50 protein-coding genes, 2 pseudogenes and 1 riboswitch (1 of these 53 running past the window's edge) are annotated in these 52,659 nt (G+C 38.5%); of the genes and pseudogenes, 43 read left to right on the forward strand and 9 right to left on the reverse strand.

Going from position 1 to position 52,659, the window contains the following annotated elements:
• The 5 genes from ACZ9AO_RS14620 to ACZ9AO_RS14640 all read left to right on the forward strand — a co-directional run.
• A protein-coding gene (locus tag ACZ9AO_RS14620; protein ID WP_476109327.1) for an AAA domain-containing protein crosses the window boundary here: on the forward strand, positions 1-1,716 show its 3' portion. Its footprint begins 531 nt before the window's first position; the window shows 1,716 of its 2,247 coding nt (coding positions 532-2,247); the start codon falls outside the window, past its left edge; its stop codon occupies positions 1,714-1,716.
• 270 nt (positions 1,717-1,986) lie between these two features.
• A complete protein-coding gene (locus ACZ9AO_RS14625) occupies positions 1,987-2,985 on the forward strand; it encodes an LLM class flavin-dependent oxidoreductase (RefSeq protein ID WP_476109328.1) in 999 nt (332 codons plus the stop codon).
• Between the two features lie 93 nt (positions 2,986-3,078).
• Positions 3,079-4,101 carry an LLM class flavin-dependent oxidoreductase gene (locus tag ACZ9AO_RS14630; protein WP_476109329.1) on the forward strand — a complete coding sequence of 341 codons (1,023 nt, stop codon included), beginning with the start codon at positions 3,079-3,081 and terminating at the stop codon, positions 4,099-4,101.
• A gap of 92 nt (positions 4,102-4,193) precedes the next feature.
• On the forward strand, positions 4,194-5,942 hold the full coding sequence (gene pabB / locus ACZ9AO_RS14635) for an aminodeoxychorismate synthase component I (protein WP_476109330.1): 1,749 nt from the start codon (positions 4,194-4,196) through the stop codon (positions 5,940-5,942).
• 101 nt (positions 5,943-6,043) lie between these two features.
• Entirely contained in the window at positions 6,044-7,375 is a 1,332-nt protein-coding gene (locus ACZ9AO_RS14640; RefSeq protein ID WP_406593954.1) for a D-serine ammonia-lyase, read from the forward strand.
• Between the two features lie 240 nt (positions 7,376-7,615).
• Here ACZ9AO_RS14640 and ACZ9AO_RS14645 read toward each other — a convergent pair whose 3' ends face one another.
• The 3 genes and pseudogenes from ACZ9AO_RS14645 to pdxR form a co-directional block, all read right to left on the reverse strand.
• Positions 7,616-7,753, reverse strand: coding sequence for a hypothetical protein (locus tag ACZ9AO_RS14645; protein ID WP_476109331.1), 138 nt, complete (start codon positions 7,751-7,753; stop codon positions 7,616-7,618).
• Between the two features lie 32 nt (positions 7,754-7,785).
• A pseudogene (locus ACZ9AO_RS14650) lies at positions 7,786-7,970 on the reverse strand (IS5/IS1182 family transposase); the annotation flags it as partial.
• A 259-nt stretch (positions 7,971-8,229) separates the two neighbouring features.
• Positions 8,230-9,624, reverse strand: coding sequence for a MocR-like pyridoxine biosynthesis transcription factor PdxR (gene pdxR, locus ACZ9AO_RS14655; protein ID WP_251539875.1), 1,395 nt, complete (start codon positions 9,622-9,624; stop codon positions 8,230-8,232).
• A 135-nt stretch (positions 9,625-9,759) separates the two neighbouring features.
• Between pdxR and pdxS the strand changes: the two genes are divergently transcribed.
• From pdxS to ACZ9AO_RS14780, 25 genes are all read left to right on the forward strand, one after another.
• The gene (pdxS, locus tag ACZ9AO_RS14660) at positions 9,760-10,647 is read left to right on the forward strand and encodes a pyridoxal 5'-phosphate synthase lyase subunit PdxS (protein ID WP_034306956.1); all 888 of its coding nucleotides are present in this window, start codon (positions 9,760-9,762) and stop codon (positions 10,645-10,647) included.
• A gap of 4 nt (positions 10,648-10,651) precedes the next feature.
• Entirely contained in the window at positions 10,652-11,248 is a 597-nt protein-coding gene (pdxT, locus tag ACZ9AO_RS14665) for a pyridoxal 5'-phosphate synthase glutaminase subunit PdxT (protein ID WP_048680918.1), read from the forward strand.
• Between the two features lie 143 nt (positions 11,249-11,391).
• Complete coding sequence (locus ACZ9AO_RS14670; protein ID WP_476109332.1) at positions 11,392-12,138, forward strand: SDR family NAD(P)-dependent oxidoreductase; 747 nt, start codon at positions 11,392-11,394, stop codon at positions 12,136-12,138.
• 173 nt (positions 12,139-12,311) lie between these two features.
• Positions 12,312-12,899 carry a TetR/AcrR family transcriptional regulator gene (locus tag ACZ9AO_RS14675; RefSeq protein WP_251539873.1) on the forward strand — a complete coding sequence of 196 codons (588 nt, stop codon included), beginning with the start codon at positions 12,312-12,314 and terminating at the stop codon, positions 12,897-12,899.
• 186 nt (positions 12,900-13,085) lie between these two features.
• Entirely contained in the window at positions 13,086-13,619 is a 534-nt protein-coding gene (gene ssuE, locus ACZ9AO_RS14680; RefSeq protein ID WP_048680796.1) for an NADPH-dependent FMN reductase, read from the forward strand.
• A 280-nt stretch (positions 13,620-13,899) separates the two neighbouring features.
• A riboswitch (SAM riboswitch) is annotated at positions 13,900-14,008 on the forward strand.
• 156 nt (positions 14,009-14,164) lie between these two features.
• On the forward strand, positions 14,165-14,308 hold the full coding sequence (locus ACZ9AO_RS14685) for a YezD family protein (protein ID WP_072273036.1): 144 nt from the start codon (positions 14,165-14,167) through the stop codon (positions 14,306-14,308).
• Between the two features lie 168 nt (positions 14,309-14,476).
• Positions 14,477-15,193, forward strand: coding sequence for a phosphoadenylyl-sulfate reductase (locus ACZ9AO_RS14690; protein WP_048680799.1), 717 nt, complete (start codon positions 14,477-14,479; stop codon positions 15,191-15,193).
• Positions 15,194-15,222: 29 nt separating this feature from the next.
• The gene (gene sat / locus ACZ9AO_RS14695) at positions 15,223-16,371 is read left to right on the forward strand and encodes a sulfate adenylyltransferase (RefSeq protein WP_251539872.1); all 1,149 of its coding nucleotides are present in this window, start codon (positions 15,223-15,225) and stop codon (positions 16,369-16,371) included.
• Positions 16,372-16,414: 43 nt separating this feature from the next.
• Positions 16,415-17,014, forward strand: a complete 600-nt coding sequence (gene cysC, locus ACZ9AO_RS14700; RefSeq protein WP_048680807.1) for an adenylyl-sulfate kinase — start codon at positions 16,415-16,417, stop codon at positions 17,012-17,014.
• Positions 17,015-17,030: 16 nt separating this feature from the next.
• Entirely contained in the window at positions 17,031-18,656 is a 1,626-nt protein-coding gene (locus ACZ9AO_RS14705) for a nitrite/sulfite reductase (protein ID WP_251539871.1), read from the forward strand.
• 20 nt (positions 18,657-18,676) lie between these two features.
• Complete coding sequence (locus ACZ9AO_RS14710) at positions 18,677-18,892, forward strand: DUF3906 family protein (protein WP_034306935.1); 216 nt, start codon at positions 18,677-18,679, stop codon at positions 18,890-18,892.
• A gap of 19 nt (positions 18,893-18,911) precedes the next feature.
• Complete coding sequence (gene cobA / locus ACZ9AO_RS14715; protein WP_057277558.1) at positions 18,912-19,688, forward strand: uroporphyrinogen-III C-methyltransferase; 777 nt, start codon at positions 18,912-18,914, stop codon at positions 19,686-19,688.
• Positions 19,688-20,449, forward strand: coding sequence for a sirohydrochlorin chelatase (locus tag ACZ9AO_RS14720; RefSeq protein WP_476109333.1), 762 nt, complete (start codon positions 19,688-19,690; stop codon positions 20,447-20,449). Before cobA ends, ACZ9AO_RS14720 begins: the two co-directional genes overlap by 1 nt.
• Entirely contained in the window at positions 20,430-21,062 is a 633-nt protein-coding gene (locus tag ACZ9AO_RS14725) for an NAD(P)-binding protein (RefSeq protein WP_476109334.1), read from the forward strand. Before ACZ9AO_RS14720 ends, ACZ9AO_RS14725 begins: the two co-directional genes overlap by 20 nt.
• A gap of 152 nt (positions 21,063-21,214) precedes the next feature.
• Positions 21,215-22,114 carry a sulfite exporter TauE/SafE family protein gene (locus ACZ9AO_RS14730; protein ID WP_063593645.1) on the forward strand — a complete coding sequence of 300 codons (900 nt, stop codon included), beginning with the start codon at positions 21,215-21,217 and terminating at the stop codon, positions 22,112-22,114.
• A gap of 943 nt (positions 22,115-23,057) precedes the next feature.
• Positions 23,058-23,576: a mismatch-specific DNA-glycosylase gene (locus ACZ9AO_RS14735; RefSeq protein WP_476109335.1), complete on the forward strand. Its 519-nt coding sequence runs from the start codon at positions 23,058-23,060 to the stop codon at positions 23,574-23,576.
• 750 nt (positions 23,577-24,326) lie between these two features.
• Positions 24,327-25,340: a glycoside hydrolase family 15 protein gene (locus ACZ9AO_RS14740; protein ID WP_034306927.1), complete on the forward strand. Its 1,014-nt coding sequence runs from the start codon at positions 24,327-24,329 to the stop codon at positions 25,338-25,340.
• Positions 25,341-25,586: 246 nt separating this feature from the next.
• Positions 25,587-27,527 (forward strand): 1,4-alpha-glucan branching protein GlgB, encoded by a 1,941-nt coding sequence (glgB, locus tag ACZ9AO_RS14745; RefSeq protein WP_476109336.1) that lies wholly within the window; start codon positions 25,587-25,589, stop codon positions 27,525-27,527.
• Positions 27,527-28,693 (forward strand): glucose-1-phosphate adenylyltransferase, encoded by a 1,167-nt coding sequence (locus ACZ9AO_RS14750; RefSeq protein WP_476109337.1) that lies wholly within the window; start codon positions 27,527-27,529, stop codon positions 28,691-28,693. The genes glgB and ACZ9AO_RS14750 overlap by 1 nt, the downstream gene beginning before the upstream one ends.
• A 17-nt stretch (positions 28,694-28,710) precedes the next feature.
• A complete protein-coding gene (gene glgD / locus ACZ9AO_RS14755; protein WP_053535125.1) occupies positions 28,711-29,817 on the forward strand; it encodes a glucose-1-phosphate adenylyltransferase subunit GlgD in 1,107 nt (368 codons plus the stop codon).
• 16 nt (positions 29,818-29,833) lie between these two features.
• Positions 29,834-31,270 (forward strand): glycogen synthase GlgA, encoded by a 1,437-nt coding sequence (glgA, locus tag ACZ9AO_RS14760; protein ID WP_476109338.1) that lies wholly within the window; start codon positions 29,834-29,836, stop codon positions 31,268-31,270.
• 126 nt (positions 31,271-31,396) lie between these two features.
• Entirely contained in the window at positions 31,397-32,902 is a 1,506-nt protein-coding gene (gene cls / locus ACZ9AO_RS14765; RefSeq protein ID WP_251539865.1) for a cardiolipin synthase, read from the forward strand.
• A 75-nt stretch (positions 32,903-32,977) separates the two neighbouring features.
• Positions 32,978-33,733 carry an exodeoxyribonuclease III gene (locus tag ACZ9AO_RS14770; RefSeq protein WP_048680852.1) on the forward strand — a complete coding sequence of 252 codons (756 nt, stop codon included), beginning with the start codon at positions 32,978-32,980 and terminating at the stop codon, positions 33,731-33,733.
• Between the two features lie 63 nt (positions 33,734-33,796).
• Positions 33,797-34,201: a cytosolic protein gene (locus ACZ9AO_RS14775; protein ID WP_251539864.1), complete on the forward strand. Its 405-nt coding sequence runs from the start codon at positions 33,797-33,799 to the stop codon at positions 34,199-34,201.
• 16 nt (positions 34,202-34,217) lie between these two features.
• Entirely contained in the window at positions 34,218-34,496 is a 279-nt protein-coding gene (locus ACZ9AO_RS14780) for an HNH endonuclease (protein WP_082196407.1), read from the forward strand.
• A gap of 43 nt (positions 34,497-34,539) precedes the next feature.
• Here ACZ9AO_RS14780 and ACZ9AO_RS14785 read toward each other — a convergent pair whose 3' ends face one another.
• On the reverse strand, positions 34,540-35,061 hold the full coding sequence (locus ACZ9AO_RS14785; protein ID WP_034306915.1) for a DUF2179 domain-containing protein: 522 nt from the start codon (positions 35,059-35,061) through the stop codon (positions 34,540-34,542).
• 242 nt (positions 35,062-35,303) lie between these two features.
• On the opposite strand from ACZ9AO_RS14785, the gene ACZ9AO_RS14790 reads away from it, so the two are divergent.
• The 3 genes from ACZ9AO_RS14790 (at position 35,304) to ACZ9AO_RS14800 (ending at position 37,022) form a co-directional block, all read left to right on the forward strand.
• A complete protein-coding gene (locus ACZ9AO_RS14790; RefSeq protein WP_048680864.1) occupies positions 35,304-35,648 on the forward strand; it encodes an avidin-fold protein in 345 nt (114 codons plus the stop codon).
• A gap of 27 nt (positions 35,649-35,675) precedes the next feature.
• The gene (locus ACZ9AO_RS14795) at positions 35,676-36,245 is read left to right on the forward strand and encodes a histidine phosphatase family protein (RefSeq protein ID WP_063594975.1); all 570 of its coding nucleotides are present in this window, start codon (positions 35,676-35,678) and stop codon (positions 36,243-36,245) included.
• Between the two features lie 69 nt (positions 36,246-36,314).
• Positions 36,315-37,022: an NAD(P)H-binding protein gene (locus tag ACZ9AO_RS14800; RefSeq protein ID WP_476109339.1), complete on the forward strand. Its 708-nt coding sequence runs from the start codon at positions 36,315-36,317 to the stop codon at positions 37,020-37,022.
• 281 nt (positions 37,023-37,303) lie between these two features.
• Here the strand turns inward: ACZ9AO_RS14800 and ACZ9AO_RS14805 are convergent.
• Positions 37,304-37,662, reverse strand: a pseudogene (locus tag ACZ9AO_RS14805) (DUF4180 domain-containing protein).
• 501 nt (positions 37,663-38,163) lie between these two features.
• On the opposite strand from ACZ9AO_RS14805, the gene ACZ9AO_RS14810 reads away from it, so the two are divergent.
• The 5 genes from ACZ9AO_RS14810 (at position 38,164) to ACZ9AO_RS14830 (ending at position 42,048) form a co-directional block, all read left to right on the forward strand.
• Positions 38,164-38,580 (forward strand): BlaI/MecI/CopY family transcriptional regulator, encoded by a 417-nt coding sequence (locus ACZ9AO_RS14810; RefSeq protein ID WP_476109340.1) that lies wholly within the window; start codon positions 38,164-38,166, stop codon positions 38,578-38,580.
• Positions 38,580-39,431: a M56 family metallopeptidase gene (locus ACZ9AO_RS14815; protein WP_476109341.1), complete on the forward strand. Its 852-nt coding sequence runs from the start codon at positions 38,580-38,582 to the stop codon at positions 39,429-39,431. The genes ACZ9AO_RS14810 and ACZ9AO_RS14815 overlap by 1 nt, the downstream gene beginning before the upstream one ends.
• Positions 39,432-39,502: 71 nt before the next feature.
• Entirely contained in the window at positions 39,503-39,931 is a 429-nt protein-coding gene (locus ACZ9AO_RS14820; protein ID WP_048680878.1) for a DoxX family protein, read from the forward strand.
• A 391-nt stretch (positions 39,932-40,322) separates the two neighbouring features.
• Entirely contained in the window at positions 40,323-40,748 is a 426-nt protein-coding gene (locus tag ACZ9AO_RS14825) for a VOC family protein (protein ID WP_476109342.1), read from the forward strand.
• 520 nt (positions 40,749-41,268) lie between these two features.
• Positions 41,269-42,048: a hypothetical protein gene (locus ACZ9AO_RS14830; protein ID WP_048680891.1), complete on the forward strand. Its 780-nt coding sequence runs from the start codon at positions 41,269-41,271 to the stop codon at positions 42,046-42,048.
• A gap of 233 nt (positions 42,049-42,281) precedes the next feature.
• On the opposite strand, the gene ACZ9AO_RS14835 is transcribed toward ACZ9AO_RS14830, so the two are convergent.
• Positions 42,282-42,935: a 2OG-Fe(II) oxygenase gene (locus tag ACZ9AO_RS14835; RefSeq protein WP_048680894.1), complete on the reverse strand. Its 654-nt coding sequence runs from the start codon at positions 42,933-42,935 to the stop codon at positions 42,282-42,284.
• A gap of 558 nt (positions 42,936-43,493) precedes the next feature.
• On the opposite strand from ACZ9AO_RS14835, the gene ACZ9AO_RS14840 reads away from it, so the two are divergent.
• Positions 43,494-43,643, forward strand: coding sequence for a hypothetical protein (locus ACZ9AO_RS14840; protein WP_476109343.1), 150 nt, complete (start codon positions 43,494-43,496; stop codon positions 43,641-43,643).
• Between the two features lie 51 nt (positions 43,644-43,694).
• Positions 43,695-44,018, forward strand: coding sequence for a hypothetical protein (locus ACZ9AO_RS14845; RefSeq protein ID WP_476109344.1), 324 nt, complete (start codon positions 43,695-43,697; stop codon positions 44,016-44,018).
• A 61-nt stretch (positions 44,019-44,079) separates the two neighbouring features.
• On the opposite strand, the gene ACZ9AO_RS14850 is transcribed toward ACZ9AO_RS14845, so the two are convergent.
• From ACZ9AO_RS14850 to ACZ9AO_RS14860, 3 genes are all read right to left on the reverse strand, one after another.
• Positions 44,080-44,868, reverse strand: a complete 789-nt coding sequence (locus tag ACZ9AO_RS14850) for a HipA family kinase (RefSeq protein WP_134781740.1) — start codon at positions 44,866-44,868, stop codon at positions 44,080-44,082.
• A gap of 643 nt (positions 44,869-45,511) precedes the next feature.
• Positions 45,512-46,459: a glycosyltransferase gene (locus tag ACZ9AO_RS14855; protein WP_476109345.1), complete on the reverse strand. Its 948-nt coding sequence runs from the start codon at positions 46,457-46,459 to the stop codon at positions 45,512-45,514.
• A complete protein-coding gene (locus ACZ9AO_RS14860) occupies positions 46,459-46,932 on the reverse strand; it encodes an NUDIX hydrolase (protein WP_063593631.1) in 474 nt (157 codons plus the stop codon). Before ACZ9AO_RS14860 ends, ACZ9AO_RS14855 begins: the two co-directional genes overlap by 1 nt.
• 767 nt (positions 46,933-47,699) lie before the next feature.
• Here ACZ9AO_RS14860 and ACZ9AO_RS14865 point away from each other — a divergent pair.
• The 3 genes from ACZ9AO_RS14865 (at position 47,700) to ACZ9AO_RS14875 (ending at position 52,278) form a co-directional block, all read left to right on the forward strand.
• A complete protein-coding gene (locus tag ACZ9AO_RS14865) occupies positions 47,700-49,058 on the forward strand; it encodes an IS1182 family transposase (RefSeq protein WP_476109346.1) in 1,359 nt (452 codons plus the stop codon).
• Between the two features lie 993 nt (positions 49,059-50,051).
• The gene (galU, locus tag ACZ9AO_RS14870; protein ID WP_476109347.1) at positions 50,052-50,957 is read left to right on the forward strand and encodes a UTP--glucose-1-phosphate uridylyltransferase GalU; all 906 of its coding nucleotides are present in this window, start codon (positions 50,052-50,054) and stop codon (positions 50,955-50,957) included.
• A 1-nt stretch (position 50,958) separates the two neighbouring features.
• Positions 50,959-52,278 (forward strand): UDP-glucose dehydrogenase family protein, encoded by a 1,320-nt coding sequence (locus tag ACZ9AO_RS14875; protein ID WP_476109348.1) that lies wholly within the window; start codon positions 50,959-50,961, stop codon positions 52,276-52,278.
• The last annotated feature ends 381 nt before the right edge of the window (positions 52,279-52,659 follow it).

A 52,659-nucleotide genomic window follows, 5' to 3' on the forward strand; every position in this document is an offset into this window, starting at 1 on the left:
CGTACAGTAGCCAATCATTATTTACAAGCTAAAAAAGTTCTGGTTTTGTCCCATAGCAACCAGGCTGTCGATGTTTTGATGGCTGAAATTTCATCATTCATTAAAAAGAAAGATCGTTTCAAGGAAGGCGATGTGCTTCGCTATGGATCTCAAATCGGTGAATCACTAGCTATCCATGATGATATTGTTACGGGGCAATTATTAGGTAAACATGAACCGACATTAATAAAAGAAAAAGAAGAACTTGGCGAAGAGAAACGTCTTTTAAAATATGACTTGGCAGGATCCTTCAGTAAAAGGGATACAGATCAGTTAATTGAGATAGAGAAAAAGCTGGCCAAAGTCTTGGAGAAAATCCGCCAAAAAGAGATTCAATTCGTAAAAGAAGCAAAAGTAATCGGGACGACCTTAGCTAAAGCCGCAAATGACGAAACGGTTTATCAAAAGGAGTATGATCTGGTCATCTTGGATGAAGCGAGTATGGCTTACGTTCCTCAGGTGGCTTTTGCTGCAGCGTTAGCCAAGCATATTATCGTTTGTGGTGATTTCAAACAATTGCCGCCCATTGCTTCGGCTCGTGATTCCCTCGTGAAACTTTGGCTGAAGGAAGACATATTTCATCGTGCCGGTGTCGCCCAGTCTGTTGAAGAAGGAGAACTCCATCCCCATTTATTCCTATTAAAGGAACAGCGCCGCATGCATCCGGATATTTCGGCATTCACTAATCGTGTCGTCTATAACAATTTTGTTGGCGATCATAAAAGTGTTGCGACTAGCAGGGAGGACATAATGCTGGCGGAACCGTTTGCCAATAGGGCAGCGGCACTTCTTGATACTAGCTTAGCGGGGGAATATTGCATCACTGAACGGACATCCCACTCGAGAATGAATTTATGGCAATTGCTTTTATCTTTTCAGTTGATTCATGAAGCTTATGTGGGCGGTTCAAGGTCAATTGGTTATGTCGCACCATATCGGGCTCAGGCAGAATTGATGGAAAAACTTTTGGATGACTTATATGAAAAAGAACGGCAAACTGCGGATATCATCGCTGCAACTGTACATCGTTTCCAGGGAAGTGAACGTGAGATGATGATCTTTGACACAGTAGATAGTTATCCACAAAACAGGGCTGGAATGTTATTGACAGGGAGAGAAAGTGAAAGGCTGATTAACGTGGCCATAACAAGGACTAAGGGTAAGTTCGTACATGTATGTGACACTTCGTTTGTTAACAAACACGTTTATCGCAGTAAAACACTCCGTCAGCTTGTCGATCACCAAATTCAAAATGATCAGATTGTATCAAAGAAAGACATTGGAAAATGGGTTAACCACCAGCACCCGAAATTACGATGGATGCATGCCCGTAAATTGGGGGACTTTCAGGAAGATATTGAATCAACAAAACATGACATGGTTATCGCTGTACCGGATTTGAACAGTTTGTCAGAAGAATGGCAGCAATATTTAATGAGACGGAACCCTGCAGTGAAATTGACGATCATATCAGCAAAAAGAAATCCTGATATCAACTCGGATCATTTTATTTGTTCCCCTATTTCCTTTTCCTTTATCATCTTTGATCATCGAGTTATCTGGCTAGGTTTGCCCGTAGAGTCCAATAATCGGGTTCACCCCCCATATATAGCGGCTCGTCTGGATTCGGAAATAATGGCGGATGAATTACTATCCCAATTCAAAAAAAGTGAATAGCTTTGGAAAGCCCCTTAAAAGGGCTTTTCTTTTTTACATATATCCCTAAATAGACCTCGGTAGAATAAGTGAGCCACTTACACCCTTGATGTATTAAACCAAACACCTCGCTAGAATATACTATTTACTTATACTCCCCAATTTGGATTCAACTCCTCATATTTTTTGCTAAAGGCTGCAAACTAAACTAACAAAGCAAGCGTTTCAGGCGACTTTCGGCTGATTATGATTTACGATTAAGTTACGAGAGCCAAGAAAGGAGGTAACAAATTGAAATTGAGCATATTGGATCAATCCCCGATTGCATCCGGACAATCAGCACAAGAAGCTTTGCAGGCTTCACTTCAACTTGCACAAGAAGGAGATAGACTTGGTTATAGCAGAATCTGGTTAACTGAACATCATGATCTGCCTGGCTTGGCCTGTTCCGTTCCAGAGGTTTTGATAAGCTATATTGGTGCACAAACAAAAAATATCCGGATTGGATCAGGGGCAGTGCTGCTTCCACATTATAAGCCATACCGAATAGCAGAGACATATAATATGCTAGCCACACTTTTTCCAGGCCGGATTGATATAGGAATGGGACGTGCTCCTGGTGGATCTGCCGAAGCAACGATGGCCTTATCCGATAATTTCCTTCAGAATGTATACAAAATGCCCGAACTTGTTCAAGAACTGTTGAATTTTCTAAGAGATGAATTTCCGAAGGAACATCCGTTTTCAAATGTCTCTGCTGCTCCTATCCCAATGGTATCCCCTGAACCATGGATATTGGGAACAAGCGGGAAAAGTGCAAAACTTGCCGCTGAGAATGGAACTGCATACGCGTTTGGTGAATTCATGAGCGAAAATGATGGCGTGCAGAGTTTTAAACAGTACCGTGAGCACTTTCAAACAAAAGGGTTACTCAAAGCACCTAAAACGATTATTACGGTATCGGCCATTTGTGCTGAAACGGAAGAATATGCGAAAGAAATCGCCCTCAGCAGCATCCTATGGAAAATTCAAAGTGGACATGGGGAAAGAAAGCAGATTCCAAGTATAGAAGAGGTAAGGAATCATGAATGGACTGAAAAAGAAAAAACACAGATGGAAACCATGCATAAAAAACTGATTTTTGGTACCCCTTCACAAGTTAAGGATCGCCTATTGACGATTCAGGAGAAATATCAGGCAGATGAAATCATGCTGATAACCATCACTCATAAGTTGGAGGATCGGCTTAATTCGTTTCGATTGATTGCCAGGGAAATCCTTAACAGTTAATCCCCTTAAGCATTTTATGTGCATTTTTTGTGTATTTTCTATATGATGGCTTTGCGTCCATTTTATCATAATTGAAAGAAAGAAGATGAAGATATGAATGCTGATCAACATGCAAAAAAACTTAGCGACATTTCTTTTTCCGTTCTGGACCTGGCTTCAATCGTTGAAGGTGGTACAGTTTCGGGAGCTTTTAAAAATACAGTAGATTTAGCCAAGCATGTGGAGCAATGGAATTATAACCGTTTCTGGGTTGCAGAACACCATAGCATGCCTGGGATTGCAAGCTCTGCAACGTCAGTGCTTATAGGCTATGTGGCAGGAAATACGGAAAGAATTCGCGTCGGTTCTGGTGGCATAATGCTGCCGAATCATGCACCGCTCGTTATCGCAGAACAATTTGGTACATTGGAAGCAATGTATCCTGGTAGAATAGATTTAGGGCTGGGGCGTGCTCCGGGAAGCGACCAATATACAGCCATGGCTCTCCGGGGTGATGTACGTAATAACGGTCAGGATTTTCCTGAACAATTGGCGCAGCTCCGCAGTTATTTAGATGCGGATTCTAAACATAATCGTGTTCGCGCCATCCCTGGAGAAGGACAGGACATTCCGATTTGGCTGCTTGGTTCAAGCGGCTTCAGTGCAGCATTATCAGCTCAGCTGGGATTGCCATTTTCATTTGCAAGCCATTTTTCCCCTGAAAATACTCAACCAGCTTTAGCCCGTTATCGCAATAATTTCCAACCATCCGACGTTCTAGATAAACCTTATGTCATGGTTGGTATCAATGTTTTTGCAGCCGATACTACGGAAGAAGCGCAAAGGATTGCTACATCTTATCAACAGCAGTTCTTGAATTTGATACGGAACACACCCGGTCAACTAGCTCCTCCTGTTGATACGATGGAAGGCCTTTGGACAGAATATGAAGAAGCCATTGTCATGAAGCAGCTGAACGCTTCCATTATAGGTAATCCAAAAGAGGTAAAAGAGCAGTTGCAGGCATTTTTAAATGAAACACAGGCGGATGAAATGATTATAAACTCTGCCATTTATGATCAGGCTGCACGCCTTCGTTCTTATGAAATCATTGCAGAGGTTACTGGAATGAAATAAGTGTCAAAGAATGAGCTTGCAGATTCCGTGTCTGCAAGCTTTTTTATAAAATACATACCGATTGGCTTCATAAACAAAGTTAGGAGAAAAGAATGAAACGAGAAGATCCTTTATCCTTAATATTTCATTTCACAGATAAACAAGGTGACAGCAGGCCTCTATATTTTACGAACCCGAAAAAAGTGTTCACCGCCCATTCAATTGAGGATGTCATTCCCCAATTCCAAAAAGTCCAGGAAGCGATAGAAGAGGGGCATTATGCAGCGGGATACGTTTCCTATGAAGCGGCACCTGCTTTTGAAAAATCCTTTAAAGTAAAAGATGGAGCCAAAATGCCATTATTATGGTTCGGGATTTTTGATAAACCGGAAGAAGAATTACCTGAAAAAATGACAGGGGCTTTTAATTTAGCTGAATGGCAATCAGAAACGGATTCACATAACTATCATTCCGGGTTTCAAAGGATAAAATCGGAAATCGAGAAAGGCAATACGTATCAAGTCAATTACACGATGCGTTTGCAATCCAAGTTCGAAGGAGATGACTTAGCTTTCTTTGATCGTTTGAAGAGAGCCCAACGCTCGAACTATAGTGCATATTTGAATGTGGGGACTCATAGAATCCTATCGGCTTCACCCGAGTTGTTTTTCCGTTGGGAAGATGGTCAGCTGATTACTCGGCCAATGAAGGGAACTGTAAAGCGGGGAACGACACTGAAAATGGATCAGCTTAATGCAGACTGGTTAGCAGCCTCGGAAAAGAATCAAGCTGAAAACTACATGATTGTAGACCTGCTCAGAAATGATTTGGGAATGATTGCAGAACCAGGAAGCGTCAAGGTTCCACAGCTTAAGGCAATTGAAAAATATCCGACCGTTTGGCAAATGACATCCACGATTACGGCTGATACGAATTCAGGAACAACAATCATTGATATATTCAAGGCTCTTTTTCCTTGTGGATCGATAACAGGGGCACCTAAAATTAAAACGATGGAGATCATCGCTGATATCGAGAATTCACCACGTGAAGTTTATTGCGGTGCCATCGGGTTTATCACTCCTGAATCCGAAGCCGTTTTTAATGTGCCGATTCGTACGGTCGTGATCGAAAAGGAAACAGGGAAAGCCGAGTATGGGGTTGGCGGGGGGATCACTTGGGATTCCGAGTTATCGGAAGAATATGACGAAGCCTTTTTAAAAGCCAAATTATTGACGGTGGAAAGGCCTGCTTACAAACTATTGGAATCGATAAAGCTCAGCGATGGCGAATATTATTTGTTGAATGATCATATCGACCGGATGAAACAATCCGCTGAGTACTTCGATTATCGGTTCTCTGAATTGTATCTTAGAGATCAACTCCAAAAGTATGCGGAAATAAATCATGGGACGTTGCAAAAAGTAAGAGTACTACTACATGAAAATGGTGAAATTGAAGTCTTGGGACAAGCAATCAAGCCCCTTGGTCCAGAATTCACGGCCATACTGGCTGAAGCTCCAATATCAAGTGCAAATCCATTTCTATTTCATAAGACCACCAATCGTGATGTCTATGAAGGCTTTCAAATGAATAATCCCGACTTCCAGGATGTTCTGCTTTGGAATAAAGAAGGATTCATCACCGAATTCACGAACGGAAATGTAGTGGTGAAGATAAATGGTAACCTCTATACCCCTCCGGTGGAAGCAGGTCTGCTTGCTGGAACATTTCGTCAAGAATTGATCAGGAAGAAGGAAATCAAGGTAAAAAACATTTCAAAGGCAGACCTCAATAATGCTGAGGAAATTTGGTTCATTAATAGTGTGCGAGGGAAAATAAAAGTGAATTTAACATTCTAAGCTGATAATTCGTAAAAAAGTGAAAATTGTAATCTTTATTGCAGTTTGTTGAGTTATAGTAGATGATGAATACTACATTTCCGGAAGGGACTGCTGTGGAGATGCATAAAATCGCAGGTTTATCGATTAACGCATGGAAAGCGAAAGATCCTATACTTAATAATGTGATGAAGATGAATGAAGTCTTCTGGACGAATCCGCATTACGGTAACAAACAAGAAAGTCCAATCGTCCAAGCTGAACAAGTTAAATCGGCTGAAGAAAGATTGAATAGATTTGCCAACTATATAATTAAAGCATTTCCAGAAACCGAACCAATGGAGGGGATCATTGAATCACCCCTAGTCGAGATTCCTTTCATGCAAAAAAACTTGGAAAAATCCTATGGAACTAAAATTGCGGGAAAACTTTTGCTGAAATGTGACAGTCATTTACCTATATCAGGTTCAATCAAGGCACGCGGAGGTATTTATGAGGTCTTAAAACGTGCTGAGGAAATAGCAATGAAGCATGGCGGTTTAAAGCGGACTGATAATTATGGGATACTTGCGAGTGATGAATACAAGGAGCTTTTTTCAAAATATTCGATTGCTGTCGGTTCAACCGGCAATTTAGGAATGAGTATTGGAATAATAAGCGCTAAGCTGGGATTTAAAGTAACGGTCCATATGTCTGCAGATGCCAAACAGTGGAAAAAGGATAAATTAACAAGTCTGGGTGTCATTGTAAAGGAATATGATGATGATTATAGTAAAGCTGTAGAAGAAGGCCGTAAAGAAGCATCACTTGATCCCGATTGCCACTTTATTGATGATGAAAATTCCATGGATCTGCTGCTAGGTTATGCGACGGCTGCAACACGCCTGAAGAAACAATTAAAGGATATGTCCATTACAGTAGATGAAGATCACCCTTTGTTTGTGTACTTACCATGCGGAGTCGGCGGCGGGCCCGGCGGCATAACATATGGGCTCAAGTTAGCCTTTGAAGATGATGTACATTGTTTTTTTGCAGAGCCGACACATTCACCATGCATGATGCTAGGATTGATGACAGGCCTTCATGACAAAGTTTCGGTTCAGGACTTTGGTATCGATAATAAGACGGAAGCGGATGGTCTTGCAGTAGGAAGGCCTTCAGCATTGGTTTCCAGTATGATGACGACCATGTTAAGCGGCAGCTATACCATAGAGGATAGAAGGTTATTCGAATTGCTCAAGGAAATGGCAGAGACGGAAGGCCATTATTTAGAGCCATCTGCCCTAGCAGGAGCATTTGGTCCGATACAACTTTTGTCAGCTCCAGAAGGAAGGGAATATCTTATGGATCAAAAACTGATGGATAAAATGAACCAGTCGACACATGTCATCTGGGCGACCGGTGGGAGCATGGTACCAAAAGATATGATGGAACTGTATTTATCTAAAAGTTAAAAAAATCCACAAGAGTGAAATTCTCAGATTGCAGGCAAACTCGTAGAAAATTGAGTTTGCCTGCATTTTTTATTTTTGAAAAACCTTTCAGTTGTTTTCAGCCAAAACCGTTTTTCGTCCAATCGCGCTTTATTTGACCGTCAAGACATTATTCGGACCCCGGAGCATACACTTTGCGGTCCGGATGATGATTCCGTTCCCTTTAGGTCGACGGCCTGCCAAAAACCCTCACCGCGAGCATCAAGCGGGGTCTTGGCTCATGACATTCAATGCAAATTTCATCACAAAGAAAGTCATTAAAATCATGGTAATCATCCCGATACAATCGTGAGAGGGAATCAGGATGAGCCCATTCCGAACTCCTTTTGGCATTTCCATTGAAATATCTCCTAAGTTAAGAAATTGGGGCTCTACAAACCACTATGTAAAGCCACTTTTGGACCTAACCATGTCCAATTGGCCATATTCTTTAAATTAATGGCAGAAATAAGCATCGCTTGCATCGGCTTAAAGCAGCCCTACGCATACCATGCTTTTCTTTTGCATCTACGAATACACGCTCAATCGTTTTTTTATGTTTGGCATATATAGGTTTTACATCTTAATAATGACGCTAATGATCTGCATCTTCCACGATATGCTTGTCAGAAATGTCGTGTCACTACTAAAAGCGCGTCTAGGGGAGACCCCGCAGTCGAAAGCCGAGGAGGCTCCCCGACCGCCCGCGGAAAGCGAGTGCCTGAAGTGGAAATCAACGTTCAATATGTACAAGCTAAAAAACTGTAGACAAACTCGATTTTAATCGAAAGTTTGTCTACAGTCTGTGAAGTTCACGACAGTGAACTTCCTTTTATTTATAACCCCCATGAGTTCAATAAAAGGTGAATGGCTTTTTCCAATTCGGATTCAGGAATCCCTGCAAAGCCCAATATAATTTTTGGAGGATGTTCGTCAATTTTCTCGATTGAATATGTCGATAGTCCATAAATTTTAATATGGTCTTCGTTTGCCTTTTGAATAAGTGTCTGTTCATCCATGCCGTTCTTGACGATGAGGACGATATGCAAACCTGACCGCTCTCCAATGATTTGTATTTGTTGATGTGGTTTAAATAGATCGATCACTTTATCCAACTTCCGACGGTACACTTTCCTCATGCGATTCAAATGCTTTTCGAAATCACCTTCCTTCATGAACTGTGTCAACACATGCTGATCAATCCGAGAAACGGTTGAATGGTAAAAAGACAATTCCTGTTGGTGCATTTGTAACAATGGAGCGGGAAGAACCATATAACTGATCCGAATTGATGGCATCAATGATTTGGAAAATGACCCTAAATAAATCACCTTATCACCAGCATCCATACTCTGTAAGGAAGGAATTGTTTTTCCACTATAACGAAATTCACTATCATAATCGTCTTCGATAATATAGCGGTTTGCTGCCCCTTGAGCCCAGTTCAACAATCGCGTCCGTCTGTTAACGGATAGGATCGTCCCATTGGGGAAGTGATGTGAGGGAGTGACATACACAACGTCGATCTTTGAATCTTCAATTTGGTTCACCTTTACGCCTTCTTCATCAATTTGCAGTGGATGGACTTCATTTGGGTAGCTGCGTAAAATCCGATGAATCAAGTGATACCCAGGATCTTCAACACCATAGATGGCATTTTTATCGAATAGAAGGACAAGCTGCTGTAATAAAATTTCCATTCCTGCACCAATGATGATCTGTTCTGGAACACATTGTACACCACGTGCATGATACAAATAATGGGCAATTTCACATCGTAATTCATATTCCCCTTGAGAATCCCCAAGTAAAAGAAGATCTTGATGTGATTCATCGATTTTGCTTTTCATGTATTTTCTCCATTTTTCAAATGGGAAATGTTCCGTGTCAATTTGGCTGGGATGAAAATGATATAGCAATTCCCCTTCTTTATGATTGCTTTGTTCCAAGGATACTTGGTTAGTTTGTGTATACTCTAAATCCTCGAATGTTTGAATATAGTACCCTTTTCTTGGTATGACTTCAACGTATCCTTCAGCAGTCAATTGTTCATATGCAGTCTCGACAGTATTTTGACTTATTTGAAGGAACTCTGCCAATTTCCGTTTGGAAGGCAGTTTTGTGCCGTAAAGAAGACGGCCATCAATAATTTCTTTTTTAATATATGAATATAATTGTTCGTACAAAGGTACTTCACTTAACCGATTTAAATCACAAGAAAGCATATTCATTTTGTTGCCACCTTTTTGAAAAAAATTCACTGACCCCATTAAATTTATTAAAACTGACACTTTCAATGCGGTCAACTCTTTTTTATACTAAGCCTAACAAATCTAAAAAATGCAAATATTAGGGGGAAGAAAAAAATGGAAAAATTATTAGGAACTGACACAGTAAAAAGAGGAATGGCACAAATGCAAAAGGGTGGCGTAATCATGGACGTCATTAACGCAGAACAAGCAAAAATCGCAGAAGCATCCGGTGCGGTCGCTGTCATGGCATTGGAAAGGGTTCCTTCCGACATCCGTGCGGCTGGCGGCGTAGCAAGAATGGCAGATCCGCGAATTGTCGAGGAAGTAATGAATGCAGTGTCAATCCCGGTCATGGCTAAAGCAAGGATTGGCCATATCGTTGAATCAAGGGTCCTGGAATCCATGGGAGTGGATTATATCGATGAAAGTGAAGTGCTGACTCCTGCGGATGAAGAATACCATATTCTAAAAAGTGATTTCACAGTACCTTTCGTTTGTGGCTGCCGTGATTTAGGCGAAGCAGCGCGCCGTATTGGTGAAGGAGCATCCATGCTTCGTACAAAAGGAGAACCAGGAACTGGTAATATTGTGGAAGCTGTGCGTCATATGAGAAAGGTACAGTCACAAATTCGCAAAGTGAGCATCATGAGTGATGATGAATTAATGACAGAGGCAAAAAATCTTGGAGCCCCTTTTGAAATTTTAAGAGAAATCAAACGCACAGGTAAATTGCCTGTAGTTAACTTTGCAGCCGGCGGAATTGCCACTCCAGCAGATGCTGCATTGATGATGGAATTGGGAGCAGATGGCGTTTTCGTTGGGTCTGGTATTTTTAAATCTGAAACTCCAGAAAAATTCGCATCCGCAATCGTTCAAGCGACTACATATTTCACCGATTATGAATTGATTGGCAAGTTGTCAAAAGAATTGGGCAGTGCAATGAAAGGCATTGATATTTCCAAACTAGCTCCGGCAGAACGGATGCAGGAACGTGGATGGTAATATGATAACGATCGGTGTTTTGGGATTACAGGGAGCGGTTGAAGAACACTTGAACCAAATCAAAGCTGCCGGCGAACAAGCAATTATAGTAAAAAAACCGGAGCAGTTGCAGGAAATCGATGGCTTGATCATTCCAGGCGGAGAAAGCACGACGATGAGGAAGCTAATGGATCGTTATGGATTTATGGAACCGGTTAAAACTTTCTTCGAAGATAAAAAACCAATTTTTGGTACATGTGCTGGGATGGTATTGGCGGCAAATGAATTGACTGGCGATGAGAAGGCCTATCTTGGACTAATGGACATTTCCGTGAAAAGGAACGGATTTGGACGTCAAAAGGATAGTTTCGAGGCTGAACTTTCAATCAAAGGAATGGAAACCCCTTATAAGGCAGTTTTCATCCGGGCGCCATTTGCTGATGGAATTGGAGAAGGTGTAGAAGTATTGGCTGTTTATGAAGAGAATGTAGTGGCTGCGAGACAAGACCATGTCCTCGTTAGTGCGTTTCATCCAGAATTAACAGGTGATGATCGTTTTATGCAGCTTTTCATTGAAATGGTGAAGACATCCGTAAGTAAGGCCGAATTGAAAACCTGCTAATCAAATGAAGCTGTCCTATTAATAGGACAGCTTTACTTTTGAAAGCTCAAAACTCTATAAAAATACATATTGCTTGAATTTACTATTCTTAACTTTTATAATAAAAGTAAGTGTTCACTTACTTAGTTGAAAGGGGAATGTATATGACAGCAAGAGTTGCAGTTATTACAGGGGGAGCAAGCGGTATAGGCCGAGCCACATGCCTGAAATTCGCAGCAAAAGGGGACAAGGTCGTTGTTGCGGATTTTAATGAAGAAATGGGCCGGGAAACCGTTGATCAGATAACAGCTAATGGTGGAGTGGCCATTTATGTTAAAACGGATGTTTCTAAGCAGGAAGATGTTGAATCGTTAATCAATAAAGCAGTGGAAACATACGGAAGGCTCGATATCATGTTTAATAATGCCGGCATTGGTGCGGGCGGTATGATCATAGACCAAGATATGGAAGGTTACTACAAAACGATTGGAGTGAACCAGCACGGAGTGGCCTTTGGAATCATGGCAGCAGGACGGAAAATGAAGGAACTGGCTAACAAGGGAGTCATTATAAATACCGCTTCTGTATTTGGCTACTTAGCTTCCCATGGGACTTTTGCCTATCAGGCGACTAAAGGCGCTGTAAGAATGATGACACAGACAGCAGCTTTGGAATTGGGTGCTTATGGCATTCGCGTTGTGGGCATTGCGCCTGGCGGGGTTGACACTCCTATCATACAAGGTTATAAAGACATGGGAATCATTGATAAATTGAATGCAAGTCAAATGCGCGGTGAATTGATTAAGCCAGAAGCCATTGCAAATGCCGTCTATCTATTATCGTTAGAGGAAGCGGATGCGATCAATGGAAGTGTAGTCATGGTCGATGATGGCTATGCATCTTTTAAGTGATTTTCATAAATAGAAAACATCGTCCCAACCAGACGATGTTTTCTATTTATGATATATGGGAATATTGAATTCTAATAGATCAAAGGTAATATTGACCGATAGATACCAGCGATATATCATGGGAAATAGATGGGTGAAACCGGTCTTATCTTTATAAAAGAAGGTTGATATTTTTGAAAAAAGGGCAGCAAACCAAAGAACGAATCATAAATGTAGCCCGGAGTCTTTTTGCCACTAAAGGTTTTGACATGACAAGAACGAATGAAATTGCCTCTGCATGCAATGTTTCCGAAGCTACTATTTACAAATACTTTGACAGCAAAAAAGATTTGCTTTTGGCTACAATTACCCCTAATGAAAAAGAGGAATCTGAAGATGGGACTAGCCATCTATCCACGGATGATCTAGTGGAGAATCATGTTACTACCATGATAAAAAAAATTCTTGAAAATAAAGAACAGTTTTCGATATTATTTAGGGAAACACAATTCGATCAAGATATTTCAAAGCAATATGTAGATCAGATTTTCAAACCAAATGCCAGGCATATTGAAATACAGAAGAGAATAGATAGCGGAGAGATACAATATATCTCTGATATTATTTTATTTAATGTAGGGATCATTTCTTTCACATTGGCTTTATCTACACATTATGAGATCCATCAACAAAAAAAGGAGCCATATTTTACTTCTGAACGAATTAAGAGCATTGCTCAACTTTTGGTATATGGTATTCATGGGAAACAAAATCATACATAATGAAACGGTCATATTTAAGGGCATGAGCATCAAGCCGTAAATATGACCGTTTCTTTTTTCATTCAGAGTAGATGTCTAGAGTGTAAGATTTGACTTATATTTTTCAGACAATTACGATAAATGTATACTTCACGAAATGCTTTAAGAAAATTATATCTGGAAATCTTGTAACATTGGAGGGTATCAATGAGCGATATCGTAATTTTATCAGGAAGTCCGGCTATTCCATCAAGAACGGACATTTCACTAAAACATATTCAATCATTAGTCGAAAATGCAGGATTTACTACAGCTTATTTCTCGATTACGGATTTCTCAGCAGATGATTTATTCCAAGGGAAATATAATAGCGAGGATATCTCAAAGCTTTCAGAGAGAATTCAAGCAGCCAGAGGAGTCATTATAGGTTCACCGGTTTATAAGGCTTCTTATACAGGTGTATTGAAAGCATTGATTGATTTGCTGCCAGAAGGTGCTTTTAAGGGTAAGCCGGTGCTGCCAATCATGATTGGTGGAAGTAACAGGCATCTATTGGCGATTGACTATGCGCTTAAACCATTAATTTCAATATTAAAAGGCGAGCCGCTGCAGGGGATTTATTTTGTTGATAAGGAAATAGATAAACAGAATCCAGAAAACCCGATCAATGATTTGCATTTAATTGATCGCGTCCAGAGTCAGGTTCAAGAATTTGTAGAAGCGATACAGTTAAGAAATTAATGACTTCAATAAATTAATTCCTTCCATAAAAAGACTGGAACCCTAGAAATTTTTTTTAGAATAACACGCGTCAATAATAGGCCTAATAATGAAAATAGACTCATTTTTTTGGAGACTTTATCTAAAAAGACGAGTCTATTTTCGCATTTATATGAACATAAAATCATAAATTGAATAGTGTGTATAAAAATAACAGTTCATCCATAATATTAAACCAAGTTATTTTATAAGAAAACTCCATTGACAAGGATTAAATATATGTTAATATTTAAAATAATAAAACTTATCCAGAGCGACGGAGGGAATTGGCCCTTTGAAGTCCAGCAACCTGCATGATGGATGCAAGGTGCTACCTCCAACAAAATGTTGATCATTTTGGAAGATAAGGTAAAGATATTTACCTTGCGATCTTTCCATCATGGAAAGATTTTTGTTTTTTGTGAAAATTTTAGGCAGACCATAATAATGTAAGGTTGTATGGAATTATATAAATCTAAGAAATTTAAAATAAAATATTCGCGGATTTTCTTAAAGGAGGAACTGGTTTGGATAAAGAGAATCAGCTTGAAGAAATTTTTGAACGACTTCAAGAAATGCTTAATTCAATGAAATATGGATCCATTACACTTATTGTCCAGGATGGTAAAATCATTCAAATGGAAAGAAATGAAAAACTAAGAATTAAATAAGGTATCTGCTGACTAGAAAAACTAGAGGCGGGTTTAACTGATATAAAGAGAGTATTGGTTAGATTCGTCTCTTTTTCCTAGATTTAAATAACCCGGGAATATTACAACGGGAATTGATCAACAGTTACTCTAACCTAATACAGCAAGTTTTTAGAGGGGGCTACAAAGTTGGCTGCATTAATAAACTATGAAAATTTCAATACAGGGGACTTCCCTGTATTTCCTGCAGACAGTGAGACAAAAGGTGCTTTGGAAGTTCTGCAATGGGCGAATGACCATTATGGAGACAAACTGATTTATGCTTGCAGTTTTGGTATTGAAGGCATCGTGCTTACGGATTTATTGGCGAAGGTCAATCCTTCGGCTAAAATAGTTTTCCTTGATACAGATGTTCATTTTGAGGAAACTTACCAATTGATCGAGGAAGTGAAGAAGCGATATCCGAAGCTTTTGATCGAAATGAAGAAACCTGACTTGACGCTTGAGGAACAAGCGGCGGAATATGGCGATGAATTATGGCTTAGTGATTCCAATAAGTGCTGTAACATCCGTAAAATCGTTCCGCTTACAGATGTGCTTTCATCGGCAACAGCCTGGCTTTCGGGACTGCGGAGGGAGCAATCCGAAACTAGGGCTAAGACCGAGTATATCAATAAGGATAATAAGTTCAAATCTGTTAAAATATGCCCACTCATACATTGGACATGGAAAGATGTTTGGCGCTATGCCCACAAAAATGGACTTCCATATAATGTCCTGCATGATAATGGATATCCGAGCATTGGATGTAAAACGTGTACTGCACCTGCCTTCAATGCAGATGATTTACGCTCAGGCCGTTGGCAAGGAGCTCAAAAAACGGAATGCGGATTGCATTTATCTTAAATAAATAGAAACCATAGGGGGAAATTAGCATGACAATCAGTTTACCGCACGGAGGAACATTAATCGATCTTTGGGAACCAAAATATGATTTTAGTAAAATTACGAAGTCAATCGAAATCGATGAAATTGCTTTAAGCGATCTTGAATTGATAGGCACTGGTGCCTACAGCCCGATTAAAGGATTCTTTACAAAAAGTGACTATGAGACAGTGGTAAAGGATATGAGGCTTAGCAGCGGACATGTATGGAGCATCCCGATTACGCTGCCTTTGACCGAAGAAACTGCAGAAAGCCTTACTATAGGTGAAGAAGTAACATTAACCCATGAAGGTGAAACTTACGGGGTTCTCTCCGTTTCCGATATTTACACTCCAGATAAGCAATTGGAAGCGACATTGGTATATCAAACAGATGATGAGAAGCATCCTGGAGTGAAAAATTTATATAACCGCGGGGATGTATATGTCGGCGGGGAAATAAAGTTGATCAAGAGAATAGAGCGTCCGCTATTTCAAGCTCATTATTTGGACCCAGTCGAGACAAGGAAGGCTTTCGCTGAAAAAGGATGGGAAACGGTTGTCGGTTTCCAAACGAGGAACCCTGTTCACCGTGCACATGAATATATTCAAAAGACAGCATTGGAAATCGTCGACGGTTTATTCTTAAATCCTCTAGTCGGTGCCACTAAATCAGATGACATTCCGGCAGATGTAAGAATGGAAAGCTATAAAGTGCTGCTTGATAAATATTATCCTAAGGATCGCGTCTCCCTTGCAGTTTTCCCTGCTGCCATGCGTTATGCAGGACCTAGAGAAGCCATTTTCCATGCGATGGTCCGTAAAAATTATGGTTGTACCCATTTTATCGTCGGACGTGATCATGCGGGTGTGGGCGATTATTATGGCACATACGATGCTCAAAAAATCTTTGGGAATTTCAATGCAGATGAGTTAGGGATCACGCTATTATTCTTTGAACATAGTTTTTACTGTAAAGCATGTGGCAATATGGCTTCCGCTAAAACTTGTCCGCATGGCAAGGAAGACCATGTCATCCTGTCTGGAACGAAGGTAAGGGAAATGTTGCGTAATGGAGAAATTCCTCCAGCTACCTTTAGCCGTAAGGAAGTCATCGAGGTGTTGATCGAAGGTCTAAAAAAAAATGAAGTTTATAACTGATTGGACATAAATGGAAGGTTCACATGAAGAGGGGGATTATCAAATGAGTAAAAGTACGAATGTCACATGGCATGAGACGTCATTGACCAAGGAGCACCGACGGAAGCAGAACGGCCATGAAAGCACGGTTCTATGGTTTACAGGACTATCGGGTTCCGGAAAATCAACGATTGCAAACGCGGTCGCTAAAGAGTTATACAATCGGAATATTCGAAGTTATGTTTTGGATGGTGATAATATCCGTCATGGCTTAAATAAAGATTTAGGTTTTTCTGAAGAAGATAGAACCGAGAATATTAGGCGGATTGGTGAGGTTTCCAAGTTATTCGTGGATAGTGGGCAGTTCGTATTGACCGCTTTCATATCACCTTTCAGGGCAGATCGGCAGATTGTACGTGATTTACTCGAAGAAGGGGAGTTTATTGAAGTATACATAAAGTGTCCGATCGAAGAGTGCGAAGTGCGTGATCCAAAAGGGCTTTATGACAAGGCCCGTAAAGGCATCATTAAAGATTTTACCGGAATCGACTCTCCATACGAAGAACCTGAACAACCGGAAATCATTTTAGAATCCGACCAATACAGCATTGAAGAGTGCGTTGAACAGGTAATCGGCTATTTGACAGCAAAGAAAGCGATCTAATCAAGGAGGAAATGTAATGGTTTACGAGAAATTTTGGTCGGAAAATCCACTAATCGCTAAAAATAAAACGGAAATCTGGAAATTGGAAAAAGACGGCTTGAAGATATTTGATGATATTCCGCATTATGCAGCAAATGGGTTTGATTCCATCCCTAAAGAGAAATGGGATATGTTCAAGTGGGCAGGTCTATACCTGCAACGGCCAAAAGAAGCTGGTTATTGGATGATGCGAGTCGTTATTCCCGGAGGTATCCTGACTTATGATCAACAAATAACTCTAGCTAACATCGCAAAAGATTACGGGAGGGACGTATATGACATTACAACCCGTCAAGCCATTCAATTCCACTGGCTGACCATCGAACAGGTCCCGGATATTTTGAATCGTTTGGAAAAGGTTGGAATGACTACGGCTGGTGCTTGTGGTGATATAACCCGTAATATCATCGGTAATGCATTGGCAGGTATCGATCCTGATGAACTTTTTGATACACGCGATGTACTTTATGATGTATTTGAATATTTCCGCCTTAACGAGGACTATTCGAACCTTCCGAGGAAATATAAAATGTCCATAAGTGCCAATATCCATAATGCTTCAAATGCTGAAATCAACTGTGTTTCATTCAATCCAGCCACTAAAGTAATTGATGGAGTAACGGAAGTCGGTTTTCATGTTAAAGTAGGCGGGGGCCTATCCTCCGTTCCGATGCTGGCAGAAGAGCTTGACTTATTCATTTTACCTGAAAAAACTGTGGAAGTGGCTGCCGCCATCACGACGATATTCCGTGACTTTGGGTACCGTGAAAAGCGACATCGCTCACGTTTGAAATTCCTTGTCGCTGACTGGGGTCCTGAACAATTCAAGGAAAAATTGCTGGAATACACCGGTCCGCTTCCTGAAAAGGGAGAAAGTGCGGTGAAGGGATGGAATGCAGGGTATTTCTACGGCATCCATAAACAAAAGCAAGATGGTCTGAACTATGTTGGCGTCAATATACCAGTTGGTCGTCTAAACCCAGACGAAGTGATCGAGTTTGCCGAACTTGCAAAAAAATATGGAAATGGTGAAATCCGCAACTGTAATTCTCAAAATCTAATCATTCCCAATGTGCCGGATGCAAAACTTGAGGAATTAAAGCAGGAATCCATCTTCGAAAGATTTCCATATCAACCAAAGAAATTCATTGGGTATTCCGTTTCTTGTACAGGCATCGAGTATTGCAACTTGGCTCTCGTTGAAACGAAAAACCGAATGAGGACCATTTCTGAAGCACTGGACAAGGAAATAGATCTCGATGTACCTGTAAGGATGCATATGGTCGGCTGTCCGAATAATTGCGGTCAAAGAGCCATCGCCGAAATAGGGCTGCAAGGCATAAAAATGAAAAACCAGGATAAAAAGATGGTCGAGGCTTTTGAGATATACGTTGGTGGAACGCTGAATGAGGGCGGGAAGTTCAATGAAAAGCTTAAAGGAAAAGTGGAAGCTGAAAAGCTCCATCATGTTCTGAAAGAAATGATCCTATTTTTCAAAGAAACAAAACTACTATCCGAAACCTTTCTCGATTTTGTGGAAAGGGTAGGGGTAGACGAATTACAAAGTAAACTTGATGATATATTAGCGGAAGTGGCCGTTTAGTAGGGGAAGGTAAGCATTCCATGAATCTATACCGTTTTGAAGTCACTATCAAGGAAAAACCAATTCATGTCATCATTGTTGCCGATTCAGATGAAAAGGCGTTTGAACTTGTTGATATCGAGCTGGAAAAGCATTATTTGAAAATGCCTGAAGTGGATGACATCTCATTATATGAAAAAAGGAAAATTAAAAATGGAGCAGGTTTCGTTTTATCGGAATTCGAAACAATTCTCTAAGGGAAGGCAGGATGCAAAAATGGGGAAAGTATATCTAGTAGGAGCCGGTCCCGGAGATCCAGATTTAATTACATTAAAAGGATTAAAATGCATCCAAGAAGCTGATGTCATTTTATATGATCGACTTGTCAATAAAGAACTTTTGAATCATGCAAAAGACGGTGTCGAGCTGATTAATTGCGGTAAACTGCCGGATTATCATTTGTTGCAGCAGGATACCATCAATCGGTTCCTCGTTAAATATGCAAAAAAGGGAAAAATAGTCACTCGTTTGAAAGGCGGCGATCCATTCGTCTTTGGGAGAGGCGGTGAGGAAGCGGAAGCCCTTGCCAAAAGTGGCGTAAGCTTTGAAATCGTACCAGGAATTACGGCTGGAATCGCCGCTACAGCCTATGCGGGAATTCCAGTTACACATAGGGACCATGCTTCATCATTTGCAATTGTTACCGGTCATCGAAAAAAAGATGAAGAGGATAATATCAAGTGGGAATCCCTTGCAAAAGGAATCGATACATTAGCCATTTATATGGGTGTTAAAAACCTGCCATATATTCAAGGAAAACTTTTGGAACATGGAAAAAGCCCAGAGACTCCGGTAGCCCTTATTCATTGGGGTACATTAACAACGCAAAAAACAGCTGTCAGTACGTTGGCTAAAGTAGTGGAAACCGCCAATAACGAACAAATTTCGAATCCTTGCATGATAGTCGTGGGAGATGTCGTTAATTTACGGGAAAAAATCAAATGGTTTGAAGGAAAACAAACCGAAAATTTGTTGGCGAATGAGGCCTTTTAATGGAAGCCATTTTATATATTTGCCATGGCAGCCGTGTTAAAGAAGCTTCAGCCCAAGCCATTGATTTTATTAAAGTTTGTATGCAAGCACAGCCATATTCCATTCAAGAGTATTGCTTCTTGGAATTGGAAACTCCTACGATTGAAGAGGCCTACGAACGATGCGTCCAAAAAGGTGCGACGAGAATATTGGCCATTCCAGTTCTATTGCTGACAGCTGTACATGCAAAACATGATATTCCAGTCATATTGAATAAAATGAAAGAACGGTACCCTGCCGTTGACTTGAGATACGGAAGGCCGATTGGTGTCAGCGAGAAAATGGTTGACATTTTAGTGGAACGGTTGGAGGAAACAAATGTAAGTGTTACGGAGGGTTCCTTGGTATTATTGGTTGGAAGGGGCAGCAGTGATCCCGACGTCAAAAGGGATTTGTCTCGATTGGCCGATTTGCTAAGGAACAGGTTTCCAAAAATACGGGTGCAAGAGTGTTATTTGACAGCTGCCACACCAAGCTTTGGAGAAGCGTTGGAATTTGCGGTGGAATCTCGATCAAACCAAGTATTTATCATTCCATACCTATTGTTTACAGGTCTCTTAATGCAGTCGATTGAAAATAGTATAAAAAAGATCCAAAAAAAGGGGAAGCAAAGAATCATAATTTGCCGATATTTAGGTTATCACCCAAAGATTGAACAAGCAATTTCGGAACGAATTCATGAAGTGAGTGGGGAGGCAGCCTATGTATCCAATTACGCTTAATATCGAGAACAGAAAGTGTGTCATCATCGGCGGTGGTAAAATAGCTTACTTTAAAGCGGGCCCGTTATTGGAAGCTGGTGCTGAAGTTACCGTCGTAAGCCCCGAAATATGCACAGGTTTTCAAGTGTTGGAGAAAGAAGGTAAGATCCGGGTCTTACTTAAAGAAGTGGAAGAAACTGACTATAAAGATGCATTTTTAATCATTGTTGCTACCAATTCTACTGAAGTAAATGAACGAGTTTACGAGAACGCATCCGAAAGTCAGTTGGTTAACGTAATCAGCAATCATGAGTTGGGCAATTTTCATATACCGGCCACATTGAATAGAGGCATGCTTTCCATAAGTGTTTCTACCAATGGAGCAAGTCCAACGCTCGCAAAAAAAATACGGAATGACCTAGGTAAAGTATATGATGAATCATATGAAGAATATCTTGAATTCCTTTTTGAAGCAAGAATGATTATAAAGAATGGGTCATTTTCAAAAGAAGAAAAATCTAAATTATTGAAAGATTCAATAGTGGATATTTATAAATATTCCTTAAAAGAAAGATATCGTTTTTTAGCTAGGCTTTTACCAGTAGAAGCTGAAGAAAATATATCATTGGGCTGATCAGAAAAACTGAAGGCACCTAACCAACATGTCATTTCATTTTGGTTAGGTGCCTCTTTGTGTCTTAAAGGAAATCTAAATGATTTATACAGGCAAACGGTACCATCGGGTCGATGATATAGGTTCTATTTTAGTGAAAAAAGGGGAATGTCATGAAAAAGTTAATCGTTTTGGCCTTTATCGGGTTTTTAGCCCAATTAATTGATGGTTCGCTTGGAATGGGGTATGGAGTGAGTTCCACTTCCTTATTGTTGACATTCGGGATTGCCCCTGCAGTAGCATCAGCATCCGTTCATTTATCGGAAGTAGTGACAACAGCAGTATCCGGAGCTTCACATATAAAGTTTGGGAACGTGGATAAAAATATGGTCTATCGCTTGATCATTCCAGGTTCTGTTGGTGCATTTGTAGGTGCATGTTTTCTGAGTAACCTGCCAGCCGAATTAGCAAAACCGTATATTGCCATATTTTTATTTGGTCTTGGTGTATACGTTTTATTCCGCTTTTTATTTATTTTTAAACCGTCAAAGGAAAATGAAACCGTAAGGCCATTGACCGCAAAACAATCCATTCCGTTAGGCCTTTTTGCAGGCTTTTGTGATGCAACAGGCGGAGGCGGTTGGGGACCGATTGCAACACCTGTTTTATTGTCAAAAAAAGGCATGACGGCGAGAAAAGCTGTAGGAACTGTAGATACGAGTGAATTTGCCATTGCTTTCTTTGGAAGTCTTGGCTTTATCATTTCTCTTGGATGGGAAGCTGTCAATTGGCTTTGGGTCGTAGCGTTGATAATTGGTGGAGTGGTTGCCGCACCAATTGCAGCCTGGCTCGTCAGGATGCTTCCTGCTCAATTAATGGGTGTTTTAGTGGGCGGTTTCATTATCTTAATCAATGTAAGAACATTATTGGCTACATGGATTCCGATTGAAGCCCATATATACATCTATACTGGCATCGTCATAATATGGTTTTCTGGAATTCTTCTTACCATCAATAAGATGGCGAATGCGAGAAAACATGATCATATCGAACACCGCCAGAATGTTTCCTGATTCCCGAGTTTGAAAGAAGCGAATGTACACAAGAAGCATATTCCGATGCGTAAATAAACTAGTAGGTATGTATGTACCTACGAGTAAAGTCTTTTGCCAAATGGAATTCCGACTATAAAGTTGGTGCGGTTTTAATAAAGGGATCTTGATCTCATTTAATAGATTCATTACCCTTTTTTGCTTTCCTAAAAATCGAGAGACTTATCACTCCAATATCTATGTATAAGAATTCATAGTACCCCTTACTAAAGTAAGCCATCGGAGAGATTTAAATGATTTTAGAGCAGAAGCAGAACCAATAATTTCTAGCTCCTTCTGTTCAAATGAGTGATTTACACTTTCATATAATATATAGGAGGAACTATTTCTTTTACTCTATCGAATTTAAATCCCTGCTTGTTTGGATATCAGCATTTGATTGATGGAGGATAATTCAGCGTCCCGAAAGACCCGTTATTTCCACCAGAAATAACGGGTCTTTCGCTTGTCTTGGCTTCACCAATAACCCTCCCCGTGCCTACAATTGGTCTTCAGTTCACTACCAGTAAATGAATGGGCAAATTGAATGCACTCAGCTACATTCTTAATGTCCTTCAGCTGTCTGTCATTTCCGACGATGAGTACATGAAAATCGCGGATATCCTTTAATTTAAATCCCTGCAAGCTTTGAAAAGCATGCAGATTTTTGCTTTATGCCGGGACATCGGAAAAATCGGTTATCAATTTATTCCTTGGAAAAAAATCTTTACCTGCCGCTGTGGTATCCTTTTCATATCTAATTTCTGGTAGTGTGTCCGGTGAAGGCGAACGTAATGTTTTAGGAGCAATAGGTGGAGCCATCATCGTTCATCCATTTAAACCGTTATTTTAGTTTTTAAAGGTAGTTAAATATTTTTCAGTTTTGTACAATGATTAAATAGCAAATTTGAAAAGGAGTTTTAAAATGGAAGGCATCTCTGATCATTTAAAGGAAAATTTGGATATTTTGTTCGTAGGTTTCAATCCGAGCATTCGTTCAGGTGAGACTGGTCATCATTATGCGAATCCAAACAATCGCTTTTGGAAAATCCTCTTCGAGTCCGGGCTGACACCAAGGAAATATGAACCGACTGAAGACTCGACATTACTGGATTTAGGTTATGGTTTTACCAATATCGTTTCCAGGCCTACAAAAGGAGCGGACGATATCACTAAAGAAGAGTACATAAAAGGAAGGAAACAATTAAAAAGGAAAATAAAAAAGTATAAACCTAAACTTGTCTGTTTTGTAGGCAAGGGTGTCTATCAGGAATATCGTCAATTACGAAAAATCTCTTGGGGGCTGCAAGAAGAACCTACATCCAATGAGACCATGGAATTCGTTGCCCCTTCTTCCAGCGGTTTAGTTAGAATGCCGATAAATGAGATCATCGAAATATATAGTGAGTTGCCCATTCTGCTTGGCCAGCTGAAAAGCAATTGAAGAAACTTATTAAAACTACGGTGAAATTATATGAGTCAGGATAACGGAATGGAAAAGCGGTGGCTTTTTTCAGAGGTCAATGAAGGTGAAGGCCTTTGCCAAGGAGTAAAGGATTGTATACCTATTTTATGGGATACCTAAGTATCGGTTTTGCTAACAGGGTCGTAGATACTTTCATACCTAGAATCGTTCCTTTGGGGCTGCTTAGTACCTGAATGGGGGATCGCATGGCTAAAGCATGAGCAAGTGGCCTTAATGGCGGCGCTGTTTGCACATATAACAGGTCTTTTCACTTTAGGATAATGGGTTGAATTTGGCCGCAGCTTTACCAGCTTTTCTGATTGCCGTTTTTACGAGAAGACTATTGGGTACGGTTATGATTGGCTTGCTTTCCTTGATGAAATTACGAAATTTCTTTTAATAATTACTAAACATTTTAATGATAGGCCGATATAACCAGTAATGGATTGCCATTACTGGGTTTTTATTTCCCAAGAACATATTTCATAAACCGCAACTTTTTGAGTTCGGTCATTACCGTTAGGCAAATGACGCTTTTTAATGAACATTGGAAGCTTGATTATCAAAAAGGCCAGTGATTACATAAACTAGGGTGAATGTACTTCTGAAAGGTCGTTTTGGTTAGCAGAAATGAAAGCGCTTCTAATTGGAAATGAAACAACCAACGTTTAGAAAACGGGAGTCTGTCTACAATGGGAATAAGCAAATAACTATGGAGGTGTTCAATTGATGAATGTTAATGGTGCCCTAGAGGTTCTTGATCGCATGCGGCTTCCTAATGGTGCATATACTGCAAGCGTTTCCGATGATTATAATTATGTCTGGATAAGGGATGTCGTTTATACAGTAATACCTTTTATAAATGATCCGTCCAATCGTTACGAAAAAGCATATCATGCTTTATTCGACTTATTTCAAACCTATGAGTGGAAGATAGATATTCATACGGTGCAGAAACCCCAGTTTCTATTTGAACATATCCATGCAAGGTATTCCACTGAGCTTAAAGAACTGCCCGATGAGTGGGGGCATGCCCAAAATGATGCGGTAGGTGCCTTTTTATGGGGTGTCGGTGAAGGATATAGGCATGGTAAAAAGGTGATAAGAAACCAACGTGATTTAGAAATTGTCCAAAAGCTGGTCAATTACTTGGAATGCCTGCAATATTGGCAGTCGGAAGATAACGGGATGTGGGAAGAAAATATAGAAATCCACGCTTCAAGCATAGGTGCATGTGTTGCTGGATTGAATTCAGTCAAAATGCTGGTAAACGTCAAGGAAGAACTGATTAAAAAGGGAGAAGAAACACTTCGTTTCCTGCTTCCAAGGGAAAGTTATTCAAAAGAGACGGATTTAGCCCTTTTATCGTTGATTTATCCGTATCGGCTGGTAGACCGTGAAATAGCACTTGAAATATTGAAGAATGTCACAGAGAGACTAGAAAGAACAAATGGTTGCATTAGATATGAGAAGGACCTTTATTATAATGACGGTCAAGAAGCGGAATGGTGTTTCGGGCTTCCATGGTTGGGCTTATGCTACCTTGAACTTGGCATGATGAACAAAGTTAATGAATATATAGATAAAACAAAAATGATCATTCCGGAAAATTGGGAAGTTCCTGAGTTATATATTGGAGGCAGTAATATACCAAACGGGAATACTCCTTTGGCATGGTCAGTCTCATTATCCTATTTATTCTTGACGAAGACTTCCATGATTCGAACTGAACAAATAACATGAAGCATTCATACTGGATACCTTAAAGCTCTTCCCCAAAAAAGGGAAGAGTTTTTCTTGGTATAATAATATTTTTACAATAAATGTCTTTTTTCTTTAAAAAAGTGTTTAAATTTACAAAAAAACGGCTATTTATAACAATAACTTCACCTCCATTTGAAGGATTAATATCATTTTCATCGAATATATATAATAACTGGGGAAGGATGGGTAAAATACTATCGAGTTAATACTGATGGAGGGGTTTTATTGAGTACAATTATTGACCAGCTACAAGAGATTTATCCAAGCGATTTCGATTTGTATTTGTTTCATGAAGGCACCCTTTATGAAAGCTATAAAATGCTTGGGGCACACATTGTGACAACATTAGGTAATGAAGGAGTACGCTTCACCGTTTGGGCCCCCCATGCCAAGCAAGTTTCAGTAGTCGGTAATTTTAATAATTGGGACGGAAAAGATCATGAGATGAAACGGATCGAGCGTTCAGGTATCTGGGTGTTGTTCGTACCAGGATTACAAGAAGGGGAACTCTATAAATATGAAATACATACACCCGGAAATAAACGTATCCTAAAAGCCGATCCATATGCCTTTTATTCGGAGGTCAGACCAAATACTGCTTCGGTCATTAAAAGGCTGGATAATTTTGAATGGCAAGATTCGAAGTGGATAGCCGATAAGAAAAAGGAAAACATTTATCAAAAACCTATGTCCATTTATGAAGTGCACCCAGGAACATGGAAACAGAAAGAAGATGGTGAATTTTTTTCGTACCGTGAATTGGCTGATAGATTAGTTGAATATGTGATTGATAATAGTTTTACACATATTGAAATCATGGCCATAATGGAACACCCTTTTGATAAATCGTGGGGATACCAGGTCACGGGTTATTATTCCGTAAACAGTCGGTACGGTTCACCGGAAGATTTTAAATATTTAATTAACCTTTGCCACCAAAAGGGCATAGGAGTAATCCTTGACTGGGTTCCCGCCCATTTTTGTAAAGACGCACATGGACTTTCCCGTTTTGATGGTACACCTCTCTATGAACCAATTGATTACACGAGAGCAGATCGCCCGTTATGGGGGACATACAATTTTGATTTTACTAAACCAGAAGTAATCAGTTTCCTTATATCAAATGTAATGTTTTGGATGGATGTATACCATATTGATGGGGTCCGTGTCGATGCGGTATCGTCAATGGTTTACTTGAATCATGATAATCCATTGCCGGTCAAGCTGAAAAACCAGTTTGGCGGTGAGGAAAACCTGGAAGCCATACAATTTTTACAAAAACTTAACGAAGTGGTTTTCAAGAAATATCCCAATGCATTAATGATGGCGGAAGAAGCGACAGACCGGCCACTTATAACTTCTCCTACAGATATAGGCGGCCTGGGCTTTAATTACAAATGGAATATGGGATGGACTAACGATATCCTTCGTTATATGAAACTTGAAACAAATGAAAGGCCATATCATCATAACCTTTTAACATTTTCATTTTTCTATGCTTTTTCAGAAAATTTCGTTTTACCCTTTTCACATGATGAAGTGGTTCATGGCAAGAAGTCATTATTGAATAAAATGCCAGGTGACTATTGGCAGAAGTTTGCAAATTTACGGTTACTCTTTGGGTATTTCATGACGCATCCTGGAAAGAAGCTTCTATTTATGGGAGGAGAATTTGGCCAATTCATAGAATGGAAAGATGAGGAACAATTGGATTGGCTACTTTTGGAATATGAATCCCACGAAAAGATGGCATATTACTTCCGTACCCTTCAGGACTTTTATAGCCAAACTTCCTCTCTTTGGAGACTGGATCATGTCCAGGAAGGTTTTGAATGGATCGATCCGAACAATAGTGAACAAAGTATCATCACTTTTATGAGAAAAGGTAAACGCAAAGGCGATTATTGCATTGTTGTCTGTAATTTTTCTGCACAGGCTCATGCTCACTATCAAATAGGTGTACCATCCCAAGGCAAATATATAGAAGTTTTCAGCAGTGATTCAGCAGCTTTCGGAGGATCGGGTCAGATCAATGAAGAACCCATTAATGTCAAAAAGATACCATACCATAATCAACCATACAGCATGGAAATAACTGTACCTCCATTAGGCATTTCTATTTTTATGAAGCAAACAAAAAAAAGACGGGGGAGAGTGACCGAATAATGGGAGCGAAAAAATGGATAGCAATGTTATTGGCAGGAGGCCAGGGTTCAAGGTTAGGTGAATTGACGATTGGTTTGGCAAAACCAGCTGTTCCCTTTGGCGGTAAATATAGAATCATCGATTTTCCATTAAGTAACTGCACTCATTCTGGTATAGATACGGTTGGGGTACTGACCCAATATCAGCCATTGATTCTAAATGATTATGTTGGTAATGGCAAAGCTTGGGACCTTGATTTGGATGTTGGCGGAGTTTCCGTACTTCCCCCTTATCAAGGGAAAGAAGGCGGTGAATGGTATAAAGGGACGGCAAATGCTGTTTATCAAAATATCCAATACATTGATAACTATGATCCGGAACATGTACTGATTCTCTCTGGTGACCATATTTATAAGATGGACTACAGTAAGATGCTGGATTATCACATCGAAAAAAATGCAGAGGCAACAATAGCGGTCATTCAAGTGCCGTGGCAGGAAGCAAGTCGTTTCGGAATCATGAATACCAATGATGAAGATAAAGTCACACAATTTGACGAAAAACCAAAATATCCAAAAAGTAATCTTGCTTCCATGGGAGTTTACCTTTTCAATTGGAAAACCCTAAGACGGTATTTAATCAATGATGAAAAAGACGAAAATTCTTCCAATGATTTTGGCAGCAACATCATTCCAAAAATGCTTGAAGATCGAAAGAAGCTATATGCCTACCGTTTTAATGATTATTGGAAAGATGTTGGAACGGTCGAAAGCCTTTGGCAGGCACATATGGACTTATTGGAGGATACACCAAATTTCCAGTTGGATGATCAGCAATGGAAAATTTTTGCACGCAATGCAAATCATCCGCCGCAATATATATCACCGGATGCTGAGGTCAGTCAGTCGCTTATCAATGAAGGATGCATGATTCATGGGAACATTGAACATTCGGTTTTATCCTATAATGTACAGGTGGGCTATGGGTCAACCATAAAAGATTCAGTCATCATGCCTAATGTCACGATTGGTGAAAACGTTCATATAGAAAGAAGCATCATAGCCAGTAATTGTGTTATAGAAGATGGTGCCGTAGTTGGCAATTCAGCTGTTACATCCGATATTACCTTAATTGGTGAAAATCAAACCATTCTCAATCCAAACAAAAAAAAGATCACTCTTAACTAGAAAAAGGGGAAGATGCTATGGAAAATGTGTTGGGTATTATTAACTTAATCAATGAAAGACAACATTTAAAAGATCTGACTGCTCACCGTAATGTGGCATCTGTGCCATTTGGTGGACGCTACCGCTTGATTGACTTTACTATGTCGAATTTCATTAATGCAGATGTATCAAAAGTAGCCGTTTTTCCAAAAGAAAAGTATCTTTCAGTTATGGATCATCTTGGCTCAGGTAAAGAATGGAACTTGGATCGGCGTTCAGGAGGCTTATACATCTTGCCCCCTATCCATCCGGATGAAACGGTAACAGGCGATATGAAGCAATTTTATGATCATCTCAGCTTTTTCGAACGTGCAGAGGCAGATACTGTCATCATTTCCCCAGGAAGCCATGTATGCAAATTGGATTTTAATGAAGTGCTTGATTATCACAAAAAACATAAAGCGGATATCACAGTGGTATATAAGGATTATGTAGGGGAATTGATTGAAAAACCAATTTATCACACCTGCTCGGTAGATTCGGATGAAGACATAACTGACATTAGCTTTTATACCATCCCTAGACCTGGTGACCATGTTTGTCTAGAAACCTTCATCATAAGTAAAACGCTATTGGTGAACTTGATTAAAAGCTGTGTTGCCAGTGGGGAATATGACTTTTTGAAAGACGCTGTGAAAGCAAATCTTCATCGTTTTACCGTAAAAGGCTATAACTTTACTGGTGATATGCCATTCATCCATTCCATTGAAAGCTTTCATGCCAGTAATATGAATTTCCTGAACCCTTCGGTAATCCGTTCTTTCTTCGGAGATACTTGGGATGTTTATACGAAAATCAAACATGAGGCACCGACCAAATATTCAAGTTCTTCGAAGGTTACCAATTCATTGATAGCCAACGGTTGTGATATTGAAGGGATTGTCGAAAACAGTATACTCTTCCGTGGGGTAAAGGTGAAAAAGGGTGCGATAGTAAGAAATAGCATCATCATGCAAAAAGGCGTGATTGAAGAAGGAGCCATCGTTGAAAATATCATAACTGATAAAGAAGTGAGAGTTACTAGTGAAAAATCAGTAATTGGTTTAAAACAGCCTACTGTAATAAAAAAAGCGGAAGTAATTTAATAGAGGAGGTGCGGCAATGAATGTTGTATTTGCTGCTTCAGAATGCGCCCCTTTTATAAAAACGGGAGGGCTCGGAGACGTTATAGGCGCGCTCCCGAAAGCGCTGAAAAAACAGGGAGTCCATGTAAGTGTCATCCTGCCTAAATATGGGGATCTTCCTAACCAATTCAAACAGGAATTGGAACATATGACGAGTATTGAAGTTCCTGTTGGTTGGCGCCAGCAATTTTGTGGCATCGAAAAACTTGTTGCTAACGGAATTACATATTATTTTCTGGATAATGAATATTATTTCAAAAGGCATGGTAGTTATGGTTTCTTCGATGATGGCGAAAGGTTCGCCTTCTTTTCCCGTGCAATTTTAGAGGCATTACCCTTTTTGGAAGAAAAACCGGATGTTATACACTGCCATGATTGGCAAACGGGCCTTGTTAGCGTTTTGATGAAAGCCCATTATCATAACCATCCATTCTATCAGGATATTAAAACGATATTTACGATACATAATTTACGCTATCAAGGAGTTTATCCTAAAGCTGTATTAGCTGAATTACTCGATTTGAGTGAGTTATATTTTAATATCGAAGGTCTTGAATTTCATGGGAATGTAAGTTATTTGAAAGCCGGCCTGGCTTTTTCTAACATAGTCACAACGGTAAGCCCAAGTTATGCGGAAGAAATTCAGATACCTTATTTCGGGGAAAATCTGGATGGGTTTTTACGTAAGAGAAATGGTGAGCTTAAAGGGATTATCAACGGAATCGATTATGAGGAATATAATCCTGCAGCAGATGAACATCTTGCTGTTCCATTCGATTCTTATGAGGGTAAGATGGAGAATAAACGTCAGCTACAGGAATCGCTGGGTCTTCCTGTCAATGATGACGTACCGGTTTTATCAATGGTAACTAGGCTTGTTGATCAAAAAGGAATAGATCTTGTTCTCCATGTTTTTCATGAAATGATGAACCAAGGAGTTCAATTCATTCTTTTAGGTACGGGTGAAGAGCAATATGAATCGGCATTTCGTCATTTAGCTGACCAATATCCAAATCAGGTTTCAGTCCATACATATTTTGATGAGGGGTTGGCAAGAAGGATATATGCAGGTTCTGATTTATTCCTGATGCCATCACAATTCGAACCATGTGGTATCGGCCAACTCTTGGCACTGCGTTATGGTACACTGCCTTTAGTGAGGGAAACTGGCGGACTTCGTGATACGGTCATACCGTATAACCAATTTACTGGTGAAGGCAATGGCTTCAGTTTTACGAATTATAATGCACACGATATGCTCCATACAATTGAGCAATCTGTTGGTCTGTACAAATTCCAGCCGAAAAGATGGAGGAAAATGGCCGAAAATGCAATGAAGTTAGACTTCAGTTGGACATCATCGTCATTAAAGTATATGGAGCTGTATGAAAGTTTGATTCCTGTCATGAAGTGATAACTGGATAGGTAATACACAAAGCACTTGCGAACATTGTTTTCGTAAGTGTTTTGTTTCTTTTACCATCAAATATGGGTATATGATATTTATATATAAAATATTGCTGTGTAGGAGAATGAAAAGATGAAAAGAAGAAGGATGGAAATTGTATTTTTATTTATATTAATTGCTTCAGTTTATATGATCCTGTTCACTCAAGTTAGCTTCGACGTGAAGCTATTTTTTATTGGATTATATATTTTGGTCATGTTTATCACCCTATTTTCACTCATGCTCGAAAATAGATTTGCCCACGAGACACTTTTATGGATGTATGTGCTTTTGTTTTTCCCGGTATTTGGATATGTGTTTTATCTATTCTCAGGTCAGCTCTATTTAAAGGGGTATTTATTCCGAACTAAAAGGAAAAAAGATCGAGAAGAATGGAAGAGTCTTGTTACACGGGTATCCTCTCCAGATTTATCGTTCTTGAATGATCATCAGCAATCATTCGCAGCTTTTGCCAAAAATGCATCTGAGACCACCATTAGTACATCATCGAAAACGGAAGTATTGAAAAATGGCAACGAAACGTTTACAGAAATCATAAGACAGTTAAAAAAAGCTGAGAAATTCATCCATATTGAATACTATATTTTTCGTTCCGACAGGCTTGGTACTGAAATTATAGATATCCTTATTGAAAAAGCAAAAAATGGTGTGGAGGTTTTATTCATTTTTGATGCGGCAGGAAGCTTAAGCCTATCAAATAATGAAGTTAAACGGATGAAAAATGCAGGGATTAAAGCCTATCCATTTTCGCCATTGAAACACGGTTTTTTCAATCAAAAATTTAATTTTAGGAATCACCGTAAAATCATCATCATAGATGGGGAAGTTGGCTTTGTAGGAGGTTTAAACGTAGGAGAGGAATATTTAGGCCGAAATAAAAGCATTGGTTTTTGGAGAGATACACATATGGTCCTTAAAGGTGAAGCGGTATATATGCTTCATACCGTTTTCCTTTTGGATTGGGAATATGTCAGCGGTGAAGATGTATTGCAAGGACGTCCAGAATTCAAGAATAAAGTGGTACAAGGGGATGGAGCTGTCCAGGTGGTAGCAAGCGGACCTGATACACAACAGGGGATCATGAGTGATTTTTACTATTCACTTATCACGAACGCCACAAAATCAATCTGGATTGCAAGTCCATACTTCGTACCAAATCAAGCGATTAAAGCAGCAATTAAACATGCCGCAATTAAGGGGATACAAGTCAGGGTTATGGTTCCGGCAGTAAATGATGGGTTTTTAACCCAATATGGCAGTCGCTCCTATTTCGGTGAGCTGCTTCAATTCGGCGTAGAGGTATACTCGTACAAAAAAGGTTTTCTACATCAGAAACTTATTATCGTAGATGGTGATATGGCATCCATAGGAACGGCAAATATGGATATGAGGAGTTTTCATCTGAATTTTGAAGTGAATGTCTTTCTTATGGGCAGCCGTACCATTGAAGATCTCATCACTCATTACAAAGAGGATATGATGGATAGTGACAAACTAGATCCTATCGGGTATAACAATCGTGGTTTACTGGAACGTTCAAAAGAATCATTTGCCAGATTGTTTTCGAATGTACTCTAATGGGAAAAAAAGCAGATAAATAGTATAGTTGAAATGTAAAGAAATTAATTGGCCATAAGGAGAATTTAAGAGATTATGAAATTGGTTTCCTGGAATGTAAATGGAATTAGAGCTTGTGTTAAAAAAGGATTTTTAGATTACTTTAAAGATGTGGATGCAGATATTTTCTGCCTTCAAGAAACTAAGCTTCAAGAAGGTCAGATTTCACTTGAGTTGGAAGGATACCATCAATATTGGAATTATGCACTGAAAAAAGGATATTCAGGTACAGCCATTTTCACGAAGGAAAAACCGCTTTCAGTGAAATATGGTGTAGGAGAGCTGGATGAGGAGCCGGAAGGCAGGATCATAACACTGGAATTCGAGAGTTTTTATATGGTGAATGTTTATACCCCCAATGCAAAAAGGGATTTATCAAGATTGAATTACCGTCTCGAATGGGAAGATGAGATGATAAAATATCTTAAGGAACTGGACTTGGTGAAGCCGGTTATCTTTTGTGGCGACCTCAATGTCGCACACCAGGAAATCGACTTGAAAAACCCAAAACCCAATATAGGGAATTCCGGTTTTACAAATGAAGAACGTGGAAAGATGACTGAATTACTTGATTCAGGGTTTATCGATACATTTCGTCATTTTTATCCAGACCAGGAAGGCTCTTATACTTGGTGGTCATATATGGCAAAAGTCAGGGAGCGGAATATTGGGTGGAGAATCGATTATTTCATTGTTTCAAAACGTCTGGCGGAATCTTTAATAGAGGCAAACATTCACTGCGATGTCATGGGCAGTGATCATTGCCCGGTCGTTTTGGAAACAAACCTCTAAATGGAATAAATTCGGTTAAATGGGGATACTAATGGTTATCCATATTCAACAGGAGGTTTGATTATGAACACATTTATCGTGGGCTTTCATCAAGAAGATAATGTAGACAGCATGCAAGTGCAAAAATTGACGTCGGCTGAGTTTGAAAAAGCAACATCACGCGGTTTTCGCAGGTTATTTGAACTGGATACAAATATGGGTTATTTCGTATTTTTTGATGCTGAAGATGATGAGGGTGATTTATCCCATCTAGTTTTACAGTATGAAGAAGATAATCAGGATCCAAGTGATTGTTACTCCTTTACTAAAAATGATTTTTATGAGTTCATGGCACTTTATTTACAAGGGATGGATGAAGTGGAAGTGGAGGATGAAGAAGATGATGACAATGAAGAGTACGGACCAATTCATCATCTTGCCCATTTGATGTTTCATATTGTTGAAGAAGGAAAATCCGTAAAGCCATAATTGGCCGAGTATTTTAATGATAGGTACTTGTGAGCTTTGTGACAGGGATGAGATAGAACTGACCATCCATCATTTAACACCTAGAGAATTTGGCGGAAGCCATTTACCAATAGCCTATCTCTGTAAATCTTGCCACAAACAGATTCACGCACTGTATTCAAACCGAGAACTGGCCATCCGACTAAATACCGTGCTTTTGTTAAAAGATGATGAAGCATTAAAAAAATATTTAAAGTGGATTAAAAAACAACCGGTAACGAGGGCAGTGAGAATAAGAAAATCAAAAACGAAATAAAGCAAAAGCCCATCTTAATAAGATGGGCTTTTGCTTTTCATTTTCAGCTTGCTTTATTTTTCAACCGATCCAATAAAAATCCACCTTTAAAATAACGTGGTTCATATGAAATGATGAAAGCCTTAGGTTCAAACTTTTCAACGGTTGCTATCAATTCTTGTTCCCGATTACGTTTGGTCAAGATTTCCATCCGATAACGGTTGCTATCCCTGCCCTCGCCCGTATAAAGAGTTACACCAAATCCGTTGTTCCTCAATGTATCTACCAAATGTTCATTTTTGGTTTGAGTATTAACGGTTACATTAATAAAACCGATGGCAAGTTTTTGCTCAATTTTCGTACCAAAAATTATTCCGATTCCAAAACCGACTGCATATACAACCATGGCGAGTATGCTTTGGTCACCGCCAAATACAAGGGATAATCCAAAAACGTATATTAACATTTCTGCGATACCCAGTATCGAGGCGAGTATGGTAATATTTTTTACTAAGAAAATGGTTCGCAATGTGTAAATCGGAACATAAATAAGTTGTAATAGTAGAATCAGAAGTATTTCTTTCACTTGAGCACCTCACCAAAATCTTCCAGTTTGATTAGACGTTTCAAATTGGGGATTGTTCATTCCATAAGTAACATCTTCCCTAATATAACCACATCATAATAGGGGAATTCAATGGGGAATATTATGTATTTTTTGTGTCATTTCCATGGACACAGAATTAAAAATCCCATAAGATTTTTCAATATTCTTTTTTTAATAAATTTGGTATCATTATCCTTATTAATTCATATGGGGGAATGATGATGTTTAATTATGATGGTCGGATATTCAAAGCTAAAATCAATTCTGAAAATGGAGAAGTGTCAGGAAACACTACCTTCCACTATTCACAAGACGGCTCAATTCTTTCAGCAAGTTATCAGGGGGGAGAGATTGTTAAAGGGACTTTAATAGGGCTGGTCAATCTGGATGGAACTCTGGAATTCAGGTATAATCATATCAATGAAAAAGGGGAAATTAGAGGAGGCAGCTGCCTTTCCACCCCTGAAATGCTGCCTGATGGAAGGTTGCGCTTGCATGAAAAATGGAAATGGTCAGATCTCGAACGGACTGAAGGACATTCCATCATTGAAGAAGTGAGAAAATAACAATCTACTTAGAGGGGTTTGAGGACAATTACTACTATTTGTTTAGTGCGGCATGGTCAAACAGATTGGAATGCACTAGGAAAGCTGCAAGGGCAGACTGATATTCCTTTAAATGAACTTGGAAAGATACAGGCACGGCAATGTGGTGAATTTTTGTCAAAAGATGATTGGGATGTAATTATTACAAGCCCCCTGAAGAGGGCAAGGGAGACGGCGGATATCATTTCGCACTATATTGAAGTCCCGGTTATTGAAAAAATGGAATTCATTGAAAAGAATTTTGGCGTCGCTGAAGGAATGACTGCAGCGGAAAGGAAGTCTGCATTCAGGGATAAAGATTATCCTGGTCAGGAAAATCAGGAATCTCTACGAAACAGGCTGATGAATGGGCTCCAGGAAATTCAGAAGGAGTATCCTGAGAAGAAAGTTATACTTGTTGCACATGGAGCCGTCATTCATTTTATTTTACGCTTGATGTCAAATGAGTCAATCGTATCCAACGAAATGCGCTTGTTCAATGCATGTTTGAGTACGATTAGATTTGAAGTTGATTCTTGGATAATTGATGATTTCAATCAAGTGAATCATTTATCTTAGTCCTATTAAGCTAGGTTAGTTAAAAAGGAAATGGTTGATTGAAAAGCTAATTTTAGAAAGAAGGAAATCATGACTAATAAGAAGGCATTGATTTTAGGCGCTACAGGTATGGTAGGTACCCAGTTGGTTAAAGAGCTAGGCAAAAGCAAAATCTATAGTGAAATCCATTTGCTGACAAGAAGGGCACTGAAACTCGCCGATCCCAAATGCATAGGACATGTTGTGGATTTCGATAATTTATCCAAGTATGCCGATTTGTTCAAAGTCACCGATGTGTTCATTTGTTTGGGTACAACTATTAAAAAGGCTAAATCGAAGGAAGCATTTCGTAAAGTGGATTATGACTATGTAATTGAAGCAGCTAGATTGGCAAAGACATCCAATGTTGAAAAAATACTCGTCATAACGGCTATGGGTGCCAATTCCAAATCAAAGTTCTTCTACAGCCGTGTTAAAGGTGATGTGGAAGGTACACTACAACATCTGGCATTGAATACTGTACATATTTTCCGTCCTTCCTTACTTCTTGGAGAACGAAAGGAATTCAGGGCAGGTGAAAAGATTTCTGGGCTGCTAAGTACTTTTGCAAAATTTGTCTTTGTAGGCCCTTTACGTCCATATCGTGCAATAGAAGCAAACAAAGTAGCTGCTGCAATGTACGTTGCGGCCCAAACGACGGCAAAAGGATATCATTTTTATGATTCTGCTGAAATAGAGGAACTTGCACAAAGAGTTACGATTAATAGTGATCATCCGAATAAAATAGTAAAAAAATAGATACAAGTTTCCTGTAAAAATGAAGGTTTGGGAAGACCATGCCGACGATATACTGAAAACGAGCCCCAATAGGCCCGTTTTTAAATTCCTAGACAAATTTTGATCCCACCCAAAAGAAAAAAGGAAGTGAAGTGTAATAAAGGTGGAGAACCAGAAGGTCTTGGTAATAAGCAATGCCAAAAGGTTTTTAGTTGTTTCTATAGCTGAGTTAGCTCAATAAGAAAACCGAGTATAAAGATCCAGGTCTTTTTTGGAAATTTTTCTGGTAATGTTTATAGTGCTTAAGACAAGTTATCGATCGCTTCTTGTTCTGATGGGACAAAAAAAACATTGTTCCCTTTATTACACTCATAAATGAAATCTTTCAGTGGCTTACTGGTATAAGATGAAAAATCCCCTATGATTGCAAATTTAATATGGTAGTTGGCAAATTTTTGAAGGATCTCTCCTGCAAGTTTTGTACTAAGCTTAAAAAATCTTCTGAAATTGTTTCTTTGTTTAGTGCTATTCGACTGCTCCCGGTTTTGCTACTAATCGTCATAATAATATCCAATGCACTTTGCTCATCTGTTAGTACGATTGAATCCGTATTAGCTGTTGCAATGATATGTCCATTCGCTTCTGTCGTTTTTATAATCATCTTCACTCCTCCATTCAAATTTAAGTATATATTTCTTATCATTTAAATAAAGACTGCTTCAGCAGCCTTTATTCATCTAACTATAACTGACATTTGGCTTAAATACCCCAGCTGTGCTGCTCCATAACCTGGCCCTATAATTGAATCAATAGTACTGTGTGTTCCTTTTAGCTGGTTATCTAAATAATGAAGCCCTAGATAAAATTGACTTCTTTTTTTATAAAGCATTTATAAATTTGAGGAAATGGAGGACAAAGGATTACTATTAATTATTAAAACGTGCCTGTAAAAGGCTCGTTTTAGACTGTAGTCAAACTCGAAGAAAATCCAGTTTACCTACATTTTTTTATTTATAAACGTTTCAGTTGATTGAAACGGAAGTTAGGAGACTCCTGAGGTGAAAGCGAGTACCCGGAGTGGAAATCAACGTTCAAATCTTCCGGATGAAACTTGATTGTAACAGTGATTTCCACTACAATTTGTAGTGGGAGGTGGAAAAGGATGAATATTAAAAATTTTAAATATGATGAAGTTGGACTGAATCGTTTCTTTGGTCCATTGGAAGCAAATATCATGGAATATTTATGGGATAAAGATGAACAAAGCATTAAAGCGGTTCAACAATCATTGGAACTTGACAAACCTATCAATTTCAACACAGTAATGACCGTCATGAATCGTTTAGTCGAAAAAGGCATTCTTGAAAAGAGGTCTGAAGGAAGGCTTTCATTATTTCGCCCGGTGCAGTCCAAAGAGGAGTTTTTTGAAGAGCAGTCAAAGAAACTGACTGAGAACTTGCTGGATGAATTTGGTGGAGCGGTCATAAGCCATATGCTGGATGCCATGAAAGACGCTGACCAAGGTTTAATTGAAAAATTGGAACAAAAAATTCATTCGTTAAAAAAGGATAAATTATAATGTGGAAGAGAAAGTCTTATTTTGTGATAAGCCTGAGTCTTTTAATTGCCTGTGTGGTATGGTGCCAAATGGGAGCTTTTTTAGTACACATCTTTTTTGGCGTGAATATTAAAGCTAATTTCTTTAAATTTTGTTTTAGTTTATTCAAGGAAGATTCAGTATACTACTTTGTGGTCGTCACACTGCTCAGTATAATAATATCCTATAGTATATTGAGCATCTTATTCAAAATTGCAGAGCAATATTTCTTATCCAGAAGGTTTAAACAAAAGCTTTTTCTTTCAAAAAACGTTGATATGACAAGGAATGTAAATGAAACATTCAATCGGGTCAACAATGATATCTTAGTTGTGAACGCTGAACAGCCTCTTGCGTTTACGCTTGGTTTCAGGCGGCCTTTCATTGTGTTCAGTACTGGTTTAATTCGATTACTGGACTTTGATGAACTAGAAGCGGTAGTGGAGCACGAGGCCTTTCACCAAAAGAAATATGATCCACTGGTCATCTTTATTTTACAGTTGATTTCAAATGCGTTATGGTTTGTCCCATTGACAAAATGGTGTCATAAAAATTACAAAATAATAAGTGAATTATCAGCCGACGAAAATGCGGTTCATAAAATGGGGACTGAATTAGGAATAAGTGCCGCTTTATTGAAGTTAATTAAACATGGGTGCACTGATAAATCCTCTCCTATCCTTGTTCATTTCTCGAATGAATCAGTTAACTATAGACTTCAGCAATTAATTGATCCCCATAAAACAATTCCTTTAAGGGCTGAAACTACCACGATTTTTGTTTCCATTTATGTTTTGGTTATCCTTATAGGAATGACTATAGTGATTGTCTGATGACTTTCACTTGATTTTTTTTCCACTTTACACTACACTTTGTAGTGTAAAATAAAAAAAGGAGATGTGTCATGAATAAACAAGAAATCGGTACCTTTTTATTAAGAGTTATGTTGGGAATTTCATTTTTCTTGCATGGTTTGTCAAAATTCAAAGGTGGATTGGAAAACACTTCAGGGTGGTTTCAAAGTATAGGCATTCCGGGATTCATGGCCTATGTAGTCGGTATGATTGAATTGGTTGGAGGAATTGCTTTAATAATAGGTCTTGGAACAAGAATAATTTCTGCCCTCCTTGTATTCATCATGGCTGGTGCAATTGTTTATGTGAAATTCCCAGCAGGTTTTATGGGGAATGGGGAAGGCTCAGGGTATGAACTGGATCTCGTTCTTATGATTATTGCCCTTCACCTAGTATTGAATGGAAGCCGCTTCCTATCTATAGACTCTAAGTTACCAAAACTAAAAAAAACACAGGATTCAGAAATGATAGCAAGTTAATAAGATTAAGCGACATTACAAAAATTCCAACACTTTTCAAGCATTCTTGAGGCATGATACCGGTAATCTACTAGGGTCATGTCTTTTGCATTTCACCTATTCTTATTTGAAATGCTTCATGATTTGAAAAACCAGGAATAAAAGAAGTTTTCCATAACTGCCATAACGTGACATACTTTGTCTATACATCAATAACCTTGGAATTTTCAATTCAACATTTAGAAAATTTGATAGTTTTCTGTAAATTTCCGTTGACGAACGCATGTTCCGTGTTATAAAATTCAATCATGGGTAATAATGGTATAGTGATTATTGCCATTGACAGTTCAAAAGCAAGCTTGGAAATTTCCAAGCTTAGTAAAAAAATCAAAGCAAAAGGAGTTATCTAATTATGACCATGCAATTATCTCCATATTTAATGATGAACGGAAATGCGAAGGAAGCGATTCAATTTTACGAAAAAGCATTGGATGCTAAAGTCCTCTTTAATCAAACTTTTGGAGAAATGCCAGAAAATCCTGAATTTCCTCTGCCAGAAGAAGCAAAGGATCTTGTGGCACACGCAATGTTAAAGGTTGGGGAAACGGACTTCATGTTTTCGGATATGTTTCCAGGTCAAACCAGTCAATCTGGAGATCAAGTAACGATCTGCATTTCAATTAACGAAATTGAAAAATCAAAACGAATCTTTGAAACTTTGTCGCAAGGTGGAGAAGTGAAAATGCCTCTGCAGGAAGCTTTTTTCAGCCCTGCTTATGGGATTGTAACAGACAAATTCGGTGTAACCTTTCAAATTTATACAGAGGGTGAAAAATAATTTGTTAAATAATAACAGTTGTTTTGGTGAATAGTTGCAGCTGTAATGTGTGAATAAATAAATCCCGATTTCTCATTAATATCACTGAGAGACCGGGATTTTTAAGTATGACTCTTATCTCTTTTCATAGGGCATCAAAAGATCCCCCACGGAAGCATATAAGGTAACATCACGTTTATAGATTAAGTAGGCGTCCGTTCTCACTGTCACTGGATTCTAGATTCAATCTGAATGTATATAAATTGCTCGGAACTCCACCAATGATATCATGAATACGCAGTTACCGATATTTTTTTCTGGTTCCACAATTTTACTCTGATACATTATCGTTATCTCCCTGTGATATTCGTCATATATTCTTCATCTATTTGTTCTTTGTTTAGAATATGCCTATGCTATTATTTAAAACATTGACATACAGATTAGGCTCCTTCTTTGTAAAAATTTTTCCTTTTAATAAGGTACTATCATATCATTCCAAGTACGATTCATTGCTTAATAAGGGGAAAGGGGGAACAATGTGAACACAGATCAAGCTTTCGACCTGCTAAAGGATGCAGGAGTAACAGAAAGCAGTAGTATACAAACTGTCAGACGCTGGCTTCGTGAAGGTAAGATTAAATATGAGGGAGGCAACGGGAATAGGAAAACCGGATACATAATGGATGACACAGATCAAGCATTTGAAATGTTAAAAGATGCAGGAGTAACAGAAAGTAATAGTGTACAGACTGTCAGGCGCTGGCTTGGCGAAGGTAAGATTAAATACGCCGGGAACGGAAAGAGGAACACCGGATACATAAGCGATGAAACAGCTTCAAAGCTGGCTATAAATGATAGTATAAATCAAAATAAGGACGAAATCATACACCGATTAAAATTAAAAATACAAGCTCAAGAAAAGCATATAGAAGGTATCGAAGAGCTTCATGAGACAGCAAAAAGAATATTGATTCAGCAAAGGGATATGTTCAAAAAGGAAGTTGCCATTCTAAAGAATGAGAAAAGTGAATTACAAAATGAATCAAAGGATTTATTAAAAGAAAATATTGAATTACGTAATGAATTGATAAAATTAAAAGAAAAAATCAGAAACAATTACATGATTGACTCCACTATTCAATCAAATGATTATAGTGAAAAATTAGGGCTTTCTAAAATGGCGAGCGATAAAGAAGTATTGGCAGAATATAAAGGGTTACTAAAAATAACTCATCCAGACCATAATGGCAACGCGAAGGTATTTCATTACATTAAAACTGATTACGATAATTTTAGAAAGAGCAACAAAGGTAAATGAATAGTGAATGCATGCAAAGGTATTTTTACATCAAACCTAAAGAAAAACCTAGGGTAAAAGCGTAATTTGAAACGTCGGAAATAGTATGATGGGACGAAACAGTGCCAATTTAGACTATTGATCATTATTTTTTGTTTGGCGATTTTAAATAGGAGATTTTTAAATGAACGAATAGGTGCCTTTGTTCATTAGGCACCTAAAATTGAGGGCTTTTAAAGTCTATCGTTTACACATCATGAGCGGCTACTCTGTCTCCTCATCCATTGTGTTGCAACCCATTTTTCCCCAGTGATAACGGGCGCCCCACCGTGTAAAGTTAGTTCGTTTAGGTTTTTATCGTTGTAAAAATATTCGAAATACACAGCCATTCCCTTTCGCGGGGATACTGAAAAATTCAATTTAGGAAAAAAAGTTTCCCCTCCATGCTCCACATCATTTAAGTACAAGATGATTGTGCTAATTCTATTATTTTTTGCTGCAATACTTGAAGATGTAAAAAAATCAAAATGAGCTTTATACTCTTGTCCAGGAGTGTATTTAAGAATTTGAATACCCTCTCCATGTTCAACGGGTATATTCATGATTGTTGATATCCTTTTTTCAATTTTGGTAAGGATGTCATATTCATTTTCTTGAAAAAACATACTGCTGCTTGTTCTTATCTCATTTACTTCGTGCGTAACTCCAATTTTGGAACGATTCATTTTGTCTTTTGACAATTCAATAAGTCCGTCACATTCTTCGTCACTCAAAACATTTTCTAAAACTACAATTAGAGGTTCTTCTAATCTAGCAACTACATTGATTTCTCTGTCTTCCGTTTTGATTTTATTTCCAATATGATTAAAAATCGTTTGTTCTTTACTTGTTTTATTATCCACTGTCAACTTTCATCGACTCCCAAAAGAATGAATTTTCAGAACAAAAAGTTTGGATTATTCTGTAAGCATTTTCCCATGTTAATTATACCATGAACATTGTTATGTATCTGTTACTTATTTCCGTCGACAAGTAAAAATTACTGGATGAACTGGCGCTTGACTATAGCAAACTTTAATCTTTTACATAAAATATAGGAAGCTCACAATATGAACAAGTCTCTTTGCATGGATTTTCATGTGTGTATTTTCACTAAAATCCTTACGTGAATTTTTCCTTCTGTTCAAATAAGAGTAAAAATGATGCTTGCTTGTTCACATTTTGTGAAAGGTATATCATTCCTCTTTTATTATAGAAGGGTTTATATAAGCTATTCTCTTAACCCTATAATCAAAGCCGTTTTCTTTCAGAATGTGCACAATGACAAGGGGACGGAGGATTCATCACCAAGAATCTTAGAGAAAAAGAGACAAAGGATAAAAAGTAATAGTACGATAGGGAATGTTAAGGAGTGATTGAAAGTGTAGGACTTTAAATCTATCTGTGTTACTGAAGGAATTAAAAAAGTGGATGTTATAAAAAATCCGACGTCGTTTCCACTGATCGGAAAGGGGGCGCAAGGGGCCGTTTTTAAAATTTCTTCAGATAAATGTGTGAAAATTTGTGCAAAACCAGAATTTGCGGCTAAAGAGGGAAATGTATTAAAAATTGCCTAGGAGTCTCCCGCTATTCCACGGCTTTATGAGGTGGGGCATAACTATATTATTATGGAATATCTTGAAGGGCCAACTTTATTTCAATATTTAGAATCTGGGGGGATCCTATCCGAAAAATTGATGAGGCAAATTCTTTTTGTTTTAAAAGAAATGAAGCGATTAAAGTTTACCAGATTGGATGCCGATTTGCGCCACATTATTGTAACTAAGGAAGATGAATTAAAAGTAATAGATCATTATAGCTCCTTTACACGGATTCGAAACAAGCCAGAGTTGATATTCAAAGGTCTAAAAAAGTTAGGTTTATTACCAATGTTCTTGGAAGAGTTAAAAGAAATGGATCCCGAATCCTATATAGAATGGAAAAATTTATAAATAAAAAAAGTAACTCCTTTAAAGCAAATAAGAGTTACTTTTTTCTATGGAAAAACCAGCGTTATTTGGGATTGCTATGATGCTGGATGATACGTTCAACGATTTCAGGCAATTTATTTTTCTGTTCTAAAAGAAACTTGTAGAGAGCATCTCTATCCTTCGTTTTCACATTCCACTCTTTAGGGATGGATTCGATTACTTGATAGATCGATTTGTTCGGCAATTTCACAATTTTTTCTATAAACGATGTAAGCTCTTTGTGATCATCGAGAAGAGAGAAGGCCCACTTATAAAAAGGCCAATGGTAATTATATACTGGTGTTTCACTTAGCGTTTGAGCAGACCATTGGTAGCGTCCTGGAAAAACTCTGCCATGATCAATCATATGGACATAATAGCCGCCATCGCTGAGATTTTCCAAAATGACATTCATCGTACCTCGATCAGAGTTATTCACCCATTGGTCGAATACCGTTATACCGGCAAGCATATCCCGGTTTTTAACATCCGTCTTTGTGGGAGGATTTTCTCTAACATTCTCGAAAACGGTACTGTTTTTAATAAATACACAGCCATATTGGTATCCAGAACTATAGTTGTGTTTAGTGGATTGTAATTCAGGCGTCTTCTTGATGAAATCTTCCGGTATATATACAAGATCAAATGGGATAACGGGAAGTGAAAGGAGCTCTGCCAACTTTCCGATCAGGTATTCATTGACCACTTCCTTTTCTCTGCCTTTCTTAGTATCGAACCACTTCACGACATATTCTTTACCATCGCTGAAAAGAATGACATGTGCGGTTCCGCCCCTTAATGTTTGTACATATCGAACTGGATATTTTGTCATATCACTTTGTCTCCTTTAAAAATATTTGTCTAGCTCTTTTTCATTTTCACCTTATCTTTTTTATTAACATTATTGCTTCTGTATTGATTGATGAAATTAGTTATAAGTTTCGGTAAATGACTTTTCTTTTCTAAAAAGAAATTTGTACAGCGCTTCACTTTCTTCCTTTGGGAAGGAATACAAATGATGTTAAATCCCTTCATTTAGCATAGAGAAGGCAAATGGATAAGTTTCTTGGTAACTGATACAGTACCTGAGAACTCATTTTTACATACTACGATATCACCCGAATTCTGGGATCAATCATATAGACAAAATTGGCGCCTTCACTAAGTTCTAGTAATATACTATTTTCGATAAATAAACACGAATAGTGGATCTGAACTAAATTTGTATTTTTGGAATGTAATGGGAGTATTTTTATGATTTCGTCTTGGGTATAAATTAGTCCGACGGGGACAAAAGGAAGGAACATTGCTAATTTATTGCACACATACTCAATTACTACTATTATTGGTTCTTTTATTTTCAGTGCCATTCATTTAATTACAAACTTTTTACCATCGCTAAAAAGAATGACATGTACCTTTCCACAAATTAATGATTTTACGAGCTCAACAGGTTATTTTGGACTGACTCATGGTTAATTAATTTCGTTGTTTTTTTCTATTAAGCTGTATAGCCTTTGTTGTTCGATGATTTGTTTATTCAAATCGAAATTTTCATCAATTACCTGTCTTGCACTTCTGGTATATCTCTTCCATACTCTTGGATGACTCAGGAAATATTTTAGACCTTGAGCCAATTTTAAATCATCTTTCTCAGGAACAAGGTAACCTGTTTTTTTATGCTCAATCAATTCCGGAATCCCACCGTGAAAGGTGGAGATGACTGGTAAACCACTTGCCATGGCTTCTTTTAATGCATTTGGAATCCCTTCTACATCGCCATCTTCACCTGTCCCAATGATGTGAAGTGTCGTTCTTGGGTATTCCTGATGAATCCGTTGAAAGGCCTTCAAAAGTGTAAGGAATCCTTTTTTCTCGACAAGTCTGGCAACAGACAATATTCGGATTTCTCCTTCCTTAGGCAGGGAACGTTGGACATATGGGTATAAATCTAAATTTAGGCCACCATATAATACATGTATTTTATCTTCTTTAAATCCTAATTTTTTTAATTCGTCTTTCAGAAAATGGCAAACCGTAAAACAAGCAGCTCCATGTTTTACTAAATTTTGATATCGGAGGACATTTTTGCGAAATCTCTTATATGTTTGAGTGGAAGAATCACGTCCTCCAAAATGTACAACCAAAGGAATATCATACTCTATAGCTGCTGGTAATATATCGATGGAATGTTTCCCCTGATGAGCGTGAATCGCGACGACATTTTGCTCCTTAAAGAAGGCTCCAAGGTCTTGAATTTCGTTCAAATTATAATAGTGTTCAAACTGATATTGAACATTGTCGCAATTTGGGTAAGGTCCTATAACAATAGGACGATATTGATCCAGCATAATGATCTGATTGTACATAAATCCTTGATTGATTTTTATAGGCTCTCTAATATAAAAAGCGATTGTCTTCACTATTTCAATCCCTTTCTTCTCTCTAAAATCAAATTTTCGATAAAACTTTGAAATATTTGTCGATCTCGTTCAGAAAGATCTTTCGGAAAAGCGGACCATTTAAAAAATTGTACTTTTTGTATTTCTATATCATCTGGTTTTAAATCTCCGCTGAGTATTTCTTCGGTAACGTAAGCAATGTTGACTGAAAAGTATTGATCACCATTAGGCAGCTTCGTAAAATAGTCCTTCCCTGAAAAAACGCCGATTAATTGAAGGTTGCCGATGTTAATTCCTGTTTCCTCCAAAATTTCACGTCTGCATGCCTCTTCCGCAGATTCTCCTAATTCGATGAAGCCGCCCGGCAATTTCCACATCTTTTCGGATTGTACCATCAGAAAACGGCTGTTCTGATCGATAACCAAAACGGTGACCCCAGTAAGTATCAAAGCTCTGGTTCCAACGAGAGCACGTAAATCTTCAATGTATCCCATCTCAAGTCTCCTTTCTGATCTTTTCTGGTTAATCCACTTTTATAGTAAATGCAAAATGGAAAAGATTTCAACTTCAGAATAAATTATCTAAACAACAAGATGAGCATTTAGATAAAGTCTTACATGAAATATCTAAGCGTTCGCAACCACTAGAAAAAATTCAAGTCAAACTCGAACTCCAAGAAGAACAACAGAAGCAGCTTCAGATTCAACTTCAGAATCAGTTAATTAAACAACAAGATCAAACTTCAGATAAAATCTTACAAGAAATTACGAAGATTGCACAACCACAACCACAACCACAACCACAACCCCTCTTATTAAAATCACCTTTTAGCATAATCGATACACTTTAAAATCACCTTTTAGCATAATCGATACACTTGATTTAGATGTAGAAAAAAAGGCGCAAATTGCGATGTTTATAGCAAATAGCAGTAAAAATGAAGATGAAACTAAATAAAGAAGAAGAGGCTTTTAAAGCCTCTTCTTCTCAGACTGTAGACAAACTCGATGAAAATCGAGTTTGTCTATTTTTATGGCTTGTACAATTTGGACGTTGATTGGAACGTAGGGGACCATCTTTCCGCGGGCGGTCGGGGAGCCTCCTCGGCTTTCGCCTGCGGGGTCTCCCCTAGACGCGCTTTTCCCGCAGGAGTCTCGTACCTTCCGTTCCAATCAACTTTGTCTTACCTTTTAGATAGAACACTTTTGCCTGGAGTCATTTTTGTTTTAAAATAGAAGTATTAAAACTTGAGGTGATGAGGATGCTTTCTAAACATGATTCTATTCAGCGAGATCAACTTGAAATGATTACTTTAGATCAACTGGTGCCACCGAACCATTTGGTTCGTAAAATGGAGGCTGCCATTGACTTCACTTTCATTTATGACTTGGTGAAAGATATGTATTCAGAGGTAGGACGCCCAAGTATTGATCCAGTTATTTTATTTAAACTGACTTTCATTCAATATACCTTCGGTATTCGTTCCATGCGTAAAACGATTGAAGAAGTTGAAACTAATATGGCTTACCGTTGGTTCTTAGGCTATGGTTTCCATGATAAAGTACCTTATTTCTCTACGTTCGGGGAAAATTATGAGCGACGCTTTAAAGATACAGACCTGTTTGAACAGATTTTCTATCGCATTTTAATGACAGCTGCTAATAAAAAGTTAATAAGTGCTGAACACGTTTTCGTGAATTCCACACATGTGAAAGCCAGTGCGAATAAACGGAAATTTGAAAAGAAAATCGTTCGTAAAGAAACACGAGCGTATCAAGGACGTCTTCAAGAAGAAATCAATCAAGATCGTGAAAACCATGGAAAAAAGCCTTTTCCACCAGATAAATTTGATAAAGAAGAGACCAAAGAGATTAAAGAAAGTACAACGGATTCTGAGAGTGGCTACTATGTGAAAGATGAACGAACAAAACAGTTTGCCTATTCATTCCACGCGGCCGCAGACCGTAACGGTTTTGTATTGGGAACGATTGTAACACCTGGAAATATACATGACAGTCAGATCTTAGAGCCACTAGTTGAACAAGTGATTGAGAAAGTTGGAAAACCGGAAGCCGTTGCCGCAGATGTAGCTTATAAAACACCAGCGATTACAAGCAACCTATTTAACAAAGAAATCATGCCGGCTTTACCTTATACACGTCCTCGCACCAAAGAAGGATTTTTCCGCAAACAGGACTATGTATACGATGAACATTTTGATTGTTACCTTTGCCCTTCGGGCGAAACTTTAAAGTACTCAACAACAAATAAAGAGGGCTATCGCGAGTACAAATCGCCAAAACAAATTTGTACAACATGCTCATTTTTATCTCGGTGTACAGAAAGCAAAGACTGTCAAAAAGTGGTGACACGGCATATCTGGCAAACACATGTGGAAGAAGCAGATCATCTGCGTCATCATCAAGATGTAAAACCTATATATGCAAAACGTAAAGAAACGATTGAGCGTGTATTCGCAGATGCAAAAGAAAAGCATGGTATGCGTTGGACTACTTTAAGGGGACTTAAAAAATTGTCGATGCAGGCGATGCTTACTTTCGCTGCCATTAATTTAAAGAAGATGGCCAATTGGACATGGCGAGGTCCAAAAATGGCCTAACATAGTGGGCTCGTAGAGCCCCAATCTCTTAACTTTAGGCGAAAATTCAAAGGGAATTTCAAAAGGGGTTCAGAATTTTTTAATTCCGAACCCCTTTTGTCTACAAACTGAGAAGAAGAGGCTGTTAAAGCCTCTTCTTCTTTTTTGAAAACTAGTTCCATCGAAAGCCGGTTTCACAGTATTCCCCACTCCATTGCGGAAAATGCGCATCCCAAATTATTTGAGACTCTTCAAAAGATATAGAAACCAACTTCAAAGTTATCGAAGTTGTGGGTGTAGGGCGTATTCGCAGAAATCGATACCTTGTGTCGATGGCGCCCACTGGGAACTAGCCGAAGGTTGCAATTAGAGTGGAATGATTCATTAGAATTGTATCCAATATGCCAAGTTTTGCTCTTCATGTACGGAGAAAGTAATAGTGATGCATTACCTTTACAAGGATGATAAGAGTTTAAGAGTAGTTAATAAAATTCCTTAACTATATCCATTCAACATGGATCGTACTCTTATTAAAAATGGAGGAGGTTAAAAAATCTCCCTTTTCATTTGAAAATTTCCCCCTCAAAATCATGAATACAGTCCATCATATATTTTGATTTAAAGTGGAACGGAAAGGATTTGTCATTAAAAGCTGGTCTTTCGATACCCATTATATTAATCTAAGAATTTGTTGCTCTCATTTCTGATAGCTGGGATTTTTCAAAGAAAGAGAAAAGGAAATCGTTTAGGCTACTGTACCGCAAAAAGCTCCACATTGGTTTATCCAAACCGTATATCGATCATTTCAAACTCCATTACATAAAAAGTGTAATGGAGTTTTTAAAGGGCACTAACCGACAGGCTGCGACGCCCGGCCACAGCCAGATTGGAATTCTTCCATATATAGCCTACTGGTCCCTGTTAAATAAAAATGGACTAATTGGGCTACTAACTAGACCGTAAGTTGTCCTATTGCATATAAAGGATTAATGAATGACAAAAGGGAGGCAGCTTATGAAAATTCGAAAGGCCATTATTCCGGCCGCAGGTCTAGGGACCCGATTTTTGCCTGCTACAAAAGCTCAGGCTAAGGAAATGCTGCCGATTGTTGATAAACCAACCATTCAATATATTGTTGAAGAAGCAGTAGCTTCGGGCATAGAGGAAATAATTATCATAATCGGTAGAGGAAAAAGATCAATAGAGGATCATTTTGATAAATCCTATGAGTTGGAAGATGCACTTTTAAGAAAAAATAAGCTCGATATTTTAGAGGAAGTTCAGAAAATATCCAGCTTGGCAAATATCTATTATGTCCGCCAAAAGGAACCGATGGGGCTAGGACATGCAATTCTCTGTGCTAAAAGCTTCATTGGAAATGAACCTTTTGCCGTATTGTTAGGGGATGACATCGTTATGTCTAAAACACCCTGTCTGAAACAAATCATCAGTGTTTTTGAGTATTGCAACAGTTCCGTCGTAGCTGTTCAAAATGTTCTGGAAAAGGATGTCAGTAAATATGGAATTATTAAGCCAAAAGGGATAATGATTGAGCCAAACCTTTTTCATATTGATTCTTTAGTGGAAAAACCGAAAAGGGAAGAGGCGCCTTCCAGATATGCGATAATGGGGCGTTATGTTTTTAGACCCGAGATTTTTGAAACGCTTTCCAAGCTTCCGGTTGGACACGGTAATGAATTACAACTTACTGATGCCATTAATGAGCTAAATAAACAGCAGGCCGTATTAGCATATAACTTTGAGGGAAACCGATATGATATTGGTGATAAAGTTGGATTCATTAAGGCAACAATAGACTTTGCTTTGCGCAGGGATGATATAAGAGACGAGGTACTTTCCTATTTAAGGGATGTAAATAAGAAAGAAAACCTCCAAATTATAAAGAGAGAGCTTGAATAATATGAAAATAGCTGTTTTGGGTACAGGTTATGTCGGGCTGTCCACTGGTGTTTGTTTGTCAGAAATAGGTCATAATGTCATTTGTATCGATACAGATGAACAGAAAATTAAAAGCCTACGTCAAGGGATTTCTCCAATATATGAACCCGGTCTGGAGAATTTGCTTATTCAAAATGCTGCAGCGGGTAGACTGCTATTTACTACATCTCATCGAGAAGCGCTAAATGGAGCCGAGATTATCATCATTGCCGTAGGAACACCGCAAATGGAGGATGGGGGAGCAGATTTATCTTATATTGTGCAGGCCGCGAAGGATATTGCTGCGAACCTGGTACAGAGTTCCGTAGTCGTTATAAAGAGTACTGTGCCTGTTGGTACGAATGATTTTATTAAAAGCATCATTGAAGAACATTGTAACGAACGTGTTACCTTTAATATGGTATCAAATCCTGAATTTTTAAGACAAGGGTCTGCCGTCATGGATACGATGCAAGCAGATCGAATCATAATCGGTTCTGAAAATGATGAGGCTGCTAAGATAGTACAAGAAATGTATCGTCCATTAAATGTACCATTTATACTAACAAGCATTCGAAGTGCGGAAATGATTAAGTACGCATCTAATGCCTTTTTGGCGACCAAGATTAGCTTTATCAATGAAGTTGCCAATTTATGCGGAGTAGTGGGTGCAGATGTTAAAGATGTAGCAAAGGGAATGGGAAAAGATAAAAGGATCGGAGAAGCTTTTTTACAGCCTGGCATTGGTTATGGAGGATCTTGTTTTCCAAAGGATGTTAAAGCATTGCTGCATACTGCCAATTTAAATGGAGTACATTTTTCCCTGTTAAAAGAAACAGTAGCGATCAATGATTTTCAGCAGGAGCTTCTTGTAACCAAAGCGTTAAATCGCTTAGGAGATTTAAAAGGGAAAAAAGTTGCAATGCTTGGTCTCGCATTCAAGCCAGAGACAGACGACATGAGAGAAGCTCCATCAATCAAAATTGCGCGTTCATTAACCAAACATGGAGCAGAAGTCGTAGCTTATGATCCGGTTGCAGTGGATAATGCGAAGAACATATTAGGGGATACAATCAGATTTGCCAGCACAGTCCGCGAAGCGGCAGTGAATGCGGATGCTGTATTCATTGTTACCGAATGGAAAGAGTTTAGACTTTTAGATTTGAAAACATTGATGACAACAATGAGACGGCCAATCGTTTTTGATGGTAGAAATTGTCTTGAAGAAGATCGAATCAGAGCTTGCAAGAAAATTGAATATTACCCAATAGGAAGACCAGCGATTGTTATTGGAATGACATAAAGCGAAAAAAATTTTCTAACACTTCTTTAACTCAGACATGTTGAAAACATATATTAGGTTTAAACCGGCAATGCAGCACCTTTGATCGTATCTTGGGTGCTTTTTTATATTTCTTAAATAGAAGAAAAATCTTCATCGACGATTAAAACCTTAGATTAACATCAACTATAACATGTTGTTTTTATTATCATTGTTTGTAAATGATCTTGTGTCATGGCACCTACTTAAATCCCCCTTTGTATTAGACAAACGCATACTCTCTGCCATTTAGCTTTACTGTATGTTATTAGTCCATGCGTACCTAGAGAGTCCTGCATAATATACTTGAAAAGGTCCAGGAAATTTGCTTACTATGCATGAAAGGAGATCATTTATTTGCAC

This window comes from Peribacillus sp. TE19612 (genome assembly GCF_056279465.1).

Coding starts and splice junctions, on each gene's coding strand:
- ACZ9AO_RS14630 (WP_476109329.1), top strand. CDS start 3,079: ATGAATGCTGATCAACATGCAAAAAAACTTAGCGACATTTCTTTTTCC.
- pabB (WP_476109330.1), top strand. CDS start 4,194: ATGAAACGAGAAGATCCTTTATCCTTAATATTTCATTTCACAGATAAA.
- ACZ9AO_RS14640 (WP_406593954.1), top strand. CDS start 6,044: ATGCATAAAATCGCAGGTTTATCGATTAACGCATGGAAAGCGAAAGAT.
- ACZ9AO_RS14645 (WP_476109331.1), bottom strand. CDS start 7,753: ATGGAAATGCCAAAAGGAGTTCGGAATGGGCTCATCCTGATTCCCTCT.
- pdxR (WP_251539875.1), bottom strand. CDS start 9,624: ATGAATATGCTTTCTTGTGATTTAAATCGGTTAAGTGAAGTACCTTTG.
- pdxS (WP_034306956.1), top strand. CDS start 9,760: ATGGAAAAATTATTAGGAACTGACACAGTAAAAAGAGGAATGGCACAA.
- ACZ9AO_RS14670 (WP_476109332.1), top strand. CDS start 11,392: ATGACAGCAAGAGTTGCAGTTATTACAGGGGGAGCAAGCGGTATAGGC.
- ssuE (WP_048680796.1), top strand. CDS start 13,086: ATGAGCGATATCGTAATTTTATCAGGAAGTCCGGCTATTCCATCAAGA.
- sat (WP_251539872.1), top strand. CDS start 15,223: ATGACAATCAGTTTACCGCACGGAGGAACATTAATCGATCTTTGGGAA.
- cysC (WP_048680807.1), top strand. CDS start 16,415: ATGAGTAAAAGTACGAATGTCACATGGCATGAGACGTCATTGACCAAG.
- ACZ9AO_RS14705 (WP_251539871.1), top strand. CDS start 17,031: ATGGTTTACGAGAAATTTTGGTCGGAAAATCCACTAATCGCTAAAAAT.
- ACZ9AO_RS14710 (WP_034306935.1), top strand. CDS start 18,677: ATGAATCTATACCGTTTTGAAGTCACTATCAAGGAAAAACCAATTCAT.
- cobA (WP_057277558.1), top strand. CDS start 18,912: ATGGGGAAAGTATATCTAGTAGGAGCCGGTCCCGGAGATCCAGATTTA.
- ACZ9AO_RS14720 (WP_476109333.1), top strand. CDS start 19,688: ATGGAAGCCATTTTATATATTTGCCATGGCAGCCGTGTTAAAGAAGCT.
- ACZ9AO_RS14725 (WP_476109334.1), top strand. CDS start 20,430: ATGTATCCAATTACGCTTAATATCGAGAACAGAAAGTGTGTCATCATC.
- ACZ9AO_RS14730 (WP_063593645.1), top strand. CDS start 21,215: ATGAAAAAGTTAATCGTTTTGGCCTTTATCGGGTTTTTAGCCCAATTA.
- ACZ9AO_RS14735 (WP_476109335.1), top strand. CDS start 23,058: ATGGAAGGCATCTCTGATCATTTAAAGGAAAATTTGGATATTTTGTTC.
- ACZ9AO_RS14740 (WP_034306927.1), top strand. CDS start 24,327: ATGAATGTTAATGGTGCCCTAGAGGTTCTTGATCGCATGCGGCTTCCT.
- ACZ9AO_RS14750 (WP_476109337.1), top strand. CDS start 27,527: ATGGGAGCGAAAAAATGGATAGCAATGTTATTGGCAGGAGGCCAGGGT.
- glgD (WP_053535125.1), top strand. CDS start 28,711: ATGGAAAATGTGTTGGGTATTATTAACTTAATCAATGAAAGACAACAT.
- glgA (WP_476109338.1), top strand. CDS start 29,834: ATGAATGTTGTATTTGCTGCTTCAGAATGCGCCCCTTTTATAAAAACG.
- cls (WP_251539865.1), top strand. CDS start 31,397: ATGAAAAGAAGAAGGATGGAAATTGTATTTTTATTTATATTAATTGCT.
- ACZ9AO_RS14770 (WP_048680852.1), top strand. CDS start 32,978: ATGAAATTGGTTTCCTGGAATGTAAATGGAATTAGAGCTTGTGTTAAA.
- ACZ9AO_RS14775 (WP_251539864.1), top strand. CDS start 33,797: ATGAACACATTTATCGTGGGCTTTCATCAAGAAGATAATGTAGACAGC.
- ACZ9AO_RS14780 (WP_082196407.1), top strand. CDS start 34,218: ATGATAGGTACTTGTGAGCTTTGTGACAGGGATGAGATAGAACTGACC.
- ACZ9AO_RS14790 (WP_048680864.1), top strand. CDS start 35,304: ATGTTTAATTATGATGGTCGGATATTCAAAGCTAAAATCAATTCTGAA.
- ACZ9AO_RS14800 (WP_476109339.1), top strand. CDS start 36,315: ATGACTAATAAGAAGGCATTGATTTTAGGCGCTACAGGTATGGTAGGT.
- ACZ9AO_RS14810 (WP_476109340.1), top strand. CDS start 38,164: ATGAATATTAAAAATTTTAAATATGATGAAGTTGGACTGAATCGTTTC.
- ACZ9AO_RS14815 (WP_476109341.1), top strand. CDS start 38,580: ATGTGGAAGAGAAAGTCTTATTTTGTGATAAGCCTGAGTCTTTTAATT.
- ACZ9AO_RS14820 (WP_048680878.1), top strand. CDS start 39,503: ATGAATAAACAAGAAATCGGTACCTTTTTATTAAGAGTTATGTTGGGA.
- ACZ9AO_RS14825 (WP_476109342.1), top strand. CDS start 40,323: ATGACCATGCAATTATCTCCATATTTAATGATGAACGGAAATGCGAAG.
- ACZ9AO_RS14845 (WP_476109344.1), top strand. CDS start 43,695: ATGGAATATCTTGAAGGGCCAACTTTATTTCAATATTTAGAATCTGGG.
- ACZ9AO_RS14850 (WP_134781740.1), bottom strand. CDS start 44,868: ATGACAAAATATCCAGTTCGATATGTACAAACATTAAGGGGCGGAACC.
- ACZ9AO_RS14860 (WP_063593631.1), bottom strand. CDS start 46,932: ATGGGATACATTGAAGATTTACGTGCTCTCGTTGGAACCAGAGCTTTG.
- ACZ9AO_RS14865 (WP_476109346.1), top strand. CDS start 47,700: ATGCTTTCTAAACATGATTCTATTCAGCGAGATCAACTTGAAATGATT.
- galU (WP_476109347.1), top strand. CDS start 50,052: ATGAAAATTCGAAAGGCCATTATTCCGGCCGCAGGTCTAGGGACCCGA.
- ACZ9AO_RS14875 (WP_476109348.1), top strand. CDS start 50,959: ATGAAAATAGCTGTTTTGGGTACAGGTTATGTCGGGCTGTCCACTGGT.